Annotated in this window: 48 protein-coding genes and 1 pseudogene (1 of these 49 running past the window's edge); 19 read left to right on the top strand and 30 right to left on the bottom strand. The window is 50.5% G+C overall.

The window, feature by feature from the left end; translation table 11 throughout:
- The first annotated feature begins 284 nt into the window (after window positions 1-284).
- Window positions 285-1826, top strand: a complete 1542-nt coding sequence (locus LGV68_RS03510; RefSeq protein ID WP_158125036.1) for an EAL domain-containing protein — start codon at window positions 285-287, stop codon at window positions 1824-1826.
- A gap of 121 nt (window positions 1827-1947) precedes the next feature.
- Window positions 1948-3054, top strand: a complete 1107-nt coding sequence (locus tag LGV68_RS03505) for a M20/M25/M40 family metallo-hydrolase (protein WP_252536264.1) — start codon at window positions 1948-1950, stop codon at window positions 3052-3054.
- A gap of 69 nt (window positions 3055-3123) precedes the next feature.
- On the opposite strand, the gene LGV68_RS03500 is transcribed toward LGV68_RS03505, so the two are convergent.
- The 13 genes and pseudogenes from LGV68_RS03500 to LGV68_RS03440 all read right to left on the bottom strand — a co-directional run bounded on the left by LGV68_RS03500 (window position 3124) and on the right by LGV68_RS03440 (window position 19104).
- Window positions 3124-4566 (bottom strand): NUDIX domain-containing protein, encoded by a 1443-nt coding sequence (locus LGV68_RS03500; RefSeq protein ID WP_252536262.1) that lies wholly within the window; start codon window positions 4564-4566, stop codon window positions 3124-3126.
- A 34-nt stretch (window positions 4567-4600) separates the two neighbouring features.
- Window positions 4601-5083: a GNAT family N-acetyltransferase gene (locus tag LGV68_RS03495; protein ID WP_020330996.1), complete on the bottom strand. Its 483-nt coding sequence runs from the start codon at window positions 5081-5083 to the stop codon at window positions 4601-4603.
- Between the two features lie 164 nt (window positions 5084-5247).
- Window positions 5248-6765 carry a DHA2 family efflux MFS transporter permease subunit gene (locus LGV68_RS03490; protein ID WP_020330995.1) on the bottom strand — a complete coding sequence of 506 codons (1518 nt, stop codon included), beginning with the start codon at window positions 6763-6765 and terminating at the stop codon, window positions 5248-5250.
- Window positions 6766-6780: 15 nt separating this feature from the next.
- Complete coding sequence (locus LGV68_RS03485) at window positions 6781-7842, bottom strand: HlyD family secretion protein (RefSeq protein WP_252536260.1); 1062 nt, start codon at window positions 7840-7842, stop codon at window positions 6781-6783.
- 25 nt (window positions 7843-7867) lie between these two features.
- A complete protein-coding gene (locus LGV68_RS03480) occupies window positions 7868-8287 on the bottom strand; it encodes a MarR family winged helix-turn-helix transcriptional regulator (RefSeq protein ID WP_024374684.1) in 420 nt (139 codons plus the stop codon).
- A 302-nt stretch (window positions 8288-8589) separates the two neighbouring features.
- Window positions 8590-10485, bottom strand: a pseudogene (locus LGV68_RS03475) (propionyl-CoA synthetase); the annotation flags it as partial.
- A gap of 7 nt (window positions 10486-10492) precedes the next feature.
- Entirely contained in the window at window positions 10493-11707 is a 1215-nt protein-coding gene (gene prpF, locus LGV68_RS03470; protein WP_252536728.1) for a 2-methylaconitate cis-trans isomerase PrpF, read from the bottom strand.
- 56 nt (window positions 11708-11763) lie between these two features.
- Window positions 11764-14361: a Fe/S-dependent 2-methylisocitrate dehydratase AcnD gene (acnD, locus tag LGV68_RS03465; protein WP_165880913.1), complete on the bottom strand. Its 2598-nt coding sequence runs from the start codon at window positions 14359-14361 to the stop codon at window positions 11764-11766.
- Window positions 14362-14527: 166 nt separating this feature from the next.
- Complete coding sequence (gene prpC / locus LGV68_RS03460) at window positions 14528-15673, bottom strand: 2-methylcitrate synthase (RefSeq protein ID WP_020330985.1); 1146 nt, start codon at window positions 15671-15673, stop codon at window positions 14528-14530.
- A gap of 215 nt (window positions 15674-15888) precedes the next feature.
- Window positions 15889-16785 (bottom strand): methylisocitrate lyase, encoded by an 897-nt coding sequence (gene prpB, locus LGV68_RS03455; protein WP_020330984.1) that lies wholly within the window; start codon window positions 16783-16785, stop codon window positions 15889-15891.
- Between the two features lie 10 nt (window positions 16786-16795).
- A complete protein-coding gene (locus LGV68_RS03450) occupies window positions 16796-17494 on the bottom strand; it encodes a GntR family transcriptional regulator (RefSeq protein WP_024374025.1) in 699 nt (232 codons plus the stop codon).
- Window positions 17495-17658: 164 nt separating this feature from the next.
- Window positions 17659-18495 (bottom strand): AraC family transcriptional regulator, encoded by an 837-nt coding sequence (locus LGV68_RS03445; RefSeq protein WP_024374024.1) that lies wholly within the window; start codon window positions 18493-18495, stop codon window positions 17659-17661.
- Window positions 18496-18498: 3 nt separating this feature from the next.
- Window positions 18499-19104, bottom strand: a complete 606-nt coding sequence (locus tag LGV68_RS03440) for a LysE family translocator (RefSeq protein WP_222749079.1) — start codon at window positions 19102-19104, stop codon at window positions 18499-18501.
- Between the two features lie 277 nt (window positions 19105-19381).
- Between LGV68_RS03440 and LGV68_RS03435 the strand changes: the two genes are divergently transcribed.
- The 4 genes from LGV68_RS03435 (at window position 19382) to LGV68_RS03420 (ending at window position 23176) form a co-directional block, all read left to right on the top strand.
- On the top strand, window positions 19382-20353 hold the full coding sequence (locus LGV68_RS03435) for a tripartite tricarboxylate transporter substrate binding protein (protein ID WP_020330979.1): 972 nt from the start codon (window positions 19382-19384) through the stop codon (window positions 20351-20353).
- A 208-nt stretch (window positions 20354-20561) separates the two neighbouring features.
- Entirely contained in the window at window positions 20562-21056 is a 495-nt protein-coding gene (locus LGV68_RS03430) for a tripartite tricarboxylate transporter TctB family protein (RefSeq protein ID WP_222748788.1), read from the top strand.
- Between the two features lie 12 nt (window positions 21057-21068).
- Window positions 21069-22616 carry a tripartite tricarboxylate transporter permease gene (locus LGV68_RS03425; RefSeq protein ID WP_024374020.1) on the top strand — a complete coding sequence of 516 codons (1548 nt, stop codon included), beginning with the start codon at window positions 21069-21071 and terminating at the stop codon, window positions 22614-22616.
- A gap of 248 nt (window positions 22617-22864) precedes the next feature.
- Window positions 22865-23176: a DOPA 4,5-dioxygenase family protein gene (locus tag LGV68_RS03420; RefSeq protein ID WP_196368194.1), complete on the top strand. Its 312-nt coding sequence runs from the start codon at window positions 22865-22867 to the stop codon at window positions 23174-23176.
- Between the two features lie 314 nt (window positions 23177-23490).
- Here the strand turns inward: LGV68_RS03420 and mglC are convergent, their stop codons facing one another.
- The 4 genes from mglC to LGV68_RS03400 all read right to left on the bottom strand — a co-directional run bounded on the left by mglC (window position 23491) and on the right by LGV68_RS03400 (window position 30556).
- A complete protein-coding gene (mglC, locus tag LGV68_RS03415; RefSeq protein WP_020330976.1) occupies window positions 23491-24498 on the bottom strand; it encodes a galactose/methyl galactoside ABC transporter permease MglC in 1008 nt (335 codons plus the stop codon).
- A 10-nt stretch (window positions 24499-24508) separates the two neighbouring features.
- Complete coding sequence (gene mglA, locus LGV68_RS03410) at window positions 24509-26017, bottom strand: galactose/methyl galactoside ABC transporter ATP-binding protein MglA (protein WP_020330975.1); 1509 nt, start codon at window positions 26015-26017, stop codon at window positions 24509-24511.
- A 111-nt stretch (window positions 26018-26128) separates the two neighbouring features.
- Window positions 26129-27103 carry a galactose/glucose ABC transporter substrate-binding protein MglB gene (mglB, locus tag LGV68_RS03405; RefSeq protein ID WP_020330974.1) on the bottom strand — a complete coding sequence of 325 codons (975 nt, stop codon included), beginning with the start codon at window positions 27101-27103 and terminating at the stop codon, window positions 26129-26131.
- Between the two features lie 360 nt (window positions 27104-27463).
- Entirely contained in the window at window positions 27464-30556 is a 3093-nt protein-coding gene (locus tag LGV68_RS03400) for a beta-galactosidase (RefSeq protein ID WP_252536259.1), read from the bottom strand.
- A 291-nt stretch (window positions 30557-30847) separates the two neighbouring features.
- On the opposite strand from LGV68_RS03400, the gene LGV68_RS03395 reads away from it, so the two are divergent.
- The 5 genes from LGV68_RS03395 to LGV68_RS03375 all read left to right on the top strand — a co-directional run bounded on the left by LGV68_RS03395 (window position 30848) and on the right by LGV68_RS03375 (window position 33701).
- Window positions 30848-31336: a NifB/NifX family molybdenum-iron cluster-binding protein gene (locus tag LGV68_RS03395; protein ID WP_158130262.1), complete on the top strand. Its 489-nt coding sequence runs from the start codon at window positions 30848-30850 to the stop codon at window positions 31334-31336.
- Window positions 31337-31345: 9 nt separating this feature from the next.
- On the top strand, window positions 31346-31549 hold the full coding sequence (gene nqrM / locus LGV68_RS03390) for a (Na+)-NQR maturation NqrM (RefSeq protein ID WP_020330971.1): 204 nt from the start codon (window positions 31346-31348) through the stop codon (window positions 31547-31549).
- Between the two features lie 149 nt (window positions 31550-31698).
- Window positions 31699-32352, top strand: a complete 654-nt coding sequence (locus tag LGV68_RS03385; protein WP_020330970.1) for an oxygen-insensitive NAD(P)H-dependent nitroreductase NfsB — start codon at window positions 31699-31701, stop codon at window positions 32350-32352.
- The gene (locus tag LGV68_RS03380; RefSeq protein WP_100268143.1) at window positions 32352-32648 is read left to right on the top strand and encodes a putative quinol monooxygenase; all 297 of its coding nucleotides are present in this window, start codon (window positions 32352-32354) and stop codon (window positions 32646-32648) included. Before LGV68_RS03385 ends, LGV68_RS03380 begins: the two co-directional genes overlap by 1 nt.
- A 111-nt stretch (window positions 32649-32759) precedes the next feature.
- Window positions 32760-33701 carry a LysR family transcriptional regulator gene (locus LGV68_RS03375; protein WP_020431132.1) on the top strand — a complete coding sequence of 314 codons (942 nt, stop codon included), beginning with the start codon at window positions 32760-32762 and terminating at the stop codon, window positions 33699-33701.
- Between the two features lie 9 nt (window positions 33702-33710).
- Here LGV68_RS03375 and LGV68_RS03370 read toward each other — a convergent pair whose 3' ends face one another.
- Genes LGV68_RS03370 through LGV68_RS03360 form a run of 3 tightly spaced genes read right to left on the bottom strand, consistent with a single transcriptional unit; the run spans window position 33711 to window position 36928 of the window.
- Complete coding sequence (locus tag LGV68_RS03370; RefSeq protein WP_020330967.1) at window positions 33711-34184, bottom strand: response regulator; 474 nt, start codon at window positions 34182-34184, stop codon at window positions 33711-33713.
- Entirely contained in the window at window positions 34171-35505 is a 1335-nt protein-coding gene (locus tag LGV68_RS03365; RefSeq protein WP_252536257.1) for an ATP-binding protein, read from the bottom strand. The genes LGV68_RS03370 and LGV68_RS03365 overlap by 14 nt, the downstream gene beginning before the upstream one ends.
- 4 nt (window positions 35506-35509) lie before the next feature.
- Complete coding sequence (locus tag LGV68_RS03360; protein WP_075989219.1) at window positions 35510-36928, bottom strand: SLC13 family permease; 1419 nt, start codon at window positions 36926-36928, stop codon at window positions 35510-35512.
- 278 nt (window positions 36929-37206) lie between these two features.
- On the opposite strand from LGV68_RS03360, the gene LGV68_RS03355 reads away from it, so the two are divergent.
- On the top strand, window positions 37207-38085 hold the full coding sequence (locus LGV68_RS03355) for a DMT family transporter (RefSeq protein WP_020431136.1): 879 nt from the start codon (window positions 37207-37209) through the stop codon (window positions 38083-38085).
- 50 nt (window positions 38086-38135) lie between these two features.
- Here LGV68_RS03355 and LGV68_RS03350 read toward each other — a convergent pair whose 3' ends face one another.
- The 8 genes from LGV68_RS03350 to LGV68_RS03315 form a co-directional block, all read right to left on the bottom strand.
- On the bottom strand, window positions 38136-38612 hold the full coding sequence (locus tag LGV68_RS03350) for a DUF2947 domain-containing protein (protein ID WP_020431137.1): 477 nt from the start codon (window positions 38610-38612) through the stop codon (window positions 38136-38138).
- Between the two features lie 10 nt (window positions 38613-38622).
- The gene (locus LGV68_RS03345) at window positions 38623-39213 is read right to left on the bottom strand and encodes an HD domain-containing protein (protein ID WP_061056476.1); all 591 of its coding nucleotides are present in this window, start codon (window positions 39211-39213) and stop codon (window positions 38623-38625) included.
- 1 nt (window position 39214) lies between these two features.
- Window positions 39215-39790: a ribosomal protein S5-alanine N-acetyltransferase gene (gene rimJ, locus LGV68_RS03340; RefSeq protein ID WP_252536256.1), complete on the bottom strand. Its 576-nt coding sequence runs from the start codon at window positions 39788-39790 to the stop codon at window positions 39215-39217.
- Window positions 39790-41334 carry a transcriptional regulator TyrR gene (gene tyrR, locus LGV68_RS03335; protein WP_020330959.1) on the bottom strand — a complete coding sequence of 515 codons (1545 nt, stop codon included), beginning with the start codon at window positions 41332-41334 and terminating at the stop codon, window positions 39790-39792. Before tyrR ends, rimJ begins: the two co-directional genes overlap by 1 nt.
- Before the next feature lie 102 nt (window positions 41335-41436).
- Complete coding sequence (locus LGV68_RS03330) at window positions 41437-42459, bottom strand: TIGR01620 family protein (protein WP_044362132.1); 1023 nt, start codon at window positions 42457-42459, stop codon at window positions 41437-41439.
- Window positions 42456-43835, bottom strand: coding sequence for a YcjX family protein (locus tag LGV68_RS03325; RefSeq protein WP_252536253.1), 1380 nt, complete (start codon window positions 43833-43835; stop codon window positions 42456-42458). Before LGV68_RS03325 ends, LGV68_RS03330 begins: the two co-directional genes overlap by 4 nt.
- A gap of 184 nt (window positions 43836-44019) precedes the next feature.
- The gene (locus tag LGV68_RS03320) at window positions 44020-44205 is read right to left on the bottom strand and encodes a hypothetical protein (protein ID WP_020330955.1); all 186 of its coding nucleotides are present in this window, start codon (window positions 44203-44205) and stop codon (window positions 44020-44022) included.
- Window positions 44206-44345: 140 nt separating this feature from the next.
- Window positions 44346-45863: a fumarate hydratase gene (locus LGV68_RS03315; protein ID WP_020330954.1), complete on the bottom strand. Its 1518-nt coding sequence runs from the start codon at window positions 45861-45863 to the stop codon at window positions 44346-44348.
- A gap of 198 nt (window positions 45864-46061) precedes the next feature.
- On the opposite strand from LGV68_RS03315, the gene pabB reads away from it, so the two are divergent.
- The gene (gene pabB / locus LGV68_RS03310; RefSeq protein ID WP_252536252.1) at window positions 46062-47429 is read left to right on the top strand and encodes an aminodeoxychorismate synthase component 1; all 1368 of its coding nucleotides are present in this window, start codon (window positions 46062-46064) and stop codon (window positions 47427-47429) included.
- On the opposite strand, the gene LGV68_RS03305 is transcribed toward pabB, so the two are convergent.
- A complete protein-coding gene (locus tag LGV68_RS03305) occupies window positions 47426-49132 on the bottom strand; it encodes an ATP-binding protein (RefSeq protein WP_252536251.1) in 1707 nt (568 codons plus the stop codon). The two genes, pabB and LGV68_RS03305, sit on opposite strands and share 4 nt — an antisense overlap.
- An 8-nt stretch (window positions 49133-49140) precedes the next feature.
- On the bottom strand, window positions 49141-49683 hold the full coding sequence (locus LGV68_RS03300) for a heme NO-binding domain-containing protein (RefSeq protein WP_020330951.1): 543 nt from the start codon (window positions 49681-49683) through the stop codon (window positions 49141-49143).
- A gap of 84 nt (window positions 49684-49767) precedes the next feature.
- On the opposite strand from LGV68_RS03300, the gene LGV68_RS03295 reads away from it, so the two are divergent.
- The 6 genes from LGV68_RS03295 to LGV68_RS03270 all read left to right on the top strand — a co-directional run.
- A complete protein-coding gene (locus LGV68_RS03295; protein ID WP_020330950.1) occupies window positions 49768-50373 on the top strand; it encodes a CoA pyrophosphatase in 606 nt (201 codons plus the stop codon).
- 297 nt (window positions 50374-50670) lie between these two features.
- Window positions 50671-51924, top strand: a complete 1254-nt coding sequence (locus LGV68_RS03290) for an aromatic amino acid transport family protein (protein WP_252536249.1) — start codon at window positions 50671-50673, stop codon at window positions 51922-51924.
- Window positions 51925-52018: 94 nt separating this feature from the next.
- Complete coding sequence (locus LGV68_RS03285) at window positions 52019-53380, top strand: L-serine ammonia-lyase (protein WP_020431155.1); 1362 nt, start codon at window positions 52019-52021, stop codon at window positions 53378-53380.
- Between the two features lie 166 nt (window positions 53381-53546).
- The gene (locus LGV68_RS03280) at window positions 53547-54734 is read left to right on the top strand and encodes an efflux RND transporter periplasmic adaptor subunit (protein ID WP_020431156.1); all 1188 of its coding nucleotides are present in this window, start codon (window positions 53547-53549) and stop codon (window positions 54732-54734) included.
- Window positions 54734-56692 carry a MacB family efflux pump subunit gene (locus LGV68_RS03275; protein ID WP_172559798.1) on the top strand — a complete coding sequence of 653 codons (1959 nt, stop codon included), beginning with the start codon at window positions 54734-54736 and terminating at the stop codon, window positions 56690-56692. Before LGV68_RS03280 ends, LGV68_RS03275 begins: the two co-directional genes overlap by 1 nt.
- A 6-nt stretch (window positions 56693-56698) precedes the next feature.
- Window positions 56699-57671, top strand: partial view of an efflux transporter outer membrane subunit gene (locus tag LGV68_RS03270; RefSeq protein WP_252536247.1) — the 5' portion only. Its footprint extends 398 nt past the window's final position; only the first 973 of its 1371 coding nucleotides appear in the window; its start codon is at window positions 56699-56701; the stop codon falls past the right edge of the window.

Below are 57671 nucleotides of genomic sequence, written 5' to 3'. Positions count from 1 at the left end.
ACAACACAGAACACATCATTATTCATTGAAAAATAGAAAAAATTTAATTGCATTCGGCAAGCATCAATAATCAGAAGAAGAGGAGGAAACAGTATATAAATTCGTACAGGGTAATAATTATGTTACACGATTGTTGTTAATAGTTTTATCCCTACACAACGCTGACAGTGCAAATTTTGTGCAATTACTTTGCGGTATCCCTTCTTAATCTGAGGATGTTCACTTATACTGTGCAACTATTTGATTATTTGTATTACATCTGAGACAGAAACATTACTCACATTATGCTAAGACGACTTTCCAAACAGCAATTTCAGTGGATGAAGCGTGCTTTGGCAATTGTGTTATTGCCCTTACCCATCGTGATTTCTGCCGCGTACCGCGCAGGAATGGAAAATGTTGATAGTAATTTAACCAACATTGCCAATTCCTACGTGTCACGGATTGAAGTCATCATTAATGAACTCCGTAGCGAGAACGAAAAAGCGCTCTATAACCCACGCACATGTGACAAACTGCAGAGCGATTTGCTGTTTGAAAGTATCTTGCGTGAGATGTTGGTAGTGGAGAACAGCTCCATCATCTGCTCGTCCAAGCGCGGCGAGATCAGTAGCGACATCAGTCGCTACTATCCGGATGGCAACATCAAGCCCAATGTGGTGTTGTTCGATTTAGAAGGCGATCCCGAAAAGCGCACCTTGTTGGTGATTGATAACGATCATCGCAACTCCAAGCGTGGCGTGATCTCTGTAGTCGATAAGAACTACATCGCAGCTCGTCTCGGTTATCGAACCGATGATCGAATAGAAAAGCTGGCGTTTGAAATCAACCGCAGCGTTTATCCGTACGATGGCAGCCTTGAAAGCTCGAACCGCAGTGTTATTGAGCATTCAAAGCAATACGGCTTCACCCTGATGGTGGAAGCCAGTGATCATTATGTGTCTGATCGTCTGACGTTTTTTATTCTCGGCGCACTGCCCGTTTCAATCGCCGTGTCGATTTTGATTTCGATACTGCTGTTCTTTTTTAGCGGCCGCACCACGCTCGTGGATGATCTGCGCAGAGGTATGGAGCGACGCGAGTTGTTTATGACGTATCAGCCAGTTGTAAGAAGTCATCCATGTGAAATAAAAGGGTTTGAAGCGTTAGTGCGATGGGTAAACCCAAAGTTGGGCTTTGTGCGTCCGGATAACTTTATTCCAATCGCGGAAGAGTTTGGCTTGATCAACAAACTTACGAACTATGTGTTGGACTGCATTCTTCATGATTGGTCTAAAGCGAAGCTAACCGAACGTTATCAAATTGGCGTGAATATTCCCCCATCCTATTTGCTTGACCCGGCATGCGTAAACAAGCTCAAACAGTATGCTAAAGCGTTTGATGACATTAACTTGCAACTGATTGCGGAAATCACTGAACGTCAGTTGTTGGACAAACAAGGTCAAGAAGTCCTGCGCGAGCTGAGAGCAAATGGCATTATGGTGGCGATCGATGATTTTGGTACAGGCCGAACCGCACTGTCGGTACTACAAAACATCTCCTTTGATTTCCTTAAAATCGATAAGTGTTTTGTAGATACTATCGGTGTTGAATCGGTCAATGCTCCGGTTCTCAACGCTATCATCGACTTAGCTCATCAAATGAATGTTGAAATCGTCGCAGAGGGTGTCGAGACTCAAGCCCAATCTTGCTACTTGATGGAAAAAGGTGTCCAGTACCAACAGGGGTACTACTACGCTAAGCCACTTTCTTTTCGGGATGCGTTGGCAGAAATGAACGGTTGTTGCGACAATCATAACCCTGACGAATGCGAATGCATTCAATAAATTGTTACAAAGGCCAGCAACGATAGCTGGCCTTTTTTTTGAGTGCTTTATTGATTTAACTCAGCACACACAGTAACGAATCGTTGCATGGTAACGCCACTGTTCCCTACGAGGTATTATCATGACTCAAATTCACCCTCAGCGTCTGGTCGACAACTTCCTGAATCTGATTCAAATCGACAGCGAATCTGGCAACGAGAAAGCCATTGGCGAGCATCTGTGTGAGCAGCTCGGCGAGCTTGGTTTTATGGTCCAAAAACTGCCTGTTCCTGCAGAGGTTTCAAACGGTTTCAACATCTACGCCCGCCTGGAAGGCGAACTACCGGACAGCGTGGTGTTAAGCTGCCATATGGACACCGTGAAACCGGGTATCGGCATTGAACCTTTGATTGAAGATGGCATCATCCGCTCAAAAGGCAATACGATTCTAGGGGGCGACGATAAATCCGGTATTGCGGCCATTCTTGAAGCGGTGCGTGCCCTGCGCGAACATAACTGGGCACACAAAACCATCGAAATCGCCTTCACCGTGCATGAAGAAGGTGGCCTGATGGGTTCCAAAAATTTTGACATGAGCTACATCCGCTCAAACAAAGCCATTGTGCTGGATACTGGCGGCCCGATTGGCACCATCGTCAAAGCGGCGCCGGGCCAGCAGAAGCTGCGTGTCACCATAAAAGGCAAACCTGCACACGCAGGCCTTGTGCCAGAAGATGGTATCAGTGCCATCAGCGTAGCAGCCGACGCGATTACCCAAATGAAATTGCTGCGTATCGATGAAGAAACCACCGCCAACATCGGCATGGTGAATGGCGGTCAGGCGACCAACATCGTGATGCCAGAGCTGACCATCGTCGCCGAAGCGCGTTCGTTGAATGACGACAAGTTGGCAGCGCAAGTGGAACACATGATTTCAACGTTTGAGACTGTGGCGAAAAAACACGGCGCAGAAGCTGTGATCCAATCGACCCGAGCCTATAACGCGTTTGTGCTGGACGAAGAACATCCGCTGATCTGCGAATTAAAATCCGCTTTTAACACCATGGGTATTGAAGCGAAAACCAAGCGCACTGGCGGCGGCAGCGATGCCAATAACTTCAATGAGAAAGGTTTAACCACGGTAAACATCTCAACCGGTATGGCCAAAGTACACACCACCGAAGAGCACATTGCAGTCGACGATTTAGTCAAGGTTTGCCAATTCGTCGAGACTTACTTAAGCCGTTAAATGCAGGTAAGAATGAATGAAAAAAGCCCGGTATATCACCGGGCTTTTTTCATGTTAAATGACCCAGCGTTATGCCGGTTCGGCGGCGGGATAGCGTTCGGCGAAACGCACCATCAGCACGAACAACAGAATCAGCAACGGTTCGCGAAGGGTTCCCACCAATAATGACCACGTACCGCTGGAAGAGACAAATGTCGCCGCATAATTGACCAGCTCGTTGGCGAACAGCAACGTCATAATCATGAGCAGCATTTGACGAAAAGTGATTCCCTGCTGCTCGGAATGCAGTGTCATCACCACTAACGTCATGACTGCCAGCACCGCCAACCACGCAGTAAACACGGGCATGGGCCAGATGTATGCGATGACAGCCGTCACCGCGGTCAGCGCTAACCACGGACCTTTCGAACACAGTATGCGTTCCACATGAATTTGCGGTTTATCGTTAAGACGAATGATGTGCCAGGCGACCAGAGCACCCAAGACTGCACCGACCAACATATCAACAATAAACGCACTGCCAGAATAGAACTTGGAGAGCGACAACCACACTACGGAAACCACAAATGCAGCGGTGCTTTTATTCAGGCCCAGCTTTTCGTTCTTCAGTAGCCATAAAATACCCAGGCTGACCCAGACAGCCAACGGTAAACTCGGAAATCCGTAGCCGAAACTTTTGACCAGTTGGATAGATGGAATGTACGCATGCGGGCGTGGCAGAGCAAAACCTTGCTGCGCGACTAAACACAGTAGCGACGTCACCGTTACCGAGAAAAAGGCTTTGTAGCAAAAAGCTTTGCCACTCTGCCAATAGAGAAACGGAAACAGCAGCAGTCCCAACACAGGCGATGCCACGGCATCGGCAAGCAAAATGACTCGGCTCAGCACCGTTTTGACGACTTCCGGCAAGCTGCCAATCGCGTATTGCAGAGCGACAATCCAGCCGAGCTCTGTTTGATGTAACGCAGGTGCCGCTTTTATAAGCTCTGGTACCACTTTGGTGGATTGGTCGGTAGCGTCATTAAACATCGTTTTGATGTTGGCCCACTGTTTAGGAAAACGGTATTGGTCTTCCTTAATGCGGCTTGGATGCACCAGCATGGCCTGCGACACTTCCACACCGTAATGCGGCGCGAACCACACTGGTAGTTCGTACCCGCCCCAACGGTTAATGTATTGGTAAGCGATGATGTCTGAATCACTGACGCAGTCATACACAACGGCGCTTTCGGTGTAGCCCAGCAGTTTACCGACAGTGACAACCAAGCCGGTTTCTTCCCAGGTTTCGCGCTGCGCAGTCAGCTCTGGTGATTCACCACCTTCAATGGTGCCACCGGGAAGCGAGAGTTGTTTAGTGATGATCTCATTAACCAGAACGACTTTATCGTCGGCGCGGATAAGACAAAGCGCTCCGCGAAGTTTATCGGGAGCTTGTGGAGCAGCTTGAGCAAAAAAAGACGCTGCTAAAGAAATTATTAAACTGAAGCCAAGTACTGACAATCGCTTGTACACGCTAATTAACCTGTTATCGCATGGAGCCAGACATCTACGAGCGACGCACTGACTTTCTCAACCAATGAATATGATGGGCAAAACCAACATCCTGATAAAATAATTGCGCTTCCCTGTTAAAATCCCAGACTTCTACAAATATCTCAGCCGCGCCGTACTCAACAAACGTTTGCTCCAGACGAGAAAAGAGTTTGCGAGCCACACCTTGTTGGCGGTATGCCGGAACGACATACAGCTCATCAATGCTGCCCATTTGAATCGGCTTACTGACGGAAGAGACTAACTCACTAAAATAGCCGGTGATGAATCCCACTACTGCATTACCGTCGCGAGCGACATAAACAAGGCAGTCGGGATTGTCGATGTAGCGAGCGATGCTCTTTTCCTGCTCCACCTCTTCCGCCGTTTTAAAATATTCCGGGCAGGCGCGATGGTGTTCGTCGTGCAAGTCGAACATCAACTGATTTAATATTTCCAAATCTGCTATTTTTGCCGCTGACAGCGAAATCGATGACATTTTTGTGACGTTAATCAAGAAGTCTTGACGCGATTTTATAAGATCGTCTAAGAAAATAACATCGTGGTGTGGTGTGTTTTTTTATTAAACAGCTGAAGAATGAGAATTTAACGCCGTTTAAATAAACAAAAACGCCGCAATGCGGCGTTTTATTCAATCGTAGCTTAACGTTTACCCGGTTTTCGCAACAACACCAAAAGTGGAATCATCACGACGCAGACATACATCATAAAGCGGAAGTCTTGCAGATATCCAAAGATATACGCTTGGCTGGTGACCATACTGTTCAACTCGACCAGACCAGCAGTACTCGATAAGTCATACACTCCTTTCTGCACCGCATCCTGCAACGCCGGATTAAACATGTTGATGTGCTCGGAATACACGGCATGGTTGATCTGCGCGCGATGCGCAAGATACGTCACCACCACCGAGATGCCGATGCTACTGCCGATGTTGCGAATCAGGCTGAATAGCGCGGTGCCTTCATTACGATAACGTGGCTCAAGCGTGGAGAACGTCAGGGTCGACAGCGGCACAAACACCAGACCTAATCCCAACCCCTGTACAATACCGGTATGAATGATTTCCCAGCGCGTGACGAACACTGAAAAGTGCGTCATTTCCCACAGCGAAAAAATCATCAACAGCAAGCCAATCGTGATCAGATAACGCAGGTCCACTTTGCCCGACAGACGCCCGACGATCATCATTCCCACCATTGTGCCAAAGCCCCGAGGCGTCAGCAGCAGGCCGACGTCCAGCACCGGATAGTCCATAAAGTTTTGCAGGAACGGAGGCAACAGCGCCATGGTCGCCAGCAAAATCACGCCCATCATAAAACCAAACAGCAGTCCGACCACAAAGTTGCGGTCTTTGAACATCTGCGGCTCCAGGAATGGCGCTCGGGCGGTAAACATGTGCACGGTAAACATGTAAAACGCCAGCGCAGAAATGCCCGCTTCAATGACAATTTCCATGCTGGAGAACCAGTTCTGGGATTCGCCGCGATCAAGAAACATCTGCAAACAGCCGATGGCAAGTCCGAGCAGCGCAAAGCCGAACACGTCAAAACGCCGGCTGGGATCTAGCTTGGTCTCTTTAACGAAACCTGCAATCCCCATCCAGGCCAGAATGCCGAACGGTACGTTGATGTAAAACACCCAGCGCCAGTTGTAGTACTCGGTTAACCAGCCACCTAATGACGGGCCCAGAATCGGCCCGACCATCACACCCACGCCCCACATCGCCATGGCCGAACCGTGTTGTTCTGTCGGATAAGTATCGAGCAGCACAGATTGGGACAACGGCACCAAACTGGCGCCGAAGATCCCTTGCAACAAACGAAACAGAATGATCTGTTCGAGCGATTGCGCCGCGCCACACAGCACAGACGCAAAAGTAAACCCGACTACCGAATAAAGAAACAAACGCTTGCGGCCGATGCGCGCCGCAATAAAGCCCGTCAATGGCATCGCAATCGCGGCTGCCACAATGTAAGACGTCAGTACCCAGGAAATCTGATCCTGCGTCGCACTCATGGCGCCCTGCATATGTGGCAGCGCAACGTTTGCAATCGTGGTGTCGAGTGCCTGCATGATGGTCGCAAGCATGACCGACAGAGTGATAAACCCGCGTTTGCCGCTGTCATCACTCTCTACAGGTGTCGCATGACTTTCCATCTTAACGCCTCACCCTTACAGCGACAGATGACGTTGATATTCAGTATCGACCGTCACCACCGCGCTCAAACCCGCGCGAAGCTGCGGCGCATTCGGATTGGCATCAATGCGGATGCGAATCGGCAGACGCTGCGCAATCTTTACCCAGTTACCCGTCGCGTTTTGCGCCGGAATGACCGAAAACTCAGAACCGGTTGCCGGGCTCAAGCTTTCCACCACGCCATGCCATTTGAAATCCGGCGCGTAGTCGACATTGATGTCCACTTTCTGGCCGACCTGAACGTGTGTCAGTTCGGTCTCGGTAAAGTTAGCTTCAATCCAGATATCTGATGCCGAAATCAGCATCATCGCCAGTGTGCCCGGTGAGGTGTATTGCCCTTTCTCCACCACTTTGGTCACGATGCCATCAGCAGGCGCGTACACATTCACGTGTTGGAGATCGTTCTCGGCCTTTTCCAGCGACGCCAGCGCAGCGCGATATTTCGGATGCTGTTCAATCGGCGCCGTTACATCGCCGCCCAAGCTCTCTTCAATTTGCTTCAGCTCTTTTTTCAGCGCGTTCACTTCGAGTTCCACGACCAGGGTTTTCTGGCGTGCAGAATCAAACTGAGATTCAGAAATGTATTTTTTCTTCAAAAGGTTAAGCTGACGCGCTTCTTCTTTCTTCAGGTATTCATGCTGACTTTTTGAAACGTCAATATTCGCCAGTTTACTTTGGTATTCGGCTTTCAGCGTGGTCAGCGAGGTACTGACATCATTGAGATTGGCGCGAGCCTGAGAGACCGCAATTTCATATGACGTCGGATCGATTTGCAGCAACAAATCGCCCGCTTTCACCGGTTGGTTCTCCTCGACTGGCACATTGATAATGCGGCCAGAGACTTCGGCGGTAATTGACGTCTTGTCTGCTTTTACATACGCGTTGTCGGTTTCAACATAACGGCCACCGTGCAGGTAGACCGCCACGCTTCCGGCCACGGCCAGCACCGGCACCAGAAAAAGCAGTACAGCACGTTTGGTTTTGCGGCGTGGTTTGGATACAGGTTGGGAAGGCGTCTGTGATTGTTCGTTAGACATACAAGATATTCCTGATACGTATTGTTTATTTGGAGAGATTGCTGTGAATGTGTTCCAGCGTACTGATGAACTGCTCGCGATCCTGGGCGGTCAGCCCCTGTAATGCTTCATCCCAGATTTGGTTGCTGACACTTTTGATTTTGACCAATTGAGCATCGGCGGCTGGCAGCAGGTAAATTTGATGAGCGCGGCGATCTTTTGGATCCGGACGACGTTCAACCAACCCTTCTTCCACCAGAGAATCAATCACACGCACTAAACTCATCGGTTTGATTTCAAGCAGTTCAGCCAGTTCTACCTGTTTGACACCCTGACAACGAGCGATGTGCGACAGTGCTTTGGCTTGCGCGATGGTCAGGCAGTTGGCGCCAGCTTCGCTTTGATATTGTTTGCGTACCAGACGCATCACATCCCAAAGTAAGTAACCTATAGACGGAGCTGTCATTGCATACCCTTCTGATTTATCTCGAATTATTCCAAATGCCTTGGTTACATTTAGAAACATAGTTAAACATATAGTAAGCTTTGCTTACTATATGTAAAGCCTATTAATTGAAATAACGGATGAGTATTTGCATAAACTGATAAATTTCATAGTGTTATGAAATGTTTCTGCTGAATAGAAAATGCAGACAAAAAAAGTGCCCCGCAAGCGGAGCACAAAGGGTCAAAATGAACCAAGTTTTACCCTATCGTACCTCAACGTCGAACGACATAACGTCGTCCCGTTTGAGTACAAGCCACATCCTAATGATGCAGCACCTTTTCCAATTCATTGAGGCTGGTTGGATCGTCAATGGTCGACGGGACAGTGTAACTTTCTCCATCCGCAATCTGGCGGATAATACGGCGCAGGATTTTGCCAGAACGAGTTTTCGGCAACCGCTCGACCACCAGTGCGTGTTTAAAGCACGCCACCGCACCGATTTGGCTGCGTACGCTGCTGACCAGTTCCGTTTCCAGCGCCAGCGCATCGATCTTCACGCCATCTTTGAGCACCACGAGTCCGAGTGGCAATTGTCCTTTCAGTTCATCGTGCACACCGACCACCGCGCATTCCGCCACCGCTGGGTGCGCGCCGACGATCTCTTCCATTTCACCCGTCGAGAGGCGGTGACCAGCAACGTTAATCACATCGTCAATGCGGCCCATGATGAACAGGTAACCATCTTCATCCAGATAACCGCCATCACCTGAGACGTAGTAACCTGGGAATTGTGACAAATAACCGGACTCAAAACGGTCGTGATTGCGCCACACAGTCGGCAAACAGCTTGGCGGCAACGGACGTTTCAACGCCACAAAGCCTTGCTGATTCGGCGGCAGCACCTCGCCGAGTTCATTGAGGATTTCCACTTGATAACCCGGAATCGGCTTAGTCGCTGAACCCGCTTTAATCGGCATCAGTTCAATGCCCGTTGGGTTGCCGGCAATCGCCCAGCCCGTTTCGGTTTGCCACCAGTGGTCAATGACCGGTTTGTCGGTTTGCGATTCGACCCATTCTAAAGTTGGCGGATCCAAACGTTCACCCGCCATGAAGATGGTTTTCACGCTCGACAGGTCATAGTGCTTAAGATACTCGCCATTCGGATCTTCTTTCTTGATGGCTCGGAAAGCCGTTGGCGCCGAGAACAGAGCAGTGACTTTGTATTCCTGACACACGCGCCAGAAGGCACCCGGATCCGGCGTACGCACTGGTTTACCTTCGTACAAAATGGTTGTGCAGCCGTGAATCAGCGGCGCATACACAATGTAAGAATGCCCCACCACCCAGCCCACATCTGATGCGGCCCAGAACACGCCATTTTGCGGCATGTTGTAAATACAGCTCATCGAGTATTTCATCGCGACGGCATGACCGCCGTTGTCACGCACCACCCCTTTGGGTTTGCCTGTCGTTCCCGAGGTGTACAGAATGTAAAGCGGGTCCGTTGCCAGTACAGGCACACACGCATGCGGCAGCGCGCTTTGAATCAGCGTGTTCCATTCCAAATCGCGTTCACTGGTTAAATCGGCAAGGCATTCCGGGCGTTGATATACCAACACTTTTTCCGGTTTCCAACGACTGTCCATGATCGCTTTATCGACCATAGGCTTATAAGGGATCACTTTGTTGACTTCTACGCCGCAAGAGGCCGTCATGATGACTTTTGGCTCTGCGTCTTCAATACGTACCGCCAGCTCGTTTGGCGCAAAGCCGCCAAACACCACCGAGTGAATGGCGCCCAAACGCGCACACGCCAGCATCGCCATCGCCGCTTCCGGGATCATCGGCATATAGATGATTACGCGATCGCCTTTGGTGACGCCCTGCTCGGCCAACATGCCCGCCACGCGAGCGACACAATCCCGCAGGGCGGTGTAGCTGTACCGCTGTTTTTTGCCCGTCACCGGCGAATCATAAATCAGCGCCGTTTGGTCGCCGCGACCCTGTTCACAGTGGTAATCCAGTGCCAACCACGAGGTGTTGAGCAAACCATCCGGGAACCAGCGTTCAATGCCGTGTTCGTCTTTTTGCAAAATGGTTTGAGGGAATTCAAACCAGTCGATGTTTTGGGCTTGAGCTTTCCAGAACGCTTGCGGCTCATCCTTTGCCCATTGATATTCCTTTAAATATGCAGACATGGTGCTTCTCCTTGATTGTTCTGGCTTAGCCGTGGTTGATGGTTTCTGCGGGCACGCGCACCCAGCCTTCCATCAAAATACGTGCGCTGCGACCCATCACGGCTTTTTCTACCACCCAACCTTGCGTCGTTTCGCTTGCACTGGCGCCAACTTTTAATGTTCCCGAAGGGTGACCAAAGGTCACCGACGTTTTCTCTCCGCCACCGGCGGCCAAATTCACCAGCGTTCCTGGCACACACGCCGCGGCAGCGATGGCAACGGCAGCGGTCCCCATCATGGCGTGATGCAATTTGCCCATCGACAACGCGCGCACCAGGACATCGACATCACTGGCTGCAACGGTTTTGCCGCTGGATGCGGTGTAGGTTTGCGGTTTGGAGACAAACGCAATTTTTGGGGTGTGCTGACGGGTTTGCGCTTCACTGAGGTCTTGAATCAGCCCCATTTTCAGCGCGCCGTAGGCACGAATGGTTTCAAACATCGCCAGCGCTTTGCTGTCGTTGTTGATGTCATCCTGAAGCTCCGTGCCCTGATAGCCAATCGACGCGGCATCGACAAAAATCGTCGGAATACCCGCATTGATTAACGTGGCGTTAAATGTGCTTACGCCCGGAACATCAAGATCATCGACCAAATTTCCGGTCGGGAACATAGAGCCTTCACCGTCGGCCGGGTCCATGAAATCGACCTGAATTTCCGCCGCTGGGAAAGTCACGCCATCGAGTTCAAACTCGCCCGTTTCCTGCACCAAGCCATCTTTGATCGGCACATGTACGACGATGGTTTTGCTGATGTTGACCTGCCACACGCGCACCTCAACCACACCGTTGTGAGGAATGCGCTCTGGTGCAATGAATCCGGCGTAAATTGCAAACGGACCAATCGCCGCCGACAGATTGCCGCAGTTGCCGCTCCAGTCGACAAACGCTTTATCAATCGACACTTGTCCAAACAGATAATCGACGTCGTGACCCGCTTGAGCACTTTTCGACACAATCACGGTTTTACTGGTGCTTGAAGTGGCGCCGCCCATGCCGTCAATCTGTTTGCCGTACGGATCCGGGCTGCCAATCACACGCATGAGTAAGCGATCGCGCGCCGCGCCTGCAACCTGCGCCGCTGGCGGCAGATCGCCCAGACGGAAAAATACCCCTTTACTGGTGCCGCCACGCATATACGTCGCGGGCACTCGGGTTTGAGAAGACTCTCGGTTTTGAAAAGATAGGGGCTGAGACAGCATCTCAGCTGTGGTCCATGAAGAAGCTGTGCTGACATTGCTCATTGCATCACTCCTTCTCAGTTCGCCAAAAAGTCTTGCGCAAAACGCTGCAGCACACCGCCTGCGTTATACACATGCACTTCATCGGCGGTATCCAAACGGCATGTCACCGCGACGTCCAGCTTCTCGCCGTTTTGACGAGTGATCACCAGCGCCAAATCGCAGCCCGGCTTGATGTCACCCACCACGTCGTACAGTTCGGTGCCATCGAGTCCCAGTGTGAGGCGATTCACGCCCTCTTTGAATTGCAGTGGCAACACGCCCATGCCGACCAGGTTGGTACGGTGGATGCGCTCAAAACCTTCGGCGACAATCGCTTCCACACCGGCTAAACGCACACCTTTGGCTGCCCAGTCACGCGAAGACCCTTGGCCGTAGTCGGCGCCCGCCACAATGATCAGCGGCTGTTTGCGCTGCATGTAGGTTTCAATCGCTTCCCACATGCGCGTCACTTTGCCGTCCGGTTCGATACGCGCAAGCGAACCTTGCACCACGTCGCCGTTCTCCTTAACCATTTCGTTGAACAGTTTCGGGTTGGCAAACGTTGCGCGTTGCGCCGTCAGATGATCGCCGCGGTGCGTCGCGTAGGAGTTAAAATCCTCTTCCGGCACGCCCATTTTGGTCAGGTATTCACCAGCCGCGCTGCTGGCCAGAATCGCGTTTGATGGCGACAGGTGGTCGGTGGTGATGTTGTCACCCACCACCGCCAATGGGCGCATGCCTTTAAGCGTGCGTTCACCCGCCAGTGCGCCTTCCCAATACGGCGGACGGCGAATGTAGGTACTCATTGGGCGCCAGTCGTACAGTGGATTGCTGTTTTGCTCGGCGTCATCGAGTTTAAACATTTGAATGTAGACTTGATTGAACTGCTCAGGTTTAACGTGCTGATTCACAATCGCATCAATCTCTTCATCGCTTGGCCAGATATCGTTGAGGTAAATCGGCTTACCGTTGGCATCATGCCCCAGCGCATCGCGCTCGATATCAAAGCGAATCGTACCCGCCAGCGCATAAGCCACCACCAACGGTGGCGAGGCCAGAAACGCTTGTTTGGCGTAGGGGTGAATCCGACCATCAAAGTTACGGTTGCCCGACAACACGGCGGTCGCGTACAGATCGCGATCGATGATCTCTTGTTGGATCTTCGGATCCAGCGCGCCACTCATGCCGTTACAGGTGGTACACGCATACGCCACGATGCCAAAGCCCAACTTTTCCAATTCAGGCAGCAGCTTGGCTTCTTCAAGATACAATTTGGCGACTTTCGAGCCCGGCGCAAATGAAGTTTTCACCCACGGTTTACGCACCAAACCCAGTTCATTGGCTTTTTTCGCCACCAAGCCAGCCGCGACCACGTTGCGTGGGTTACTGGTGTTAGTACACGACGTAATAGCGGCGATGATCACAGCACCATCGGGCATTTCGCCCGTTTTTTCTTCCCACTTTCCGGCGATGCCACGCTGCGCCAGTTGAGAGGTGGGCAGACGGCGATGCGGGTTGGAAGGCCCGGCCAAGTTACGTTCTACCTGCGAGAGATCAAACGTCAGCACGCGTTCGTATTGCGCCGTCTCCAGCGCATCCGCCCACAAGCCAGTTTGTTTGGCGTACTGTTCAACCAGCGCCACTTGTTCGGCATCACGGCCGGTCAATTTCAGGTAGTTGATGGTCTGCTCATCAATGTAGAACATGCCCGCGCTGGCACCATATTCCGGAGTCATGTTGGAAATCGTCGCGCGGTCGCCGATGGTAAGCTCTTTTGCCCCTTCACCGAAAAATTCGAGATAAGACGACACCACGCGTTCGCCGCGCAGAAATTCGGTGATCGCCAAGACGATGTCGGTGGCGGTAATGCCCGGTTTGCGTTTGCCGGTCAGTTTCACGCCGACGATGTCCGGCAGGCGCATCATGGATGGGCGACCGAGCATCACGGTTTCAGCTTCCAAACCGCCGACGCCAATCGCGATGACGCCAAGAGAATCGACGTGCGGCGTGTGGCTGTCAGTGCCGACACACGTATCAGGAAACGCCACGCCGTTTTTCAGTTGCACCACGGGCGACATTTTTTCCAGGTTGATCTGGTGCATGATGCCGTTGCCGGCAGGAATCACGCTGACGTTTTTAAACGCGGTTTTACACCATTCGATGAAGTGAAAACGGTCTTCGTTGCGGCGATCTTCAATCGCGCGGTTTTTCTCAAACGCATCCGGTTCAAACCCTGCGTGTTCGACCGCAAGCGAGTGGTCAACAATCAGCTGCGTTTCCACAACCGGGTTCACTTTGGCTGGATCGCCGCCCTGCTCTGCGATCGCATCGCGCAGGCCAGCCAAATCAACCAACGCGGTTTGGCCAAGAATGTCGTGACACACCACGCGCGCCGGATACCAGGGGAAATCAAGGTCGCGTTTGCGTTCAATCAGTTGTTTCAGGGAGTCTGTCAGTGCTTCGGGTTCGCAGCGGCGAACCAAGTTTTCAGCCAGAACGCGCGAGGTATAAGGCAGCGTCGCGTAGGCACCGGGCGCAATTGCGTTGACCGCTTCTTCGGCATCAAAATAACTGATATTTGTGCCAGGCAGCAGTTTCCGGTATTGGCTGTTGATATCGTTTTGAGTGGTCATAGTATCCATCCGATTCATTACTATTCCCTTGCCACTTAAAGCAGAAAGCGTGTCGCCAGTGCTTTAAGTTGTTTGGGCTTCACAACCGTGGCAGGCCAATTCGCCCTTAGGCGAACCGCATTAAATTGATGACCGCGCCTATTGGGCACGGTCATTCCTGAGCGAGCTAGCCGCGTTTTTCAATCGGCAACCATTGCTGATGATCCGGGCCGACATAGTCAGCACTTGGACGAATGATGCGGTTGTTCGCACGCTGCTCGTACACGTGGGCAGCCCAGCCAGTCAAACGGCTCATCACAAAAATTGGCGTGAAGAGTTTGGTTGGAATACCCATAAAGTGATACGCCGAGGCGTGGAAGAAATCGGCGTTACAGAACAAGCCCTTCTCGCGTTTCATTACCGCTTCAACGCGCTCAGAAACGGCATAGAGTTGGGTGTCACCGACTTTTTCGGACAATTCTTTCGACCAGCGTTTGATCAGGGCGTTACGCGGATCGCTCTCACGGTAAATCGCGTGACCAAAGCCCATGATTTTCTCTTTGTTTTCCAGCATGCGCAGAATGTTTTGTTCCGCTTCATCCGGCGTTTTCCAGTTCTCGATCATCTCCATCGCCGCTTCGTTCGCGCCGCCATGTAGCGGACCGCGCAGCGTACCGATCGCGCCCGTCACGCACGAATGAATATCAGACAAGGTGGAAGCACAGACGCGCGCCGTGAACGTGGATGCGTTGAACTCGTGCTCTGCGTACAGAATCAACGAGCAGTGCATCACTTGTTTAAACAGATCGCTTGGTGCCTGATCAGTCAGCATTTTCAGGAAATAACCACCGATACAAGCTTCGCTGGTGTCTTCGGTATCAATGCGCACGCCATCGTGGCTAAAGCGATACCAGTAACAGATGATGGCCGGAAACAGTGCCAGCATGCGTTCTGTCGCTGCAAGCTGCTGTGAAAAATCTTGTTCAGTTTCCAGGTTACCCAGCATTGAACAACCCGTCCGCATCACGTCCATCGGGTGTGCATCGGCTGGAATGCGCTCCAGCACTTCTTTCAGTGGCTGAGGCAGGCCGCGCAAGCCAATCAGACGCGTTTTGTATTGATCAAGTTCGGCCTGAGTAGGCAGATGACCCACGAGCAGCAGGTGTGCTACTTCTTCAAATTGAGCGTTATTAGCCAGATCTGTGATGTCATAACCACGATAGGTCAGACCGGTTCCGGTTTTACCTACCGTACATAAGGCCGTGCTTCCAGCGCTTTGGCCACGCAGACCTGCTCCGCCTAATTCAGCTTTCTTTGTCAAAGACTGAGGCATGTTGAACTCCTTTTCTTGCTGCGCTTCGGATCCTGTTGAATCGACCTCATTGGGCCAGCTTAAGCTCGATGGCGCAGCGGTTTCACGTTATTGGGTGTTCCCCGCCTGACTGACTGTCGGGCCGGGGAGTTTTTCTTTCCGATTCTATTTTTCTTGGGCTTCGTTTTTCTTTGGGCTTCCGTCGTTGAACCTCATGAAATCAAGGTCCAAACCGACTATTTTCCTTCCGAAAACAGCTGATCCAGCTTGTCTTCGTAATCATGGTAATTGAGGTATTCATACAGCTCTTTGCGCGTCTGCATCTGACCCAGTAGTGCTTCCTGATTCCCCACCTCCAGCAGATGGCGATACACCATCTCAGCCGCTTTATTCATCGCGCGGAACGCGCTCAGCGGGTACAGCACCATATCCACATTTGATTTGGCCAGGTCTTCACAGCTGTAGAGCGGCGTTTGGCCAAACTCGGTAATGTTGGCCAGAATCGGCACATGCTTACCGGTTGCCGCGTGCAGCGCCGTCGAGAACTGCTCATACTGTTTCAGTTCCGTCATCGCTTCCGGGAAAATCATGTCGGCGCCCGCTTCCACACACGCAATCGCACGCTCAATCGCACTGTCCATGCCTTCCACCGCCAGCGCATCGGTACGCGCCATGATGACGAACTCCGGATTGTCTCGCGCATCCACCGCGGCTTTAACGCGGTCAACCATTTCTTGTTGGCTGACAATGGCTTTGTTTGGACGGTGACCACAACGTTTCTGCGCCACCTGATCTTCCATGTGCACCGCCGCTGCGCCGGCTTTTTCCATTGCTTTGATGGTGCGGGCAATGTTAAACGCGCCGCCAAAACCGGTGTCGATGTCGACCAGCAATGGTAGGTCACACGCATTGGTGATGCGTTCCACGTCCACCAGCACATCGTTGAGTGTCGTGATCCCGAGATCTGGCAAGCCATAAGACGCGTTAGCGATACCACCACCAGAGAGATAGATCGCCTGATGCCCCAATTTCTTCGCCATCATGGCGCAGTATGGGTTGATCGTGCCGACAATCTGCAAAGGTTGATTGGTTTGAATAGCGAGCCTGAACTTCGCACCCGGACTTAAGCTCATGGGATTCTCCTTAATCTTGGGCTTCGTTTTGTATCTGTTTTTCTATTAAGCGGCGACTACCTGAAATGTGTCGGCGCATCAGCATCTCTGCCAGCTCTTCGTCACGATTGCGAATCGCCTGCAGAATGAATTTGTGTTCTTCCAGCGCTTCAATCGGACGCGAATGAGAGCGTGGTGACTGATAACGGTACATGCGCAGCAAGTGGTAAAGCTCATCACACAACAACGCAACCAGTTGCGAGTTGCGGCTGGCTTTAATAATGCGGTAATGGAAATCGAAATCCCCTTGCTGATGGAAATAAGACGCGCCGTCGACTTGATCAATGTGCGCTGAATGTGTCGACAATAACGTTTCCAGCCCGGCCAGTTCGATTTCAGTAATGTTGCGAGCGGCTAAGCGCGCCGCCATGCCTTCCAGCGCTTCACGTACCGCATACAGCTCCAACAACTTTTCCGTAGAGAACTGAATTACGCGCGCCCCCACATGAGGAATACGTTCGATCAAACCCAGCCCTTCCACACGCATTAACGCTTCACGCAATGGTCCGCGGCTGACCTGGAAACGCTTGGCCAGTTCAGGCTCCGAGATTTTACTGCCCGGCGCCATTCCACCTTCTACGATCGCTTCGATCAAAAACTCGGTCAGGCTTTCTGATTTGGTGTGTTCTTTCTCGCCTGCTGCGCGCTTTTTTAATTCAGTATTCATCATCTCATCTTCTACAACGTGGGTGAGCAGAGAAAATTCCACAAACATGGGGTTGCTCACCAAAGGGTTGAACTTAAGATAGACGATCAAATTGTCGACAATCAAGCAAATTGTCGACAATTTAGACTAAGGTCGTAATGACGGTAGGAATGGATAATTGGTGGGTATTAAAGTGTGAAGAAGGATTGATATTTCTTAGGTGTCAATGCAATACGGCTTTTAAAGCTGCGTTGAAAGTGCGCTTGATCAGCAAAGCCTAAAGCCAGCGAGGTGTCGACAATTGTTTCACCCTGCTTAAGTAACTGTTTGGCGCGTTTAATGCGTTCATCCATCAGATAGGCATGTGGCGACAAGCCGAAATATTGCTTGAATGTGCGGATCAGATGATACGGACTGACGCCCACCTCATTGGCGAGCGCATCAAGACCTACTGACTGATCGATTTCATCAAACAATCGCTCACGAGCGCGCAGCAGGTAGTCGGGGGCACGCTTGCGCTGGGTGGCAAGCTGGTTGCCGTCTGTCACCAGCGCCGATGGCTTATACAGTCGCTCGATAAACTCATACATCAGGGTGTGGGCAGATAATGCGTCCTGCTCTTGCATGAGTGCCGCAAACAGCTGTTCAAACTGAACGCTGAAATCAGTGCGACGTTCAAAGTCGGCGATAAAGGCGTAGTAATCCATCTGGCGACGCCCTAATACCTCTTGCTGCATCTGCCCCATCCACAATGTGTCGACAAACAGCATTCGATATGACCATTCACCCTGGTGCGGATTGCAAGAGTGCATATCGGCGGGATTAATGGTGACCACATCGCCCCGGCCAATTTGGTGCTGACGCACATGATTGTCATAGCGCGCCATGCCGCTATCGATGATGCCAAACGAGAATTCGTCGTGAGAATGCCTTTGATAACAGACGTGTGACCACTTAGCGATGCGCGCTTCGATCTGCGGCAGCGCGGTTGGACGCATAATATTGCTGCTTATTGGTTGTGACATTCCCTATCCTTCCATCCAGATGATGACCACCGATATACTCAGCAATGCAGCCAAGACCATTTGAAACAGGCGCTGACGCTGCGGTGAATTGAGCCATTGCGCGACCGATTGGCCGAGCACAGCCCAAACACCCACACCGATAAAGCAGACTACAAGCGAAACCGAGCAGAACCAACTCAGCGCGTACTGAATATTCACCTGATTCAATACGTACAAACTAACCCCGGAACTGGCAAAGATCCACGCTTTTGGGTTGAGCAGTTGGATCAATCCCCCTTGTACAAACAGCGCTTTCATCGCAATTTGGGGATTGGACTTGAGCCCCAAATCCTTGGCCAGCAGAATACGCGCCGCCAAATACAGCAGGTACAAACTGCCCACCCAACGCATGACGGGTACCAACAGCGGAATGCCTTGGCTCATTTCACCAAGTGCCAAGCCACACACCAACACGACCAGAACATAAGCGACGGAAGCCCCAAGCACATGCACTGATGCTTTGCGCCAGCCAAACTGCGCGCCCGCGTAAGTCGCCATCACATTCACCGGCCCGGGAGAAACCGCCCCCACAAAGGCAAACAGCGACATCGCGCTCAACAGAGAAACCATAACCTCGTCCTTTTATTCCAATTCACGTGGCTACAGTAACGAACCAAGAATTGCGATTATTGAACAAAATTGCGCTCTGCTGCGCCGCGGCACCCCCGTGAACTTTATGAACAAAACCGTTTTTATGCCCAATATTGTTTTTATCTTCGCTTTAGAGACAAAACGTTAACACATTCTTAACCTGAGATAACACGGTAGCAAACTTCTGCCTTGTTACCGGGAAAATAACGATAAGTGTCATTCCTTCGAGTGGCACGCCTACATAAGGAACGTGAACATGTTGAAGCATTTCAAACCGACCCTCGCAGCGTCGCTACTGGCGGCTACCTTCTCTTTCTCTGCTCTGGCAGCGGATCTGGAAAAAATCCACTTTCTGATCCCTGGCGGCGCTGGTGGCGGCTGGGATATGACCGCACGCGGCACCGGTGATGTGCTGATGAAAACACACCTGATCGAGAACGTCTCATACCAAAACCTTTCTGGCGGTGGCGGCGGTAAAGCCATTGCACACCTTATCGAGACGGCTGATCGTCAAGAAGACACACTGATGGTGAACTCAACACCAATCGTTGTGCGCTCACTTTCGGGTGTATTCCCACAGTCTTTCCGCGATTTAACGCCTGTTGCTGCAACGGTGTCAGATTACGGCGCACTGGTTGTTGCTGGTGATTCGAAATACAACAGCTGGGAAGAAGTGGTTGCAGACTTTAAAGACAACCCACGCAAAGTAAAAATCGCGGGCGGCTCTGCACGCGGCAGTATGGACCACTTAGTTGCCGCCGCAGCCTTCAAAGGCCAAGGGCTTGATCCGAAAGAAGTGCGTTACATTGCCTACGATGCGGGCGGTAAAGCGATGGCAGCACTGCTGTCTGGCGAAACTCAGCTTCTGTCGACCGGTCTTGGTGAAGTTCTCGAGATGTCAAAAAGCGGTCAGGTGAAAATCCTGGCGATCACCGCACCGAAACGTCTGGACGTTGCGCCAAACATTCCGACCCTGACTGAATACAACAACCCGACTGTCTTTGCTAACTGGCGTGGTTTCTTCGCAGCTCCGGGTGTCAGCCAGGAGAAAATCGACGAGTGGAACGTTGCGCTGAAGAAAATGTACGACACCGATGAATGGAAAGTGGTTCGTGACCGCAACGGCTGGATCGACAGCTACAAAGCCGACAAAGAGTTCTTCGCTTTCCTCGAAGATCAGGAAAAGCAGATGGGCGACCTGATGCGTGAACTGGGCTTCCTGAAGTAAGTCAGCTTTTTATCCAGAAACACCGGAAGGGGTAATCGTGTGTTGCCCCGTTCCAGCACCTTTGCCGCAGACGAGCGAAAAAATTACTCCTTTGTTTTGGTAGATGTTTTGACTAGCAGCAATCCGTTTACCCTTTAGTTAATTCCTTCGTTAACTCCGCTTGTCTGCGGCCTTTTCTTCCCTACAACCTCATGCCATGGAGTTGGATATGTCGGATCTGCCAACTAAATTATTCAGCAAGGAATATCTGCTGTGCCGCGATCGCGTCGGCGCGATGATCTTTCTTGTCCTTAGCCTGTGTTACGGCTATCAAACTACACAAATTCCTATGTTTCCCGGCGATGAGTACGAACCGTTTACGGCGCGTACGCTCCCAACCCTTCTCACCTACGCCGGTGTAGCAATGTCTCTGCTTTTGCTGGTTGTCGGACAACCGGACAAGAAAAGTGGCGCGGTGATGACATTCAACTGGAAACTGCTGATCGGTTTCCTGGTGCTGATGGCGCTCTACGGTGCAGGCTTAACTTACCTGGGCTTCGTGCTGGCGACCGGCTTCTTCCTGATGGCGGGCTTCTACATTCTTGGCGAACGTCGTAAATCGATCCTATTCGGTGCGTCATTCCCATTTGTGATTGCCTTTTATTTACTGCTGACCAAAGGTCTGGACGTGTATCTGGAACCGGGTCTGATTTTCACTCTTTAGTAGGAAAGGATTATGTTAGACGGAATTTTGCAAGGACTGTCGACTGCAGTCATGCCTTTTAACCTGCTGATGGTGATCGTCGGCTGTTTCGTGGGTACCTTCATCGGTATGCTGCCGGGCCTTGGCCCTATCTCAGCTATCGCACTAATGATCCCGATTACGTACGGTCTGGAACCTTCGTCCGGTCTGATCCTGATGGCGGGTGTGTATTATGGCGCCATTTTTGGTGGCTCAACCTCTTCCATCCTGATTAATGCGCCGGGTTGTTCGTCAACCGTGGTGACCGCGTTTGACGGCTACCCGATGGCGCAAAAAGGTCAGGCGGGTAAAGCACTGGCACTGGCGGCTTACGCGTCTTTCACCGGTGGTACATTGTCTGCAATCATGTTGCTGGTTGCCGCGCCAGCGCTGGCTCAGGTTTCTCTGAGCTTCCAGTCAGCCGACTACTTTTCATTAATGCTACTGGGCTTGTCTGCCGTCGCGGCGTTTGCGGGTAAAGGTCAGGTAATCAAAGCATGGATGATGACCATTCTGGGTTTGATGCTGTCAACCGTGGGTATCGATAAAGGCGTAGGTGTAGAACGTTTCACCTTCGGCCTGACCGACCTGATGGATGGCTTTAGCTTCCTGCTGCTGGCAATGGCAACATTCGCACTCGGCGAAACACTGATGGGCATTCTGAAACCAGAATCCGACACTCGTGATGAAGAAAACAGCAAACTGAGCAATATCGGCAGCATGAAAATCACCAGAGAAGAAGTGCGTGAAGCGGCTCCGGTTTCGATTCGTTCTTCTATTCTTGGCTTCTTTACTGGCGTACTGCCGGGCGCAGGCGCAACCATTGCGGCCTTCCTGAGCTACGGTATGGAGCGCAATCTGGCGCCGAAAGAGAAGCGTGAAGAGTTTGGTCACGGCTCTCTGCGCGGCCTGGTTGCACCAGAATCAGCGAACAACGCTGCATCAAGTGGCTCGTTCGTACCGCTACTGACACTGGGTATTCCGGGTTCCGGTACCACCGCTATCATGCTGGGTGCCCTGCTCGCTTACGGTATTCAGCCTGGCCCACGCCTGTTTGTCGATCACCCGGATGTGTTCTGGTCAGTCATCATCTCGATGTATGTCGGTAACATTGTTCTGCTCATTCTGAACCTACCGCTTATCCCATACATTTCGAAACTGCTGGCGGTACCACGTACTGTACTTCTGCCGATGATTCTGTTCTTCTCCATCACCGGCGTGTACCTGGTGTCGTTCAACACCATGGATGTCTTCATCATGCTATTGGTGGCGATGGGCGCAATTGCACTGCGTCTGGCGAACTTCCCGCTGGCACCACTGCTACTTGGGTTCATCCTTGGTGGTCTGATGGAAGAAAACCTGCGCCGTGCACTGATGATTACCGACGGCGAGCTGAGCTTCTTGTGGGAACGTCCAATCACTCTGGCATTTACAACCCTGTCGGTGGTGATTCTGGCCAGCCCAATTGTGGTGATGATCGTCAACAAATTGCGTGGCAACCAAACTGCGGCGAAAAGCTGCGGTACCAATAAAGCGCATTAATCGCTGACACTTAGATTCAGCCCGGCCAAATGGTCGGGCTTTTTGTTTTTCAAAGGCATAAAAGCGCGCCCACCACACGCCTTGGTCAATTTGTCCCTGACATTATTGTCGAGTGTGTTACCCTTCCCCGCACAAAATAATGCTGCGCGGCATGAGAAATAGACTCAGCCAGCGGCAGTGAGTTAACAATCCACAATCCTGAGTGCGATGCAGTGAAAACCAATAAAAGACCCGTTAACAGCCATGCCATGTACCATGCGCATGTTTACTTTGATGCACACTCATTGGCGTTTGCGACGCGCCTGTACGAACTCATCGGGCAAACATTCCCACTTAAACTCGGCAGACTGCATCAACGTCTCGTTGGCCCGCACACCATGTGGAGTTATCAGATTTTGTTCGGCAGTAAGGATTTCGATCAGTTCATTCCGTGGCTGGATCAGCAACGCGGCCAGTTGAGCGTGTTAGTTCACGCTGATACCGGTGATGATTTGGCGGATCACACGACCCACGCATACTGGCTGGGTGAAGCGGTTGATTTGGATTTGAGTCGGTTTTAAACATCATTCAATGAGGTTGAACGCTCATGTCGCGCTTTAGACTTAGCGTACAGAAAACATTTCTTTAGCGCGCCAGTGACTCTTTGCAGGCACAAAGAGTCACCAGAAAGTGCCTTTCGCGGCTCGCTGGCCGGGACGGTTATAGGCGTTCCCTACGCCAATAACCTAAAAATTCGTCCTGAATTTTTCCCTCTAAACTATCAACAATGCCTCCGATTAGCGCTGCCCCGCATTAGTCATTCATTTGTCGCGGACAAAGAAAAAACCGCTCCCTGAGGAGCGGTTTTAGACCAGCAGCAACTGTGTCGTTAGTTTTACTTTTTATTTGCGTATTTCATGGAGTCCAGGGCCACTGCGAACACGATGATGGAACCCTTGATGATGTATTGCCAGTAAGGGCTTACGCCGATGTAAGTCATACCGTAGTTGATAACGGTGAAGATAAGAACCCCCGTTACCACGCCCGCGATACTACCTACACCACCAGCAAAGGACACGCCACCAACCACACACGCTGCGATCGCGTCGAGCTCATACAGGAAGCCCAAGTTGTTGGTTGCGCTACCGATACGTCCCGCTTCCAGCATCCCCCCGAATGCGTAGAAGACACCTGACAATGCGTACACTTTCAGCAGAGTCAGAGGCACGTTAACACCGGATACTTTCGCTGCTTCTGGGTTACCACCCACAGCAAAGATATTTTTGCCGAATACCGTTTTGTTCCACAGAATCCACATGAACACCGTCGCGATAATGGCGTAGAAAGTGATGTAGGAGAACCGGAACCCGCCTATTCGGATAAAGCCTTGGGTGAACGCCGTGAAGCGGTCATCAAACCCAGCGATTGGTGATGCACCTACCGCGTCGTAGTACAGAGAGTTGATACCGTAAACGATGATCATCGTACCCAGAGTCGCGATAAATGGCGTTACTTTCAGGTAGGCAACAATCACACCGTTAACCAGACCGATGATGGCACCGATCAGACACACACAGATGATCACTGCGATGATTGGCACTTCACCAATGCTTGGGAATACCTTGTTCACGTTGTCGATAGATTGAAGCAAGGTCGCGGAAATTACCGCAGCCAAACCAACCTGACGACCGGCTGAAAGGTCCGTACCCTGTGTGACGATCAAACCTGCCACACCCAGTGCAATAATAACGCGCACTGAAGATTGAGTAAGAATATTACTTAAGTTACGAAGACTTAAGAATGAAGGCTCCTGAATAACGATAACGGCCAGTAGAATAAATAGTACTGCGTAGATCGCGCCTTCTTTTAAATGCTTTAGTGCAAAAGATTTAACTGCATCCATAATACATTCCCTAGAGGTAACGAGAGGCTAGCTCTAATATTTCGTTTTGTGTGGTTTCTTTGGTATTAACAATACCCGCGGCGCGACCGTTACTCATCACTAAAATACGGTCTGTGATACCCAGTAATTCCGGCATTTCAGAAGAAATAATAATGATGCCTTTACTTTTCTTCGCCAGTTCCAGAATCAACTGATAAATTTCAAATTTTGCGCCAACGTCAATACCACGGGTCGGTTCGTCCAGCATTAAGATTTCTGGTTGAGTTAACAGCCAGCGACCGATGATCACTTTTTGCTGGTTACCACCAGAGAGCGAACCAATGGAAGTTTGGTGTGAAGGCGTTTTTACGCGCATGGAGTCGATCACCCACTGCGTATCGCTCTTCATTTTCTTATCGCTGAGCAGACCATAAGGGGTTTTGTACTCATCTACGTTGGCCACCAGTGAGTTGAACGTAATGTCCAAGTTACTGTAGATACCTGTAGAGCGACGTTCTTCCGTTACCAGTGCAAAACCGTTGCGAATCGCTTCATGCGCATCGCGGTTTTTCATCTCGCGGCCGTGAAGTTGAATGTGGCCTTCACTGCGTTCACGCACACCAAAAATGGTTTCAACGATGTCGGTACGGCGTGAGCCAACCAGACCCGCAACGCCCAGAATTTCACCTGCACGCAAATCAAAAGAGATGTCAGTGATGGATGGCTGGTTCAGCGCAGTCAGGTTTTTCACCTCAAGAATGACGTCTTTTGGTGTGTTGGTTTTTTCCGGGAAGCGGTGCGTCAGTTCACGGCCAACCATCATTGATATGATCTTGTCCATGTCGAGGCCTTTGAGCGGGCATGTATCCACCCACTGGCCATCACGCAGAATCGTAATCTCATCACAGATGGCAAAGATCTCTTCCATCTTGTGCGAGATGTACACCACACCACAGCCTTTCTCTTTCAGCTTGTTGATGATGGTGAACAGGTGATTCACTTCTTTTTCCGTCAGAGAGGACGTCGGTTCGTCCATGATCACCACTTTCGCGTCGTAAGAGAATGCTTTGGCAATTTCCAACATTTGCATTTGCGAAACAGATAAGGTGGCGACTTTAACTCGCGGATCAATATTAATATCTAACTCTTCGAAAATAGCTTTGGTATCACGATACATTTTATCGTGGTCAACAAATAAGCCTTTTTTCGGATAACGGCCAAGCCAAATATTGTCCATAACGGAACATTGCTTAACCTGGTTTAATTCCTGATGCACCATGGAAACGCCAGATTCCAGGGCCTCTTTAGATGAAGAAAAGTTAATATGTTTTCCGAGGAAAATAATATCGCCTTCATCTTTTTCGTATATTCCAAACAAACATTTCAGTAACGTAGATTTACCCGCGCCATTTTCACCCATCAGAGCGTGAACAGAGTGCGGACGAACTTTTAAATTTACGTTATCTAAAGCTTTTACACCTGGAAATGATTTGCTCACTCCTGTCATTTCTAACAGGAATTCATGTGTTTGATTTACCATGGCATCACTTTACTGTGTTTAAAACGAGAACCGATAAATATCGCTTAGATACATAGGTGATTCGAAAATGTGGTAACTGGGGAGAGATTACTCTCTCCCCCGAGCAGGTCATTACTCAAGTGTAGATTTATCAACACCTACGTAAGGAACGCGTACCACTTTGTTTTCGATGTGCCATTGAGTACCTTCAGTTGGCGCTTTGCCTTCTGCAAGGTTACGAGCAAGCTCGAACGTTGCTTTCGCTTGAGAATCAGCATCGTTCAGTACAGTACCTGCCATGTCACCAGATTTAACCAGTGCCAGTGCTTCAGCCAGTGCGTCAACACCGTAAACAGGTAGTTTCACGCCAGCACCGCGTAGCGCTTCGATTGCGCCCATTGCCATACCGTCGTTGTTTGCGATAACCACTTCAATTTTGCTGCCGTTAGGGCCAGACAGCCATGCATCCATCTTGTCTTTTGCCATAGCGGTATCCCACATACCGGTATCCATGTGCAGTTGTTCAGTCTTGATGCCGTTGTCATTGATAGTTTTAACTGAATAAGTGGTACGAGCTTCAGCATCTGGGTGGCCTGGTTCGCCTTTCAGCATTACGTACTGAAGTACGCCGTCGCCGTTTTTATCCCATGCTGGGTTTGCTTTCCACTGTTGAGAAATCAGATCGCCCTGGATGATGCCAGACTCTTTAGAGTCAGTACCTACGTAGAACGCTTTGTCGTAGCTTGCCATCGCGTCTGCGCTTGGTTCTTTGTTGTAGAACACAACCGGAACATCATCAATTTTCGCTTTTTGGATGATGGTTTTCGCTGCTGCAGGGTCAACCAGGTTGATTGCCAGAGCTTGAACACCACGAGCCAACATCACGTCAACTTGGTCGTTCTGCATTGATTGGCTGTTTTGAGAGTCGTTCATCAGGATGCGAGTATTGCTATCTCCTGCTGCTTGTTTCTCAATCGCTTGGCGTACTACAGACATGAAGTTGTCATCGTATTTGTAGATAGTGAAACCGATGGTGGTTTCAGCCATTGCTTGAGAACCGAAGCCCATGCCGGCAGTCAGCATCGCTAGTACAGTTAACTTTCTCATTGAACAAGTCCTATTTGTTGTTTTGTTATACAGATGTAGGGGACAAACGTTATCGAAATGCAGTACGCATGAAAACGTTTACTCAGCCAAGTATAGTGAGCAAAAGAACAATTAATGTGAAGTATGTAAGATTTTGGTTGGATTGCAGATTAATTGTAAGAGTTTGTTTAAATAGTTTGATGCCAATTGCAAATTACGCTCGCGAACGTAACACAATGTAACAGCGAGATCTGGTTCTCTTTTTTGGAGGGGGTAAAGCTGAGTTTTTGTGATGTTGAAATCGAGAATTGAGTAAACGTTTACAGCGTAACTTGTTAAGGCAGGGTCAACAAGTCGCTGACCCTGAATTTGAGACATTGCTTAATGAAATGCGAGTGTCAGTTGGTAGTGATAATGACGTTTGAGCAACTGGTATTGTTCATGCACACTTGGTGTCCAAGAGTCATCGCCACCGACGCCCATATGCTCCGCATCCAGCCTCACCCACAGCTGCCCGCTCGGTTGCAGCTCGTTGGTGTGACGCGCTTTCGCAACATCCTCAGCGCGGTAGCGACTTACCGATAGATGATAGTGCCCTTTGATGTGAAGCTGGCCGATATCACTCTCTTTCACATCGCAGCGCAAACCACTTTCACTCGGGAAGATATACGGCGTATGCAGATCGGCGACCGGAGCACGGTACGCTCCGACATGCGCCGACGTTTTACGATCCGGATAGTTCTCATGCGGACCTCTGCCGAACCAGCTCACTTCATCGATATCATCTGCCAGTGCCAGTTCAATCCCCACTCTTGGCAAGGAAGGCAATCCGGACGCGGTTTGGACATCCACAGTGAGTCGCACTTCACCATCTGCATAGATGTGGTATTGCCATTGAGTGCTCAGCACGGCCAACCCTTCAAAGCTGTGCACATAACGCACGTCGATCCAGCAGGCATCGCTCAGCTGGTGATGGCGGAACTGGACACACTCACGTTTCAGATATGGCAAGCCCATCGCTTCCCAGCGTGCAATCCAAGAGTTGGGGTCCACTTTGTTTGCTTCACTGGTGCCAATATCGTTATCCAACGGCGCACGATAGAAGTTATCACGCAGTCCGCTCGTGAGTTTTTGCTCATTGCCAACCCACCACGCATCGAGTTCTCCTGTTGAGGTATTGAACTCAATCTGTTGGTTTTTGGCACGGATCTTCAGGCGGTTCAGTGCGTTCTCTATTTTCGGCGCGCCCGACAGATTGCCTTGCTCAAGTGGTAAACCAAACGCGCCCGGCAACTCAAACTGCGCACACGAAATTTCATGCCCGTTGTCGGCCCACGCGGTCTCTTTCGCCAGTTCGACACACACCGTGAGATGGTAGTCGTAGCCAATCTTGGCGGCTGGCAGCGCATCCGCCAGCACCAGTGTTTCACTGGATTGCGGCGCCAGAGTAATCAGCCGTTCACCGCGCGCGATAATATTGCCCTGTTCGGTGATCTTCCATACCAATCGCTCCTGTGGCGCCGTGAACAGGTTTTCACTTGTTACGCGAATGGTCAGTGGCTCAGTGCTCAACAGTTCAATCTGATGAAATTGCTGGGCATGTTTGGCTTCGTACAAAGTGGGATGCACCGTACGATCCGGGAAAATTAAGCCGTTAATACAGAACTGGCGATCGTTGATTTCATCGCCGAAGTCGCCTCCGTAAGCCCAGTATTGCTCACCTTTCTCATCAGTGCGGGTCAAGCCCTGATCCACCCAGTCCCAGATAAAACCGCCCTGCAGGCGCGGATACTCGCGGAAGGTGTCCCAGTACTGATGAAAATTACCCAGACTGTTGCCCATGGCGTGGGCATATTCACACAGAATCAGCGGGCGCTGCTCGCCCGGCATGCCAATCCATTTTTTCAACGCCAGCTTAGGGGTAACCGCTGGGTCAGATGCTAAACGTTGATCAGTCTCAACCCGTGCGTACATCGGGGCGATAATGTCGGTCGCGGCGGTATCCGAGCCACCGCCTTCATATTGCACCGGGCGTGAAGGATCTCGCTGCTTAGTCCACTGATACAGGGCATGATGGTTCGCGCCAATCCCCGATTCATTGCCGAGCGACCAAATGATGATCGACGGGTGGTTTTTATCACGTTCGACCATGCGCGTCATGCGGCGAGAAAAGGCATTCAGCCAAGTCAGATCATCGGCTAAACGACACATCGGGAACTGGCCATGGGTTTCAATGTTGGCCTCATCCACCACATACAAGCCGTATTCATCACACAATTCATACCACATCGGATGATTTGGATAATGCGCGGTGCGCACCGCATTAAAGTTGTGCTGCTTCATCAGCTTGATGTCTTGAATCATGCTGTCGCGGGTCATGACATGACCCAGCTCCGGATGATGTTCATGTCGGTTCACCCCACGAATCAGCAGGCGCTGACCGTTCACGCGCAGTACGCCTTGGGTGATATCCACCTGACGAAAACCGACGTCGTAAGCTTCGCAATCAACGGTTTTCCCATCGCTGTTGAGCAGTGTCACCACCAAACGGTAGAGATAGGGATCTTCGGCGCTCCACTTACGCGGATTGTCGATATGGATGCGGTGGTGAGCTCTTTCATTCCAGGCGCCCTTTTCATCCACAATCTGTTGTCCGGTCGGCGCATTACGTTTAGCAAACACGCTGTTACCTTCGGCGTCAAAAAGCTCAATCGCCACCTGATGATCAGAGTTGCACTCGCTCAGCGATGTCGTGACATTCAATGTCGCATCTCGGAAACAAGCATCCAACTCGGTTTTGATTTCGACATCCGCAATCGACACCAGCGGTTTGGTGGTCAAAGTGACATCGCGGAAGATGCCACTCAGCCACCACATATCCTGATCTTCAAGGTAAGAACCATCGGACCAACGCATCACCATGACCGTCAGCAGGTTTTCACCATCGGTAAGATGCGCTGAAAGATCAAACTCCGCAGGCAAACGACTGTCTTGTGAGTAACCTACCCACTCACCGTTACACCACAAGTGAAACGCCGAGTTCACCCCATCGAAGGAAATGAAGTAACGCGAATGCTCAAGGCGTTCATCCAGCGTAAAACGAGTGCGATATACCCCGGTCGGGTTCTCTTGCGGCACATACGGTGGATTATCAGCAAAAGGATATTTGATGTTGGTATAAATCGGTTTGTCGAATCCCTGGCATTGCCAGTTTCCCGGGACAGCAATTGAAGTCCAATGCGAATCGTTGAAATCTTGTTCAATAACATCAGGGATAACGATTTCAGGCTTTGCGTATAACTCAAACTTCCACTCTCCGTTAAGAGATCGCTGGTTGGCAGATGGCTGTTTTGTTTTGGCCGCTTCTTCACTGTGATAGGCATGTAGCGGAGCGTGAGCAGCGAGTACGTTATGATGTGTAACGTGTTGATTTTCCCACTCTCTTGCTAAAATAACCTGAGCAAAAGTTCTCATTCTTCAAATTCCTGTTGTTTCAGATTGCCGGTCCGAGTTGCTATTATTTGTTGGTGCCGACTAGTTTGGTAACGTTTACAATTATCACTCTAGCGCCAGCATAAAAACAAATACAGTGCCCTGCTCTGTATCTTTGCTCTCCATCACCAACTTTGCATTTCCCGCCTATTTTTTGCGTCGTCTGTTTTACGCCCTTTCATGCTTCTCTGAGTAAGTTGGCAAAAATAATAATTGGCATATGCTAATAATGAGAGCAAAATGGCAGGCAATTGATCATCAAGGAGCATAAAAATGAAGTATGCGCTGCCCATTCAAAACCAACGCCTGAGTAATCATTTTTCTAAGGCCCCCCAATTTTTGTTGTTCGATAGCCAAACCGGAAAACAACAGTGGCTGGATATCGAGGCCACTGAAGAAGCTCGTTCTGAACACCACTGTGGCAAAAAGAAAACGCTGCTGGCACTGCTAAAACAGCACCAAGTCGATGCCGTGGTTGTGCGCAACATTGGACAATCGATGCTTGCCAGCCTGTTTTCATCGGGTGTTAAAGTGTTCTCCAGCCCAGCTATTCACGACATAGGCAACCTGAGCACAACCCAGCTCACACCCGTTACGGATATGAATTACGCCAGGCCGTCTGCCCACAAATCCGCTAAACCCTGTGCTGGTCACTCCGCTTGCGGTCATCAAGACGCCTGCTGTCATAAACCCGTGGACAACACTAAACTTAAACCAAGAACACTTGAGAAACTGCAGCGCGTGCTAAAGATTCACCGCTAAGGAGTAAGCATGACTTACCTATTCGCCTTCGGGTTGTTTCTGATTCTGGTCGTATTGATGAGTATCGGCGTGTTGATGCGGCGTAAGCCGATTCAAGGCAGTTGTGGCGGGTTGTCCAGCGTCGGCGTCGACAAAGTGTGTGACTGCGAAACCACCTGCGAAGAACACCAATCCAAGCTTTATCAGATACAAGAACCCACCGAGAAAAAATAATTGGTTCTGGTGCGATACGAAGCAATCGCACCAGTCAATCGGTCTATTTTCAAAATATTTTTGAAAGTCCTTCAAGCTAAAGACTCTTTTTCCCTATTCATCAGGACGTTATCTTTCATACCAACCACTGTCCATTTGGAAAAAGACCCATGAACATTACTGCACACGCAAAATCCCGTTACTCAACGAAAGCTTTTGATGCCGACAAGCGCATTACCGATGAGCACGTTCAGGCGATTAAAGATCTGATCCGTTTCAGCCCTTCCAGTACCAACTCACAACCTTGGCATTTCATTCTTGCCAGCACAGAAGAAGGCAAACAGCGCATCGCAAAGGCGGCACAAGATCGTTACGCCTTCAACGAGGCGAAAATCCTTAACGCTTCACACGTACTGGTGTTCTGCGCCAAAACCAGCATTGATGAAGAGTACCTGCTGAACCTTCTGGAAGTGGAAGACAAAGACGGCCGCTTTGCCAATGCTGATGCCAAACAAGGCATGCACAATGGCCGCTCTTTCTTCGTGAACATGCACCGTTTTGATCTGAAAGATGCGCAGCACTGGATGGAAAAACAAGTGTATCTGAACGTGGGTACGGTACTGCTCGGCGTTTCAACACTGGGCATTGACGCAGTGCCAATCGAAGGCTTTGATGCCAAAGTACTGGATGAAGAATTCGGCCTGCGTGCCAAAGGCCTCACCAGCGTAGTAGTAGTGCCACTGGGCTACCGCGCAGAAGAGGATTTTAATGCGAAGCTGCCAAAATCGCGCTGGCCTGAAACTAACATCATTACGGAGTGCTAATGGCGACGATTCACCTGTTGGCTGAAATCAAAGCCAACCACGGACAAGAAGCAAATCTGGAGCAGGCATTACGCGCACTGCTTGAACCTTCACGCAATGAAGATGGTTGCTGTCAGTATGAACTGTTTCAGGATGAATCGATTCCTGGTCTGTTCGTCATGCAGGAAATCTGGTGCTCCGAAGCGGCTCTGGCTCAGCATCAACAAACTGAGCATTTTCAACACTTCGTTGCACTGACGGAAGAAAATGGTTGGATTGAATACCTTCAACCACGCCAGCTTAGGTTCCTTGCTTAAGTTTCGATAAGCGATACCAGCGCCATTTCTATCCCCTCAACGGAGATGGCGCTTCTCATCTCAAACCAATTATGGTGTGATACGCCCAGTTATCGCCACTTGCGACACGATATGAAAGCGTTAAACGATCTCAATATATTCGTCGAAACCGCTCGTCAGGGCAGTTTTTCCCAAGCCGCACACAGTCTGGACGTCACTCCTGCCGCAGTCAGTGCCGCCATCAAACGCCTTGAAGCTCAATTGGGGTTTGCGCTGTTTGTTCGCTCAACACGTAGCCTGCGGTTAACCAACGAAGGCGACATCCTGCTGCAGAAAACTCAAGCTGCATTGAACACCATTCAGGAAGGATTGGATCAAATCGCACAAACCCAAGGGGAAATCTCCGGCACGCTCAATCTCTCTGCTCCGTCCGACTTTGGCCGCAATCAGTTGCTGACTTGGCTGGATGAATTTGCCGAGCTGTACCCTAATATTTCCATCAACTTGGATTTGTCGGACGGCATTACCAACCTGTATCACCGCCCGATTGATCTGGCGATTCGTTACGGTACACCGCCCGATTCCAACTTTGTTGCCCTGCCTATCTGTACCTGCAATACCCGTATTGTATGTGCCAGCCCAGAGTATGTGTTGAACAAACCAGCGATTGTTAAGCCGAGCGATTTGCTACTGCATCATTGTCTCTGCTTTATGTTGTCCGACACTTATCACAACCGTTGGACATTCTGGAAAGACGGCGAAACTGAAACCGTAGTGGTAAACAGCAAACGCAGTGCGAATGATGGCGACGTGGTGCGCCGCTGGGCCATCAATGGCCGTGGAGTGGCGTATAAGTCATTGTTGGATGTCAGTCAGGACATCATTGACGGCCATTTAATTCCGCTCATGCCTGACTGGCAATCGGAGCCTTGTCCGGTCTATCTGGTGTGCGCTGACAAGCGTCTGCTCAATCACGCGACGCGCGCACTGCATCAATTCCTTCAGGCGAAATGTGAGCAGCGCATGCGCCAGGTGAAAGATCTCATTTCCCGACGTTACAGTCAGGTCATGTAATGACTTACGCTAACGCAACCGGGCCAGAACAATTTTCTGGTCCAAGTGGTCATGCCATTCGGTGTAATCCATACCGCGTTCGAAAACATACTCTGTTACCAGACTGCGTACACACTCGACCAGCGTTTTGGCATTCCATGGTTTTTCGAAATAGCGGTCAATACCCGCAGCATTAATCGCATTAATGGTGTCGGTATGAGTCGCCTGACCGGTCAGCAGCACTTTCTTGGTGCCTTTGAAACGCGAGTCTTCCGCCACCTCTGTGAGCAAATCAACACCGGTTTTGCCCGGCATGACGTGGTCTGAAATGATCAGGGCGATATGCTCGCCCTGCGCATCGAGATCGTCCATCAAATCCAGCACTTCATAAGCCGATTCGCAATCCTCAATATTGAGCCAGGTCGCCAAAGGTTCGAGATCCTGCAGCACTGCACTGAGCACTTCGCGCTGGTCATCAACGCAAATGATATTAAGCTTCTCCATAGTCATCCTCGACAGGTAATTTGATCCTGAAAATGGTTGTGTCGTGATTGCTTTTAACGGCAATCGTGCCGCCGTTACTGGAGACAATCCGTTTCACGATGGCGAGTCCAAGCCCCAAACCAAACGACAAGCCGTCTTTTTTGGTGGTAAAACTGGGTTGAAATATTTTTCTGCGGGTTGCCTCGTCAATCTCCGGGCCGTTGTTGGCGACCGTAATTAAGATTCGCTGTTTGCTGTAACGGGTGTGAATATCGATGGCCGGTTCAGCGCTGGTTTGCATTGCATCGCAGGCATTTTTAATGATGTTGACCCAAACTTGCACCCATTCTGTGGTCGAGCCTTTAATGATGGGCAGAATGCCCGGCCGCATGCGTACTGACACGCGCCGCAAATCGCTCTGCAACAGCGCTAGTGCGCGGTTTAACGTGTCGTTAAGATCCAAGTCTTCATTCAAATTGATTTCTGTACGCCCTAATTGCTTCACAGACTTCACAATGCCTACCGTATGTTTAGAAGCCAAACGCAAGTCATGCAAGTCCCGCCCCATCTGCCAGTAACGAATGGCAAGATGAGGATTCTTCAGCCAGTGGGCAGACAGCTCGCGTTCAGGTACCGCTCGTGCCAGTTCGCGAGCGATATTGCGCGGCAGGTGATACTGCTGCTCAAAGCGTGCACCACGTTCGCGCGCCTCGCTGGATGACGCTTTCTGACCATGCAGCAAACCAAAATCAAAAAACAGGCTGGCTTCGGGATGCACCTCTTCCAGCAACTCGAGAAACAGAGTCTCCAACCGCTCGGTTTTGCTGCTCACCACGCCAATCGCGTTGTTGAGTTCGTGGGCAATCCCCGCCGCGAGCTGGCCAAGCGTCGTCATCTGCTCTGCGGTATGCAGGCGCTCCAGCGCTTTCTCCTTCGCAACGGATTCCTGCATAGCACGACGCTGACGGCGACTCAATTCCGCTACCATTACCGGCATAAACTGAGTGCTCAGTGGGCCGAAAGCGGCCTCATCGACTACTTTGGTATAACGATCAATCCAACCCAGTTCGACATCAGTTTGCGCCTCAACGGTCGATGACGCTGTCCAATTTCCCGAAAAGAAACTGTGCACACCAATAAATGCGCCTTGTGAGGCGGAAAAGACGCGAATCGATTTGCCTTCTTTTTCCTGGAAATGGCCGGTCAGCTCTCCTTCCCGCACATAGTAAAGGCGGTCGTTATAGCCATTTTGTTCCAGCACTCGTTCGCCCTTGACCAAGCGCAAAGTTCGCTGCGGGCAACTGAAATAACGTTCAACGAGCGCCGACTCCTGATTGTTCATACGCTTAACCAATATGACCTAACACATGCAGCAACCAAACCATCACAAAGCTCAGCAGCACCCCTACCACACCAAGGATGACCCCGACACGCGCCATTTGATTACTCTGCACATGGCCAGTGGCATGTGCCAACGCGTTGGGTGGCGTACTGATGGGCAGCGACATGCCCAGCGACGCCGCAAAAGTGACTACCAGAATCAGGGTAACTTCTCCGCCCAGTGGCACCAGCGAGGCCATAGATGCGCCCAGTGCCGCCATGATTGGCATCAACAGGTTGGCGGTCGCGGTATGGGACATAAAGTTTGCCATCATTAAACACAGGAAGGCGGCACCAAACAGCACCACATAAGGCGAGAACTGATCAAACGGAATGCTGTTGACCATCAATTGCGCAAGACCGGTTTTGTCGAGCGCCAGACCGAGCGCGATACCACCGGAAACCAGCCACAGAACGTCCCAGGAAATTTTCTTCAGGTCTTCTTTGTTGATGATACCGGTTACGGAGAACACCGCAACTGGAATCAACGCCACTGTGTACGAGTTCATGCCATGCAGCGAACCCATCAACCACAAGATGATGGTGAGCGCGAAGGTCACGTACACCACCATGGCTTTGGGTGTTTTAAGGAATTTACCTTTGATGCTGAGCTCAATTTGGGTTTGCTCAGCTTTGTACATAAAGCCAATCAGAAACCACGCCAGCGTCATCAGAATGATGACAAACGGCACGCCAAAGGCCATCCACTGACCAAAGGTAATGAGGTTCTCACCAACCAGATATTTAAGCGCAATGGCATTCGGCGGTGTGCCGATTGGCGTACCAATGCCACCAATGTTAGCCGCAACCGGAATACACAAGGCGAACGCAATACGCCCCGGATCTTTCGGACCAAATACCGCAATGACCGGCGTCAGAATAGACAGCATCATCGCTGTGGTGGCGGTATTGGACATGAACATCGAGAATATGCCGGTGATCATCATCAGTCCCAGCATGACGTATTTCGGATTCTGGCCGAATGGCTTGAGCAGCACACGGGCTAAGTTCACATCAAGACGATATTTCGTCGCTGCCATCGCCAAAAAGAATCCCCCCAGAAACAGCATGATGATCGGGCTGGCAAAGGTCGCCATAATGTCGCTGTAGTGCAGCAAACCGCCAAATTCGGGTGACGACTCATTGAGTCTGAACAACACCAACCCCTTGTCCGACAACATCATCAGCTCAAGCACAATGATCACCACCGATGTCGCGTAAATCGGAATCGGTTCAAATACCCAAAGCAAGGCGGCCAACAGGAATATCGCAATAACCCGTTGTTGAATGATGGTCAGCCCATCAAACGGAAATGCACTAAGCGGCATCAGCAACACCAATAAAGGAATCGCAATCGGGATGATAAATTTGAGGTACGGACGAATCATAAGCTCTCTTCCTGAGGGTTCTGCCCGGTCTGAAAGCGACCTGCGCTGATTAGGATTTTCCAAACGAATAGGCTCATTATCAGCCACGTAGAAACAAAAGTTTGGCTTTAGATCAATGATTAACGGAGCTTCACTGAGCAGATGTGAAAAGTGCGTCCCTGCTAGCAAATATTGGCGCTATGTCGCGGGCAGATAAATGATACGGCGTCTCCTATTCACCGCACGTTATTTGCGGCATAATCGCTGCGCCTCCTGTTTCATACTTTTTGGTGTTTATGTTACTGAACAAATCTCCGGTACTGCTCGCCGTTGGCTGCCTGTTGTGCGCCATGGTGACGATTCAATCCGGTGCTTCGATTGCTAAACAGTTCTTCCCTGTTGTCGGTGTCGGCGGCACGGTTGCGCTGCGCATTGCATTGTCTGCGATTATTCTCACACTGATTTTTCGTCCGTGGCGCCTTCGCCTCAGCGTACCTCAGTGGCGCGCCATGTTGGTGTATGGTCTGAGTCTGGGCGGCATGCAACTCTCCTTTTACTTTGCACTGGAACGCATTCCGCTTGGTATCGGTGTGGCGTTGGAATTCACTGGACCATTAATGCTGGCGCTGCTCTCATCACGCCGCAAACGTGACTTTATCTGGATTGCACTGGCTGTGGCCGGCCTCGCGTTGCTGCTGCCTGACATGTCGGGCGTGGACGCCCTTGATCCGATTGGCGTGGCGCTTGCGCTTGCGGCCGGTGGTTGCTGGGCGGGTTATATTTGGTTTGGTCAACGTGCGGGATCAGTGGGTTCCGGCGGTGCGACGGTTGCGATCGGCCTGTGTATTGCCAGCGTGATATATTTTCCGATTGGTGCCAGTTTGGCGACCGGGCCACTGTTTACCTGGTCGATTGTACCTATGGCGCTGACCATCGCAGTTTTGTCGAGCGCTTTGCCTTACAGCCTGGAGATGATGGCGCTGAGCCGTCTGTCGACTCAGCATTTCAGCGTGATGATGAGCCTGGAACCGGCCATTGCCGCCATGGCTGGCTTGGTGATTCTGGGTGAAACGCTCGGCTGGTCGCAGTGGGCCGCTATCTTACTGATCATCAGCGCCTCAATGGGCAGTACGATGTCGGCGGCGAAAAATAAAGTAGTGGTGATTCAGGAATAACCCCGTCAGATAAAAAACATAAAAAAACCGGCAAGAAGCCGGTTTTTTTATTATTCATCGTGTTGGCCGATTTTTACCGTGCCGTTAGTGCTGAACCACAACGCCTGTTTGCGTCGGCGGCCAAGCAGGATCGGACCATCATCGTAAAACAGGAAGTTCTTCCAATGGCGTTTGAAAACCGACCACTTGGTTTCAATCACGTTGTACTTTTCATAACAGAAATAGACGGTCACATCATCCTGCCAATCAATATGATCGAGAATAGCTTGTGGCATCGCAGCATCGTCGCTCTCCCACTCACTCATCCAATCCACTTCATTGCTCCAGTTGCTGGCTTTGCTTGGCCAGTCCTGTGAGCTAAAGCGCTCTGCATCCGGGCTTTGTGGGCTTAAGTTCTCTTTCCAGAACTGCGCGGCACGCATCGGCGACATCGGTTTAATTTGTTCCAGATCCTGCTCCGGTACGGGCATGGACTGGTGGGTAAAAATCCATTTTCTTTGGTACTGTTCCAAAGGCAAATACGACATGAAATGTCCTTCAGGCTTTTAGCCAACCTTGTTCGGTGGCGTGTTCAATCATTTGCTGTGCGTATTCCCACAGCGCATGTGAACCCTCGTCAATACGACGGTTCACGGTCAGTGCTTGTTGGCGGGAAACACCGTTTTCCATCCAGCTTTGTCCCTGATTATGATAGTTCAACATCATCGGAATCAGGCGGTCCAACGCTTTGGCAAACTTAGCGTCCGCCGATTGTGCCGCTTCAAATTCACGCCACAAACAAAATAGTTCTTCGCCCTGCTCTGTTGGTAGCAGCCCAAACAGTCGCTCGGCCGCTGCGAGTTCTTTTTGCGCTTGCTCAGCGGATGCGGCGGTATCGTAAACAAAGGTATCCCCTGCATCAATCTCAACCATGTCGTGCATCAGCAACATTTTGATGACTCGGTTGATATCGACAGGTTCGTTCGCATGTTCCTGCATTAACAACGCCATCATGGCAACATGCCAGCTGTGCTCAGCACTGTTTTCCAGTCGTCCCTCTGCACATTTGACTCGGGTACGACGTAATACGCTTTTCAGGCGATCCAGTTCCAGAACTAAACTCAGTTGCTGCTGCATTCTTGATTGCATGTTATTCCTTCCAGTTGGGATTCACCAATGATGTCAGGTTGTGATCCTGCCATTGACCATCAATCAACAAATAGTCCTTTGCTTGACCTTCGTGCACAAACCCGAGTCGTTGCAATACGGCTTCACTGCGTTTGTTGTGAGGCATATAAGAAGCCATCACGCGATGCAGATTTTGTTCGTTAAACATGTAGTCACACGCCATTTTCAGCGCGCGCGTCATGATCTGTTTGCCTTGCGCTTGCTCTGCCAGCGAGTAGCCGACATTGCAGGCATAAAACGGGAAACGGGAAATATTGCTGAACGAAATCGTACCCAGCATTTCGTCGCAGTCAGCATCCATGATCAGCAGGTAAAAACCGAGCGCCATCTTGTGCAGTTCACTGAGCTTAATCAGGCGTTGCTGCCAGCCAAGCTCAGAGAAAAAAGCCTCTTCACGCTTAGGTTCCCAAGGCTTGAGATAATCACGATTGACCGTAAAGTAATTCGAAATGCGCGCGGCGTCGTCAAATTCCGCCGTGCGTAAAATAATCTCGCCATCGGTTTTAAATACGTGGCCCGAGGTGTTGTATCCTTCCATCAGCGTTTCTTAATCCCGTAATCACGCAGTTTATTGGCCACCGAGGTGTGTGACACATTGAGGCGTTTCGCCAACTTTCGGCTCGACGGGAAAGATTGATACAGGCGATCAAGCACCTGCGCTTCGTAATCTTTCATAATATCGTCAAGCGAACCATCCAAGTTGATGTTGGTCATACCCGTCGCCACCGTTTCCAGTTGTGGCAGATGGAAATAATCCACCGTCAGCACATCATCCGGCATTTCGGTCAGGGCGCGCAGTACCATGTTATCCAACTGACGCATGTTGCCCGGCCACTGATATTGCGCGAGCTGATCAAGTAGATCGTCGGCCAGTTTCGGCTTCATCATGCCAAGTTTATTGCTGTGTTTCGCGATAAACAGATCCAGCAGTGGCTGAACATCACTAGGGCGTTCACGCAGTGGCGGAATGCGCAACGTCAACACGTTGAGACGATAGAACAGATCTTCGCGGAACTTGCCCGATTCGGCTAACTCCGCCAGATTGTGACGCGTTGAGGCAATCACTCGGACATCGACGTGCACTTCATGTTCTTCACCCACACGGCGGAACGTACCATCTTGCAGGAAACGCAGCAGCTTGATTTGCAAATGCGGGCTCATTTCACCGATTTCATCGAGGAATACCGTACCGCCATTCGCTTGTTCGAAAATGCCTTTGTGACCTTGCTGATGGTTAAACGATCCCGGAGCATGGCCAAACAGTTCGGTTTCAGCGACGTCATCGGGCATCGACGCACAACTCAACACCAAAAACGGCGCGCCGGAACGGTTAGATCGATTGTGACACGCACGCGCCAACATCTCTTTACCCGTGCCCGTTTCCCCTTCCAGCAACAGTGGTTGATCGAGCATAGCCAGCTTTTTCGCATGGCTGATCAACGCTTTGTGGCGGTTAGAAACACCGACAAAGTGTTCAAATCCGAGATTGTTGTGCAGTGGCAGATTATCATCCGCCATCACATGCGACGCCATTGAGCGAATGATCATCATCGAACTGGCAAGTGTCGACTCTTTGGATTCACCAGTGATGTAAACCGGCATCAGTTCCATTACATAGTCGAGACCATCCAGCACAATCTCTTCGCGCACGCGTGCTTTACTGCCTTCTACCCAACGGGCAAAGTTAAATGCCGGCAGTAAACCCGAAATGTGATGACCAATCATTTCCTGTGATTCTTTGTTGAACAGCGACAACGCAGAGTGGTTCGCCATGTCTACCGAGCCTTTGAGATCGATAGCAAGAACCGCATCGGGAAGATTGTTTAGTAGAGAGATCAGTTCGGTGTTGTGACGCTCAATCGGCATGAACTGGATTTTACGGACATCTTTGACTCCCGGAATGCGGCGAATTTCCGCCATCAGTTCACTGAAGGTTTCAAAATCGATGTCCGGACAGTTGAGGTAGATAATGCCGATCACATCGATTTCAATTCCACGTAAATCGATGTTTTTTGAGGCAAGAATATCGAGCAGTTCCCGGGTTAGCCCGAGTCTGTCTTCACAAGAGACTTCAAGACGCACTGAATCTTATCCTAATCAGAAAGTGTCACGAAAAGTTGACAGTAGTTTCTATCAAGGCCAGAAGTGCGTCAAGTAATCTCTTGTTTCAGCGCACACTTTCGTTTATTTGACGGTAAGCGCCGTGACTTTCGCCACGATTTGTTTACGAATTGCGCTTAACTTCACTGCGCGGTCTTTGTGCCACGGTAGTGGACGCAGCAGAGACATAGCTTTGAGACCCAATCGCGCAGTAAGAATGCCGACTCCCAGCCCCTGCCCGGCTCGCGCGGACACCTTGCCCGCCAAGTCCATCGACAGCAGATCCATACTGGCGTCAATCGCGAGTTCACTTGCTCCCGCAGCAGCCATATTCACCAGCACCGCTTTGAACAATTTCAGACGTGACCAGTAACCCAGCTCAACGCCATACAAGTCTGCCAGTTGGTCAATCATCTTAAAATTGCGCCACGCCACCAGCAGCATGTCGGCCACTGCCAGAGGACTGATCGCCACCAGCGCGGCGGCTTCTGTTGAGTACTGCGACACCAGTTTGGTTGCCTGTTTATCCTGCTCACTCACCACCATTGCATCGTACATTTCCAACACTTCGGCATCGCTGTGGCTGCTGTCGAGGCTACTCTGCCAACGTTGATAAGCCGGGCTTTTGGTTTGAATGCCACTCTCTTTGGCAATCTGTTCGCAGAACGCCTGACCGTGTCCCACCGCATCGGTGTTGATCAGAGTTTCAGCCTGCTCTTGAACGGAGAAATGGTTGCGCAGTTTGCGCAGTTTCCACAACTCTTTACCCAAAGCGCTCAAACCCAACCCGGCCAGTGCTGAAATGAAACCTGCCCAACCAAGGCTGAGCCAATCTGCACTCTGAATCGACGTGACGACGTTATCAATGGCTTGCCAGACCACCAAACCAGAAAAGGAAGCCAGCAGTGTGGCCGCAAACCATTTGCGTCCACGTTTAGGGCGAATCACTTGTTCAAGTTGCGATTCAACGGCAGTTTCAACCTCTTCAGCGACGCTTGGCACAAATGTCTGCGCGGCAGAAAATTGCTGCTGCGCATTGAGTTCTACGTTGGGTTCTTCCGTTTTTAGCGGCTGGCTGAACACTTGTTTGGTTTTCAATTCGCTCATTTCAATTTGTCTCCAATCAGTGTTTCTAACGCTTTATCCAGACGGATGTGTTTGCAAGGTTCATCACCACTATTTTCCATCGGACGAAATGCCGTAAAGTCGAACTGATGTTCTTGCCAATAGTTTGGATTAGGCAGCTTTTTCGGCACATCGCCCGGGTAAACTGTGATAGCGTCCCCTGCTGCCGTCACTCCTTGAATGGCTGAAACTTTGCCTTGCGGCGCGTCGATATAGCCTGACTGAGTTGCCCGCACCGAGGCCATACTGATGCAACTCATATCGATGTTTTCATACGCCGCGTGCTGCCATGCCGGATGAATCATCTGTTGCAGCAGAGACACCATGTTGGGATGCTGATCCGGCGTGACATGATCCGCTTTCGTTGCAGCGAAGAGTACTTTGTCAATTTTGGGCGCAAACAGCCGACTCAGGATGCCGCTGCGGCCATAACGAAAGCTCTGCATGATCTGCTCAATCGCGCTGCGCATATCCATAAAGGACTCGTGTCCTTCATTCAAAGGCGACAGGCAATCCACCAACACAATCTGGCGGTCGAAGGTGGCAAAGTGGTGTTTATAGAAAGCTTTCACCACTTTGTTCTGATACTCCTCGTACCGTTGCTTCAGTAGCGCCAGCATTGAGTGTTTCACCGCTTTGCGTTCACTGGTGACGTTGCGACAAGGGAAAAATTGCAGCACTGGCGCGCCTTCCAGCTCACCCGGCAACACAAATCGGCCCGGCTGAACCCAATGCAAACCATGCTCTTTGCACTGATGCAGATATTCGGTATACAGCGCCGCAATCTGTGCCAGAGTTTTCTCATTCGCTTCCTGATCGAGGTCGAGTGCAGCCAGTGCAGTCAGCCAAGGTTTGGCTAACTCAGCACGTGTGCCATGCAGCGCGTTAAATTGCTGCGCGGACCACGTCGCAAAGTCGAGTTCCAGCAACGGCAAATCCAAAAGCCATTCGCCCGGATAATCGATGATGTCCAGATACAGCGTTGAAGTGCTGCTGATTAACTTACGCGTGCGACGTTTGCTTTGGTATTTGATCGCCAGACGAATCTCGCTCACGTCGCGTGTTGGCACTGGCCATTGCGGAGGAATGCTGTGCAGCTGCTCCATCGCCTCATCGTAAGCAAAACGAGGCACCATCAAATTGGTTTGCGGTACTCGCTTGGCACCAATAATGCGCTTGTCTCGCGCGGCAGCCAACAGGGGCAAATTATTGTGGGTAGAGGTATGCAATAACTGATTAACCAGAGAGCTGATAAACGCCGTTTTACCGGCGCGTGACAGCCCCGTTACTGCTAAACGTACGTGAGAATCTAAACCGCGATGGATCAGATCCGTCATTTCTTGGCCAATTCGCTTCATTCATGGTCTCCACTGGAAAAAAACAAATATGAGTACAACAGGAACTCATAATGTTAAGTAGGTTAGCTGGAGTAATCTTAATACGAGATGAATAAAAAAGCCCCTGAATAAAATCAGAGGCTTAGATAAGCGAAATATCGATTCCGTCAGCAGGCTTTTTCTTCGCCCTCGGATATCTGACGATTTAGTCTTCTTCTATGAGCTTGTAAATCACCAGCAGAGCAATTTGCAGCAACACAAACAACACACAAGTAATGGTGACGTATTTATCATCAAAGATACTGATACCGTGCAAAATCAGGTCGTAACCTAAAAATGCGCCCACAACCACCGCGATCGCGATCTGCAGGATTCGAATAAAGCGAGGCATGTTGCTCTCCTGACGTTTTTAATAAGTGACTTAAGTATATAGGGAATTAGTATATAGAAAAAAGGTGCTGCGGACGCAGCACCTTTGTCATTTATTTGCTAAGAGTGTGCAATCGGGATCACAGACCCGACCATTCACTTTTACTTAGCCGCTTCAGCGATTTTCACTTTCCACGTATCCGGACCCACTTGGTGTGCGTTGACACCTTGAGAGTCAACCGCAACGGTGACTGGCATATCTTCGACTTCAAATTCGTAAATCGCTTCCATACCCAGATCTTCAAACGCCACCACGCGCGCTTTCTTGATCGCTTTAGACACCAGATATGCTGCGCCGCCCACGGCCATCAGATAAACGGCTTTGTGGTTTTTGATCGATTCCACCGTCGCAGGGCCGCGTTCTGCTTTACCAATCATGCCCATGATGCCGGTTTTATCGAGCATCATGTCGGTAAATTTATCCATACGAGTCGACGTTGTTGGGCCAGCTGGACCCACTGCTTCGTCACCCACAGCGTCAACCGGGCCTACGTAGTAAATGAATTTACCCTTGAAGTCGACGCCTTCTGGCAGGCCTTCACCATTGTCCAGCATGGTTTGAATGCGTTTGTGTGCCGCATCGCGGCCAGTCAGCAACTTACCAGACAGCAGCAGAGTTTCGCCGGTCTTCCACTGTTGAGCTTCTTCAGCGGTGACGGTATCCAGATTTACGCGGCGAGTGTTCGCGCCCGCTTCCCAAGTGATTTGTGGCCACTCTTCCAGTTTTGGTGGCTGCAGATCAGCAGGGCCTGAGCCATCCAGAGTGAAGTGTACGTGACGAGTCGCCGCACAGTTCGGGATCAGACACACAGGCTTAGACGCTGCATGCGTAGGTGCGGTTTTGATTTTCACGTCAACCACAGTCGTCAGACCACCCAGGCCTTGTGCACCGATACCCAGCTTGTTAACACGGTTGAAGATATCCAGACGCAGCTCTTCTTCTGCGTTTTGCGGACCACGTTCAATCAGCTCTTGAATGTCGATGTGTTCCATCAACGATTCTTTTGCCAGTACCGCTGCTTTCTCAGCCGTACCGCCGATACCAATACCCAGCATGCCAGGAGGACACCAGCCCGCGCCCATGGCTGGCAGGGTTTTCTCAACCCACTCTGCGATGTCGTCAGACGGGTTCAACATCACCATCTTGGTTTTGTTTTCACTACCGCCGCCTTTCGCCGCGATCTGAATTTCTACTTTGTCGCCAGGTACCATGTTGATATGTACCACAGCAGGCGTGTTATCTTTGGTGTTGATGCGTTTGCCAGCAGGATCCATCAGTACCGATGCACGCAGCGGGTTATCCGGATTGGTGTAAGCCTGACGTACACCTTCATCAACCATTTGTTGCACGGTCATATCCGTGGAATCCCACTGAACACCCATACCAATATTGACGAAACAGGTCACGATACCGGTATCCTGACAGATAGGACGGTGGCCTTCTGCAGACATACGAGAGTTAATCAGAATCTGGGCAATCGCGTCTTTCGCGGCCTGGCTTTCTTCACGGTGGTAGGCTTTTTCTAGGGCTTGGACAAAATCCAGAGGGTGGTAGTAAGAAATGTACTGAAGTGCATCAGCAACACTGCTGATCACATCCTGCTTGCGTATAACCGTCATTGCATGCCTCGTTATCATTATGCTTCCGTGGGCTGACGCTTGAGAGAAATGCAAAACGAGTCAGTGGAGCCAGAAGGCGAAAATCGACTGAACAAGAGCACGTCTATCAAGTAGCAGCTTTTCGTTGGAGTTTTATGATACTCTTGCTTTCCTCTACACGCTATGCAGTGAACTGTCTCTCTGTCACAATTTACACAAATGAATAACAACGAAAAAACTCAGATTCAAGCTAAGCCGCTTACTTATCAACCGGATCTCGCTAATCAGCTGTTTTCAAAGGTTGAAAGCCAGCCTTGGGCGATGTTGCTCCGCTCTGCATCCGACACGCATATCGACAGTCGATTCGACATTCTGGTTGCTCATCCTATCGTCACACTCACCACTTTTGGCGACGAAACCGAAGTGCGCGAACCCGGTGGTGTGACATTGTCACAAGATGACCCTTTTGAATTGCTGGCTAAGTTACAGCAACACTATCTCCCAGCGTTGCAATACAACGATGATCTGCCTTTTATCGGCGGCGCACTGGGCTATTTCGCTTATGATTTGGGGCGCCGCGTTGAGCGTCTGCCTAGCCTTGCCGAACACGATTTAACAGCGCCGGACATGGCCGTTGGCCTGTATGAATGGGCAATCGTCGTTGATCATCAACTGAAAACCGCGCGTGTGATTGGTCAGAACATTGAAAATGCAGAATCACTGCTCGCAGACGACAATCAAAAGCCGCTGACGCCTTTTGCCCTCTCCTCGCCTTGGCAGTCAAACATGACACCCAACAGCTACCGTGAGAAATTTACGCAAGTGCAGGAATATCTGCTCTCTGGGGACTGCTATCAAATCAACTTGGCACAGCGTTTTCAGGCGCATTACCAGGGCAGCGAATGGCTGGCTTATCTGAAACTCGAACAGTTCAATCTGGCGCCGTTTTCTGCCTTCATTCGCACTGAGCAAGGGGCCATTTTAAGTGTTTCCCCAGAGCGTTTCCTGCAAGTCAAAGACCGCATTATCGAAACCAAGCCGATCAAAGGCACTCGTCCGCGCAGTGACGATCCGGTCGTCGATGCCGCCAATGCAGCTGAACTCGCCCAAGCGGAAAAAGATCAGGCAGAAAACCTGATGATTGTCGATTTACTGCGTAACGACATCGGCCGCGTTGCCAAGCCAGGTTCAGTACACGTTCCTAAACTGTTCGACATTGAGAGTTTTCCGGCGGTGCACCACCTGGTGAGCACTATTCGCGCTGAACTAGACAGCCCATACGATTGCGCAGATCTGCTTCGCGCCTGTTTCCCGGGCGGTTCAATTACTGGCGCACCCAAAGTTCGGGCGATGGAAATCATTGAAGAGCTCGAGCCTCATCGTCGCAGTGCGTACTGTGGGTCGATTGGTTACATCAGCCGTCACGGCCGAATGGATACCAGTATTACCATCCGTACTCTGGTTGCGCAGAATCAACAGTTGTACGCGTGGGCAGGCGGTGGCGTGGTCGCCGACAGCCAATGTGAAGCGGAATATCAGGAAACGTTAGATAAGCTGAGCCGTATTCTTCCGGTGTTGGAAAATTAACTCAGCCATTTGTTGAGAATGGCATCCAGATCCAGCGCAGTGTAAGGCTTGGTCAGGATGTCATTCATTCCACACTGAAGACAGCGCTCCCGCTCCTCCAGCGTCGTAGCCGCGGTAAGTGCGATGATAGGCATGTTGAAGCCACTTTTGCGCAGTATTTCGGTGGCATCAAAGCCGTCCATTTCCGGCATACGGCAATCCATAAAAATCAGGTCATACGGTTTGTTCTCAACCGCCTCAATCGCCTGTGCTCCGTTTTCACAATTATCCGGAGTAAGATTCACCTTTTTCAGCATTTGGTTGATCACCAACTGATTCATACGAATATCGTCCACCACCAGAATAGAATGCTGGCGCAGAGCATCAGGGCTGACGCGCAGCGGCCGGCTTTCGTACATTGGCACTTTCAACTCACGCGAGCCAATCTCCAGCGGTATTGACACAAAAAACTCTGTTCCCTCGCCTTCCACACTGGAAAAGTCGATGTCGCCACGCATGAGTTCGACCAGATTCTTGCAGATGGCCAGACCAAGTCCGGTTCCCTCATACTGACGGCTTGATGAGCGATCAACCTGAGTAAATGGGTCAAATAAGGTAGCATGAGACTCAAAGGGGATACCAATTCCGGTATCCGTAATACGCAGTAGCAGACGGTCATTGATCCAGCGCGCCAACACTTTCACTTCGCCGGTATGGGTGAACTTGATTGCGTTGCCAACCAGATTCACAAGAATCTGGTTAATACGTTCAACATCGCCAATCCAATACGCAGGAAAGTCGCCCCGCGATTCAATCACAAACCCGATCCCACCTTCTCGCGCCTTGTTGGTGAAAATGCCGTACAGAGTATTTTGCAGATCCTGCCAGCGAAATTGCGTCATGATGAGCTGCATCATCCCCGCATTCATTTTGCTGAAATCCAGCAGGTCGTTGATGATGACGCGCAGCATGTCCCCGGAGTGTTGCAAGTTGGTCAGATAACTTTGCTGCTCTGCATCCAACAGGGTGTCGGCAAGCAGTTCGGCACTACCGAGCAAGCCATTCAGCGGTGTACGCAATTCATGATTAATCATGGCGACAAATTCTTTGGTCGCTTTTTCTGACTCTTCTGCCCGCTTTCGCGACTCGACCTGACGTTTCATGATCATCTGACGACTGAGCGCGCTGCACAACAACTCACCGACCAAGGACAGCTGCTTAACTAAGAATTCTCGTTCAATGTTCTCTGAATGAATCTCAAACACCATATGACCAGCCGACAAACGCTCAACCATCAGCGGCAGGCAAAGGTAATCCTGCTGCCAGTGCGGCACTTCCATATAGGGTTGGATCAGCGACAGCTCAATGTTCCCGAGTTGATTCTCAACCAACCCATCCACTTGATCCGGCGACAATTGCAGAAATACACTCGTGATGACTGGTGTCTGGATCAGGCGCTCAATGAACGTGGCGAGCAAGGTGCTGTCCAGTGCACGCGAAAGAAACGCGCGCCCGAAATATATCAGCGTGGAGTCGATGTGCTCTTCAAACTCAAACTTTTGCAAATCCTGCGACGTTTGCTTCTGCAACTGTTTCAGGGCCAAATTTAACTGCTGATTGGCCTGATACAGCTCATAGCTTTTTTGCTCAAGCAGCTTTTCAGCTTCTTTACGTGCAGCCATTTCTCGTTTGAGCTTCCGTTCCATGGGAGACTCAGAACTCATGCTTTCACCTATTCAATCAGCGTTACGGTAAACCGGACCCTACTGAGGTCTTCCGATTGGGGTTCCATAACAACATCAATTTTTTCACCGAAGTAGTCTGCGCATCCTTGCAGCAGCCCCAAACAAACATGAGACATACAGCGAGCACTCTGGTAATCAAAACTGACCTCTGTGGCGGATTCATCGATAAACAGGAATCGGGGTGGTTTGGCGTCCGGATACAGCTTCTTAACTTCCACGTGTATGTAGTCCTCTACATGACGAATAAACGCAAAACAGCTGTTCACCTGAGACAAATTAGCAGACGCAGGCACTGTCCGATACAGCGACTGAAAAACGCTGACTCCATAAACCCGTTGTAACTCATTACTATCAATCCCAGTTACGCGGCTGAGCTCAATAATCAGTTTCACCAAGGCTTTATGATCATAACTTCCGACTGACGTATACACTCCGGAATCTGCCGCCTGCTCAAGAACCTGGTCCAATACGTCTAAGCCAAACTTATCTTCAACCAGCTCGAGAAACTCGGTAAAAATAATTCCTTTCATATTATTGAGCTATCCTTAAACTAGGCTCATAAAAGCATGATTCATAAAGTTTAGATTTTCAAATCGCCGATGGAGAGAATAATTTTGCGTCCAATCAGCAAAGCAGAATTGATTCGGGGTTTCCAACTGATTACTCCGGTGGGCTACCACGCAGAATCCCTTCATCGCGTCGCACACCTGAAATCCCTTTCGTTAAGAAAAGCCTCTGTTTTGATTGGTTTTGTTGAACGCCCGACGGGTTTGAATGTGGTGCTCACTAAACGCGCCGCACATCTGAAACATCACCCGGGCCAGATCAGTTTTCCGGGTGGGAAATATGAAGAGAGCGATGGCACGCTGTACCAGACCGCCATGCGTGAAACGCGTGAAGAGATCGGCATTCAGGAAGATCAAATTGAAATTCTTGGTCAGCTCCCCGAGCTTGTTACTGTGAGTAAATTTGCGGTAACACCCGTGTTGGCATTTATTTCACCAGATTATAAAACCCTCATCGATGCGAACGAGGTAGAAGAAGTTTTTGAAGTCCCTGCCGACTTCCTGTTGGATCGTCGTCAACTGTTCAGCAACACTTTTCAAATCAAAAACTCCCCTCACCGAGTGTTCGCCATTCCATATAAACATCATTTTATATGGGGTATGACGGCACAAATCATCCAATCCCTACAAAAACACATAAATAGTGGTCGATGAACCCGCCACTCCTTAGTTTTATTAGCTTTTCACCAACACTCTGCTAACAACCTCATCTTTTACGCAAACGTTTGCGATAAGTTATTCTCATGATTGCACATATTCGGATAACTTTTACTAATCCAACTCATTAACAATTTTTACATGTAGCACAGGTTTTTCGTGATCCGAGATGGGTTTTTGACATATCATTCAATAAGCGCAGACAATTCATGATTTAGATCTAGTTTTCATAGAAGAAAATTCTGCAAAATTGCGCTCGACTTATTTCCTGTTCCCAAAAATGAGTAAAACAACATGAATACAACCACTACGGTTTCATCTACCACACAATCTGCTGGTAAATGGACCTATAAAGATTTCGTATGGTCTCTGTCGCTGTTCGGTACCGCCGTAGGTGCAGGCGTTCTGTTTCTGCCTATCAAGGCTGGTGCGGGCGGTTTTTGGCCATTAGTTATTTTAGCCCTACTCGCTGCTCCAATGACGTGGTTCGCTCATAAGAGCTTGGCACGTTTCGTTTTATCGGCGAAAAACCCTGAATCGGACATCACAGACACTGTAGAAGAACACTTTGGTAAAACTGGCGCTAACCTTATTACCTTTGCTTACTTTTTCGCGATTTACCCTATCGTTCTGATCTACGGTGTTGGTATTACAAACACAGTGGATTCTTTCCTGGTAAACCAGATCGGCATGGAATCGATTCCTCGCTGGTTGCTGTCAGGTGCGCTGATTTCAGCCATGACTGCTGGTGTCGTATTCGGTAAAGAATTGATGCTGAAAGCAACCTCTGCGATGGTTTACCCTCTGGTATTCATCCTGCTGGCGCTGTCTGTATTCCTGATCCCTGAATGGAACACTTCTATGATGGAAGTGGCACCTGACTGGTCTGGCATGCCTGCTATCATTTGGCTTGCGATTCCTATCATTGTGTTCTCGTTCAACCACAGCCCAATCATCAGCCAGTTCACTAAAGAACAGCGCATGCAACACGGTGACAATGCGGTTGCTAAAACCGACATGATCACTGGCGGCGCAGCTATGATGCTGATGGGCTTTGTTATGTTCTTCGTCTTCTCTGTGGTTCTGTCTCTGTCTCCAGAGCAACTGGCTATGGCGAAAGAGCAAAACATTAGCGTTCTGTCTTACCTGGCAAACATCCACGAATCACCAATGATCTCTTACTTGGGTCCAATCGTGGCATTTGCAGCGATCACTTCAAGCTACTTCGGCCACTTCCTGGGTGCACATGAAGGTCTGGTCGGCCTGGTAAAATCTCGCAGCGAGATGCCTATCAGCAAGATTGAAAAAATCTCTCTGATCTTCATCGTAGTGACCACTTGGATGGTAGCAATTGTTAACCCAAGCATCCTGGGCATGATTGAAACCATGGGCGCTCCAATGATTGCCGCAATCCTGTTCCTGCTGCCGGTATTCGCGATGCGGAAAGTGCCTGCAATGGCGAAGTACAAGACTTCAGCACCAGTGCAAATTTTCACAGTTATTTGTGGTCTTGCAGCCATTAGTTCTGTAATCTACGGCGCTCTTTAATCTCTACGTAAAGTATGAGCTTAGAACACAGAATATAACGATAATAAAGAGCCTCCCTTACCGATAAGGGGGGCTTACTTTTGAGGTAATCAATATGATTAGTGTATTTGATATCTATAAAATCGGTGTCGGTCCTTCGAGCTCACACACAGTCGGACCGATGAAAGCGGGTAAGCAGTTTATTGATGACCTGCGCGCAATGGGAAAATTGCGCGACATCACTAAAATCACCGTGGACGTTTATGGATCATTGTCACTGACAGGGAAAGGTCACCACACGGATATCGCGATCATCATGGGTCTGGCAGGCAACACGCCAGAAAAAGTGGATATCGATGCCATTCCGGGCTTCATTGCCCGCGTTGAAGAAACTGAACGCCTACCTGTCGGCATGCACTGTCATACGGTTGCCTTCCCTCGTGAAGGTGGTATGAACTTCCACAGAACGAACCTGTCTCTGCACGAAAACGGTATGCAGATTCACGCGTGGATTGATGAAGAAGTTGCGTATTCAAAGACTTACTACTCTATCGGCGGTGGTTTCATCGTGGATGAAGAGAACTTTGGTAAAGCCATTGAATCTCCTGTTCAAGTGCCTTACCCGTTCAGCACGGCTGAAGAGCTGGTAAACCAGTGTAAAGACAGCGGTCTGTCGATGAGTACACTGGTGATGGCGAACGAAAAAGCGCTGCACTCTGATGAAGAAGTGCGTACATATTTCGCCAACATTTGGCGCACCATGCGTGAATGTATGGAACGTGGTATGAGCACCGAAGGCATTCTGCCTGGGCCTCTGCGTGTTCCTCGTCGTGCGGCTGCTCTGCGTCAACAACTGCTGACTTCAGAGAAAATCACCAACGACCCAATGGCGGTGGTTGACTGGGTTAACATGTACGCATTTGCAGTGAACGAAGAAAACGCAGCCGGTGGCCGCGTGGTGACAGCACCAACCAACGGTGCATGTGGCATCATTCCTGCGGTTCTGGCGTACTACGACAAGTTCATTCAAACCGTGACCGAAAAAGATTACATCCGTTACTTTGCGGCTTCTGGCGCAATCGGTGGTCTGTACAAGCAAAATGCCTCCATCTCTGGCGCTGAAGTAGGCTGTCAGGGTGAAGTGGGCGTAGCATGTTCAATGGCAGCCGCAGGTCTGGCTGAGCTGCTTGGCGGTAGCCCTGAGCAAGTGTGTATGGCCGCTGAAATCGCGATGGAGCACAACTTAGGTCTGACGTGTGACCCGGTTGCTGGCCAAGTGCAGGTACCATGTATCGAACGTAACGGTATTGCAGCGGTGAAAGCGATCAACTCTACCCGTATGGCTCTGCGTCGCTCTTCTGCGCCACGCGTGTCTCTGGATAAAGTTATCGAAACCATGCTGGAAACCGGTAAAGACATGAACGCGAAATACCGCGAAACGTCGACAGGCGGTCTGGCAGTAAAAGTTATCTGCTAATTCCAACCTGAAAAAAGATTCAGCCCGATGTTCCCCCATCGGGCTTTTTTGTGCCCGCTTTACTAATCTTTACTTAGTTTTACTCACTAACGGCTTGTTTCAAATCGTGATCGGCTTATAAATAGTAATAATTCTCGCCGTCTCAATTTGGTTCATTTTTAATCTCATGTCTAAACGTACAACTAAGAAAAAAATTCTCGCCATCGTGTTAGTTGGCCTTTTCGCCGCTGGTGCAGGCTATTACTTTTATCCTAAAGAAGCCCCGCCAAGCTTTGCGACAGAACCTGTCCAGCGCGGCAACATCGAAAATACCGTTCTCGCAACCGGTATGCTTCAAGCTTCCAAGCTGGTTGCCGTGGGTGCTCAGGTCTCGGGACAGATCGAAAAACTGGCGGTGTCACTGGGAGATGAAGTCAAACAAGGCGATCTGGTTGCCCAGATAGACAGCCTGACCCAGCAGAACACGCTTAAAGAGGCGAACGCTTCGCTGAATAGCACCAATGCTCAAATCCGTGCTAAGCAAGCACAGATTCGTCAGGCGCAAGCCGAGTTCAACCGTCAGAAAGGCATGCTGGCCGACAACGCCAGTTCCAAAGCCGATTATGAATCGGCAGAAGCGTCACTCGCGGTTTACAAGGCAGAACTGGAACAGCTCAAAGCCGAGTTGGAGCAAGCCAAAATTACCGTCGACAGTGCAAAAGTGGATTTGGGCTACACCACCATTCAAGCACCTTTTGATGGCACCGTGGTTTACAGCGCCGTTGAAGAGGGGCAAACCGTCAACGCCAATCAAACCACTCCGACCATCATCGAGCTGGCACAGTTGGATAAGATGACCATCAAGGCGCAAATTTCAGAAGCGGACGTGGTCAACGTCAAGCCTGGCCTGCCCGTCTACTTCACGATTCTAGGCAAGCCGAATAAGCGTTATCACGGCACTCTGCGCGCCATTGAGCCGGGGCCGACACTCATGGACGGCGATGATAAAGATCTGTCCGTCAGCAACGACGAAGCGATCTACTACCACGGCCTGTTTGAAGTTGATAACCCGGATCGCACGCTGCGTATCGGCATGACCGCGCAAGTGTCTATCGTGCTCGATAAGGCAGAAAGCGCCCTGTTGGTTCCGGCGCAAGTGTTGATTCGCAAACCGGGGCCGAAACCGGGCTATCAGGTGCCTGTGCTGGTGAATGGTCAGGAAGAAATGCGTGATGTGACTGTCGGTATCAACAACAAAGTGAATGCCGAAATCACTTCCGGCCTGAATGAAGGCGATCAAATCATTCTGGGTATGCCGGGACAAAGCACAACGATGTCGAGCCGCCGCATGGGCCCACCGGGGATGCGTTTCTGATGTCTCAAGCATTACTTCAAATCAATCACGTTTACCGTCACTTCGCCGCCGGCGATGAAACACTCACGGTACTCAAAGACGTCAACCTGACGATTGAGCGTGGTGAGATGGTTGCCATCGTGGGCGCGTCAGGTTCGGGTAAATCGACGCTGATGAATATTCTCGGCTGTCTTGATCAGCCGAGCGCCGGTGAATACTGGATCAACGGTCAGGACACCTCAACGCTTGATTCCGATGAGCTGGCGCGTTTGCGTCGTGAATACTTTGGCTTTATCTTCCAACGCTATCACCTGCTGGGCGATCTGACGGCTCTCGGCAACGTGGAAATCCCCGCGATTTACGCCGGTTACGACAAAAAATCTCGCCAGGAACGGGCGACATCGCTTCTTGGCCGCCTCGGGCTTTCTGATCGTTTGGATCACAAGCCAAACCAGCTCAGTGGTGGCCAACAGCAACGCGTTTCGGTCGCCCGAGCTCTGGTCAACGGCGGTGATGTCATTCTGGCCGACGAACCGACGGGAGCTCTCGATAGTAAGAGCGGCTCAGAAATGATGACGCTGCTGCAGGAGCTGCATCAGTTGGGTCACACCATCATTATCGTGACTCACGATATGAAAGTGGCCGAATACGCAGATCGCATCATCGAAATTAAAGATGGTGAAATTCTTAGCGACACGGTGAACAAACACACGCAAGCTGACACCAATCTCGACTCCGTCAGTGAACCCAAAGCCGACAACGCATTTTCGCGTAGCCGTAAGTTACTGGATGATTTCTGGGAAGCGCTCAAAATGGCGCTGCTCGCCATGTCGAACCACAGATTGCGTACCTTCCTGACAATGCTGGGGATCATCATCGGCATCGCGTCGGTTGTCTCGGTGGTTGCGCTCGGTAATGGTTCGCAGAAATCGATTCTCGACAGTATTTCGTCAATGGGAACAAACACCATTGATGTTATGCCCGGCACGGGATTTGGTGACCGACGCTCAGGACGAGTCCGCACCTTAACGGCGGCGGATGCTAATGCTCTATCCAATCTGTCGTTTGTCGACAGCGTGACACCGACGCTCAGCACTTCCGTCACCATCAAATACGGTAACCAGGCCGTGACGGCGTCAGTTCAGGGTGTCGGGCCGGACTATTTCCGCGTACGTGGTTATGAACTGGCCGACGGTCAGTACTGGGATCAATCCAGTGTCGAGACGCTGGCGCAAGAAGCCGTGATAGACAACAACACGCTGAAATCTCTGTTCCCGAATCAGGATCCGATTGGTGAAGTCATTTTTGCCGGCAATCTGCCCGTGCGCATCATTGGGGTCACTAAAGCCAAAGAAAGTGCGTTCGGAAATAGCGACTCGCTCAACATCTGGGTGCCCTACACCACCGTCAGCGCCCGCATGATGGGTCAGAACTATCTGGATCGTATTTCGGTTCGCGTCAATGACAGCACTCCCAGCGATGCCGCAGAACAGGCGATCATTTCGCTGCTGAAAATGCGCCATGGCACGCAGGATTTCTTTACCATTAATACGGACACCATTCAGCAGAATATTCAGAAAACCACCGCAACCATGACATTGCTGATTTCAGCCATCGCAGTCATCTCACTGATTGTCGGCGGCATCGGAGTGATGAACATCATGCTGGTATCCGTCACTGAGCGGACACGGGAAATTGGTGTGCGCATGGCTGTCGGTGCAAGGCAAAATGACATTTTGCGTCAGTTCCTGATTGAGGCCGTATTAGTTTGTTTATGTGGCGGTACGATTGGTATCGGTGTCGCCTATTTAATTGGTGCGCTGTTTGCCACCTTTGGTAGTAGTTTCTCTATGATTTATTCCACCACTTCGATTGTGTCGGCGTTCTTGTGTTCCACTCTGATCGGCGTTCTGTTTGGTTACCTGCCTGCGAAAAACGCGGCGCAGCTTAACCCGATTGATGCCCTGGCTCGGGAGTAAATCACGATGAAATGCTATCAATATTCAACCATCGCATTGTGTGTGCTACTCGCCACCGGCTGTGTTGCGCGTTCAGAGTTACCGGAACAGAACGTAACCGTTCCCGAACAATGGCAAACCGGCCAAACCCAAAGCGAGACACAGGCAATCAGTCAGTGGTGGACCAGCTTTGGCGACCCACAACTCAATCAATGGGTTGAGAAAGTACTGGCCACAAACAGCGACCTGGCGATTGCCACGCTGACGCTCAAACAAGCGCGTTTAGAAGCAGGATTGGCAACCAGTGATACCTATCCGGATGTCTCAGCCAGCGTTTCGGGTGAACGCTCTAAACCGCTGGATGGTGGCGGCAGTTCGAAAAGTTATCAGGCCAGTCTGAGTGTCAGCTATGAGCTCGATCTGTGGGGCAAATTATCTGCGGCCAAAGATGCAGCCATGTGGACGGCCCTAGCAACGCAGCAAGAGCGTGAAGCGACTGCGCAGAGCCTGGTCGCCACCACCGCGCAGCTTTATTGGCAAATTGGCTATCTGAATCAGCGTGTCGAACTGAGCAACAACGATATCAAAGATGCCAAGGAAACTTTGGCGCTTACACAGAGCCAGTATCGTCATGGCTCGGTTACCAGAGTCAATGTGCTGGAAGCAGAACGCACTCTGGCGGGGCTGGAAGCGACACATCGTGATTACCTGCAACAGCGGACCGAAGCGGTCAATGCCTTCGCCATTTTGTTTGATCAGCCACCGCAAGATCTCGCGACCAGTATTCCGGCGCTGCCCGATTATGCTGTCCCAACCATCGAAGCGGGTGTGCCGGCCGATGTGCTGAATCGTCGCCCGGATGTTAAACAGTCACTGTTTGAATTGAAATCGGTACTGGCCACAAAAGATAATACCGACACCAACTATTTCCCGTCACTGACACTGACCGGTGCGTTGGGCGGATCGTCTACTGAACTGCGTAAATTGATCAGCGATCCGA

The organism is Vibrio sp. LQ2, assembly GCF_023920125.1.
Taxonomy (GTDB): Bacteria; Pseudomonadota; Gammaproteobacteria; order Enterobacterales; family Vibrionaceae; genus Vibrio; species Vibrio fluvialis.
This window is presented reverse-complemented; position numbering and strand designations above follow the sequence as displayed.

What these genes read in the sequence shown, in the direction of transcription:
- LGV68_RS03480 (WP_024374684.1), bottom strand. Translation starts at nt 8,287, where the DNA reads ATGACAGCTCCGTCTATAGGTTACTTACTTTGGGATGTGATGCGTCTG.
- LGV68_RS03385 (WP_020330970.1), top strand. Translation starts at nt 31,699, where the DNA reads ATGAACATTACTGCACACGCAAAATCCCGTTACTCAACGAAAGCTTTT.
- LGV68_RS03320 (WP_020330955.1), bottom strand. Translation starts at nt 44,205, where the DNA reads ATGCCTCGCTTTATTCGAATCCTGCAGATCGCGATCGCGGTGGTTGTG.
- mglB (WP_020330974.1), bottom strand. Translation starts at nt 27,103, where the DNA reads ATGAGAAAGTTAACTGTACTAGCGATGCTGACTGCCGGCATGGGCTTC.
- LGV68_RS03430 (WP_222748788.1), top strand. Translation starts at nt 20,562, where the DNA reads ATGTCGGATCTGCCAACTAAATTATTCAGCAAGGAATATCTGCTGTGC.
- LGV68_RS03435 (WP_020330979.1), top strand. Translation starts at nt 19,382, where the DNA reads ATGTTGAAGCATTTCAAACCGACCCTCGCAGCGTCGCTACTGGCGGCT.
- LGV68_RS03440 (WP_222749079.1), bottom strand. Translation starts at nt 19,104, where the DNA reads ATGGTTTCTCTGTTGAGCGCGATGTCGCTGTTTGCCTTTGTGGGGGCG.
- prpB (WP_020330984.1), bottom strand. Translation starts at nt 16,785, where the DNA reads ATGAGCTTAAGTCCGGGTGCGAAGTTCAGGCTCGCTATTCAAACCAAT.
- LGV68_RS03445 (WP_024374024.1), bottom strand. Translation starts at nt 18,495, where the DNA reads ATGTCACAACCAATAAGCAGCAATATTATGCGTCCAACCGCGCTGCCG.
- LGV68_RS03450 (WP_024374025.1), bottom strand. Translation starts at nt 17,494, where the DNA reads ATGATGAATACTGAATTAAAAAAGCGCGCAGCAGGCGAGAAAGAACAC.
- mglA (WP_020330975.1), bottom strand. Translation starts at nt 26,017, where the DNA reads ATGGTAAATCAAACACATGAATTCCTGTTAGAAATGACAGGAGTGAGC.
- LGV68_RS03325 (WP_252536253.1), bottom strand. Translation starts at nt 43,835, where the DNA reads ATGAAGCGAATTGGCCAAGAAATGACGGATCTGATCCATCGCGGTTTA.
- LGV68_RS03420 (WP_196368194.1), top strand. Translation starts at nt 22,865, where the DNA reads ATGTACCATGCGCATGTTTACTTTGATGCACACTCATTGGCGTTTGCG.
- pabB (WP_252536252.1), top strand. Translation starts at nt 46,062, where the DNA reads ATGAATAACAACGAAAAAACTCAGATTCAAGCTAAGCCGCTTACTTAT.
- LGV68_RS03395 (WP_158130262.1), top strand. Translation starts at nt 30,848, where the DNA reads ATGAAGTATGCGCTGCCCATTCAAAACCAACGCCTGAGTAATCATTTT.
- LGV68_RS03425 (WP_024374020.1), top strand. Translation starts at nt 21,069, where the DNA reads ATGTTAGACGGAATTTTGCAAGGACTGTCGACTGCAGTCATGCCTTTT.
- acnD (WP_165880913.1), bottom strand. Translation starts at nt 14,361, where the DNA reads ATGACCACTCAAAACGATATCAACAGCCAATACCGGAAACTGCTGCCT.
- LGV68_RS03495 (WP_020330996.1), bottom strand. Translation starts at nt 5,083, where the DNA reads ATGTCATCGATTTCGCTGTCAGCGGCAAAAATAGCAGATTTGGAAATA.
- LGV68_RS03350 (WP_020431137.1), bottom strand. Translation starts at nt 38,612, where the DNA reads ATGTCGTATTTGCCTTTGGAACAGTACCAAAGAAAATGGATTTTTACC.
- LGV68_RS03400 (WP_252536259.1), bottom strand. Translation starts at nt 30,556, where the DNA reads ATGAGAACTTTTGCTCAGGTTATTTTAGCAAGAGAGTGGGAAAATCAA.
- LGV68_RS03370 (WP_020330967.1), bottom strand. Translation starts at nt 34,184, where the DNA reads ATGGAGAAGCTTAATATCATTTGCGTTGATGACCAGCGCGAAGTGCTC.
- LGV68_RS03330 (WP_044362132.1), bottom strand. Translation starts at nt 42,459, where the DNA reads ATGAGCGAATTGAAAACCAAACAAGTGTTCAGCCAGCCGCTAAAAACG.
- LGV68_RS03510 (WP_158125036.1), top strand. Translation starts at nt 285, where the DNA reads ATGCTAAGACGACTTTCCAAACAGCAATTTCAGTGGATGAAGCGTGCT.
- LGV68_RS03315 (WP_020330954.1), bottom strand. Translation starts at nt 45,863, where the DNA reads ATGACGGTTATACGCAAGCAGGATGTGATCAGCAGTGTTGCTGATGCA.
- LGV68_RS03345 (WP_061056476.1), bottom strand. Translation starts at nt 39,213, where the DNA reads ATGCAATCAAGAATGCAGCAGCAACTGAGTTTAGTTCTGGAACTGGAT.
- LGV68_RS03290 (WP_252536249.1), top strand. Translation starts at nt 50,671, where the DNA reads ATGAATACAACCACTACGGTTTCATCTACCACACAATCTGCTGGTAAA.
- LGV68_RS03280 (WP_020431156.1), top strand. Translation starts at nt 53,547, where the DNA reads ATGTCTAAACGTACAACTAAGAAAAAAATTCTCGCCATCGTGTTAGTT.
- rimJ (WP_252536256.1), bottom strand. Translation starts at nt 39,790, where the DNA reads ATGGAAGGATACAACACCTCGGGCCACGTATTTAAAACCGATGGCGAG.
- prpC (WP_020330985.1), bottom strand. Translation starts at nt 15,673, where the DNA reads ATGCCTCAGTCTTTGACAAAGAAAGCTGAATTAGGCGGAGCAGGTCTG.
- LGV68_RS03300 (WP_020330951.1), bottom strand. Translation starts at nt 49,683, where the DNA reads ATGAAAGGAATTATTTTTACCGAGTTTCTCGAGCTGGTTGAAGATAAG.
- prpF (WP_252536728.1), bottom strand. Translation starts at nt 11,707, where the DNA reads ATGCTGTCTCAGCCCCTATCTTTTCAAAACCGAGAGTCTTCTCAAACC.
- LGV68_RS03485 (WP_252536260.1), bottom strand. Translation starts at nt 7,842, where the DNA reads ATGTCTAACGAACAATCACAGACGCCTTCCCAACCTGTATCCAAACCA.
- LGV68_RS03285 (WP_020431155.1), top strand. Translation starts at nt 52,019, where the DNA reads ATGATTAGTGTATTTGATATCTATAAAATCGGTGTCGGTCCTTCGAGC.
- LGV68_RS03305 (WP_252536251.1), bottom strand. Translation starts at nt 49,132, where the DNA reads ATGAGTTCTGAGTCTCCCATGGAACGGAAGCTCAAACGAGAAATGGCT.
- LGV68_RS03355 (WP_020431136.1), top strand. Translation starts at nt 37,207, where the DNA reads ATGTTACTGAACAAATCTCCGGTACTGCTCGCCGTTGGCTGCCTGTTG.
- nqrM (WP_020330971.1), top strand. Translation starts at nt 31,346, where the DNA reads ATGACTTACCTATTCGCCTTCGGGTTGTTTCTGATTCTGGTCGTATTG.
- mglC (WP_020330976.1), bottom strand. Translation starts at nt 24,498, where the DNA reads ATGGATGCAGTTAAATCTTTTGCACTAAAGCATTTAAAAGAAGGCGCG.
- LGV68_RS03275 (WP_172559798.1), top strand. Translation starts at nt 54,734, where the DNA reads ATGTCTCAAGCATTACTTCAAATCAATCACGTTTACCGTCACTTCGCC.
- LGV68_RS03490 (WP_020330995.1), bottom strand. Translation starts at nt 6,765, where the DNA reads ATGGAAAGTCATGCGACACCTGTAGAGAGTGATGACAGCGGCAAACGC.
- LGV68_RS03380 (WP_100268143.1), top strand. Translation starts at nt 32,352, where the DNA reads ATGGCGACGATTCACCTGTTGGCTGAAATCAAAGCCAACCACGGACAA.
- LGV68_RS03375 (WP_020431132.1), top strand. Translation starts at nt 32,760, where the DNA reads ATGAAAGCGTTAAACGATCTCAATATATTCGTCGAAACCGCTCGTCAG.
- LGV68_RS03505 (WP_252536264.1), top strand. Translation starts at nt 1,948, where the DNA reads ATGACTCAAATTCACCCTCAGCGTCTGGTCGACAACTTCCTGAATCTG.
- LGV68_RS03365 (WP_252536257.1), bottom strand. Translation starts at nt 35,505, where the DNA reads ATGAACAATCAGGAGTCGGCGCTCGTTGAACGTTATTTCAGTTGCCCG.